Source organism: Trichococcus flocculiformis (genome assembly GCF_900113645.1).
GTDB classification, from domain to species: domain Bacteria; phylum Bacillota; class Bacilli; order Lactobacillales; family Aerococcaceae; genus Trichococcus; species Trichococcus flocculiformis.
This window is the reverse complement of record NZ_FOQC01000003.1, coordinates 115,344-171,178: the sequence shown is the minus strand read 5'-3', so window position 1 is coordinate 171,178 and position 55,835 is coordinate 115,344. Positions and strand designations below refer to the sequence as shown.

Sequence of the window (55,835 nt, the reverse complement as noted above, 5' to 3'; positions counted from 1 at the left end):
TGGATGAGGAAACATTTACTCAGGAATCCCCGCTCCTCCTGATTGCTTTGACGAATTCAATCGCCAGTTTCGAGCATTTCATGCCACAAGCAGAAGTCGATGACGGGAAAATGCGAATGGTCGTTTTCAAGGAGTTCAGTCTGTCGGATTCTCTGAAAATCCTGCCTCAGCTTATCATGGGTGAACTCAAAAATTCGGATACTGTCATCTATAGAACATTCAAACACGCTACTGTCGCCATTGCGGATGGCGATAAACTGATCACGAATGTAGACGGTGATGAAGGCCCTGCATTTCCGCTTGAAATCGCGATACTACCTTCCTTTATAAAGGTTTATGGACCGGCACGCTCTTAAAAACACATCCCTACGACCCAAAATACAGGTCGCAGGGATGTGTTTTGTCTTTTGTCTTTAGACATACTTTTCGGTCAGGCGCAGGAATTCCTTTACATCAGCTGCCATGATCTCCAATCCTTGATTCCAGAAGTCCGGCTGAGTGATATCGGCACCAAGATGCTTCAGCACAAGGTCTTCAGTTGTCATCGAACCAGTATCCCGCAGTAACGAAATATAGGTTTCTTCAAAATTTTCAGTCTGCTGCAACGATTGCGCATAGATTCCCAGGCTGAACAGGAAGCCAAACGTGTAAGGGAAATTGTAGAAGGGCACATCATCGATGAAAAAGTGCAATTTACTCGCCCAGAATAGGGGATGGTAGTCACTCAAGGCATCTTGATAAGCCTCTTTTTGGGCGGCTTCCATCATTACTGACAGTCGTTCTGCAGTGACAAAGCCGTTCATCCTTTCGGTGTAGAAGGTCTTCTCGAAAAGATAACGAGCATGTATATTCAGAAACATGGCCGTCGCATTTTCGAGCTTCGTGTTGAGCAAGGAAATTTTTTCTTCATCGCTGCTCGCTTCCCTGACTGTGGCAGCGCTGATGATGGTTTCCGCAAAAGTCGATGCCGTTTCGGCGACGTTCATGGCGTAGCGCGTGTTCAGATCCGGCAGATCGCGCATCACGTGTGAATGGAAGGCATGTCCCAATTCATGGGCCAGTGTACTCATATCGCTGGCTGAACCCGTAAAGGTCATGAAAATCCGTGACTCTTTCGATTCCGGGTAATCTTCGCAATAGCCTCCAGGTCTTTTGCCTGATCGGTTCTCGGCTTCTACCCAGCGGTTTTTGACGGCGTCCAAGGAAAAGTCTGCCAGTTTCGGACCGAAGGAGGCAAAGTGTTCGATGATGTAATCGACTGCTTCGTCGAAGCTGAAGGTTTTTGACTGGAAACTGCCGAGCGACACAGGGGCATCGACATCATACCAAGCCAGCCTGCCTTTGCCCATCAGAGCGGCTTTGCGGTCCAAAAATGAAAGGAAGGGCTGTTTGTTCGTACTGATGGCTTGCCACATCGTTTCCAGTGTCTCGCGTTTGATGCGGTTGTAACGCAATGGCTCCACCAAGAAGTCCTCATCCTGATGCGCCTCGAAATCCGCCAAACGAAAACCTTGTAGGTGGTTCAGCGTATCGGCGAAGGCTGGAGCAAGGTATCCCCAAGCTTTTTCCCACTCGACGAATATTTTTCTGCGGACGCTCGGATCGGGATCGGCATACATCCGGTTCATCGCTTGACCAGCTGATAGTTCGTTCAAAGTTCCGTCAGCTTCTTCAAAAGGAATCTTGATGAAGGATACGAGCGTGTCATAGTGCGCGCTCCAGCCATTGAATCCATCGACACGCAAATTTGCCAATAAGGCTTCTTCCTTATCGGAGAGGAGGCGACTGCCCTGTTGGCGCCATTCTGACAGTGCAAATGCAAGAGCTGAAAAGGAAGGCATTTTCACCAACAACGTCCAATCGTTTTCTTCGATGGCAGTTATTTTTTTCTTCAGAGTCGTTTGAATAATCGTTAATTTGCTGTACAATTGAATTATTCGCGCATGGATTGCGCTTGCATTCAAATCCGATACATCGGCGGATTGGATACCTGTTATGAAACTGTTGCATTGCATCAGGGCTTTTGTGTACTGTTCCTCGTAATGAAGCAAATCCTTCAAATCAGAGTATTCCGGTTTATCACGTTCAGGGTTCCAATTGTTTGCTGCGGATTCAAAATCCTTCAATCCGTCTTGGATGGATTTTATCTTGTCTTGTAGGTCCGGTGAAGAACTCCCGCCTTCGAAAAACGAGTCCAAATCCCAGGTAAGGCTATATTTCATGCTGATCATCCTCTCAGTCTTGATTGACTAATTTATTGCCATAAGTACATTATATCCGTTTTACATCAGAAATAATAAAAGAATTCACATCAGGAAAGGAAAAATACTACATGCAAAAAGAGCAAAGAAGCAATTCATATATAGTGGGAGCAGTTTTGATCATGGGTTATCTCTATTACCGTGCCACTTTCCGACAAGATTTTTATGCTTTGCCGAACATCATCGCGAATTTCCTGCAATCGCAACCGCTCTCCGGGTTATTCGCAACATTCACCTTCCGATACGGTGAGCAGATGGTCAGCACGGAGGCTTTGGGCTATTTCGGTTTTCTGGGATTCTTCGGCAGCAAGATATGGTTGTTCCTTTCCTATTTCATCTTGACTTATCTTTGGTATGGCGGTCTTTCCGGGAAGATGCGGGATGTAGTTACACCTGTTGTTGTGGCGCTGTTGCTTTCCGTCAGTTACGCGGCTGCGGATGAATTTCATCAATCGCTGGTGTCTCCGGCATTTGCGATGAAGGAAGATGTGGTCTTGGCCGGCGCAGGAGCAGTTTTGGCGGTAATCACCGGTTGGTTCTTCTTTACAGTCAGAAAAGGCAGAAAGTGAATTGCCATAAGCGGTTACTTTTGATAAAATGATTGAGTAAATTAATAGATGAGAAGAGGGATCTGAATGTCAGGACATTCAAAATGGAGTAAAATCAAAGGTGCAAAAGGCGCTGCAGATCAAAAACGAGGTAAAATTTTTCAGAGATTATCGAAAGAAATTTATATGGCTGCAAAAAACAGCGGTCCGGATCCCTCATCTAATCCGAGCCTGCGCTTAATGATCGATAAAGCGAAAGCAGCGAACATGCCGAATGATAACATCACGCGTGCCATCAAAAAAGCAACATCTGCTGGAGAAGGCGAAAATTATGAAGAAGTCACTTACGAAGGATACGGTCCGAACGGTGTAGCCGTTTTGGTCCATGCTTTGACAGACAACCGCAACCGTACCGCCACTAATATCCGGGTTGCTTTCAATAAAAATGGAGGATCTTTAGGTGAATCAGGTTCGGTTAGTTACATGTTCGACCGTAAAGGCTATATCGCAATCGAACGTGAAGACTTGGATGTGGATGAAGATACAATGTTGATGAGCGTATTGGAAGCCGGTGGAGAAGAGCTGCAGACGAGTGATGAAGTTTTCGAAATCTACACGGATCCTGCCGATTTTGATGCTGTTTCCGAAGCTTTGAAGGCAGAAGGCTATGTCCTGGCTGAAGCTGAGGTCACAATGGTTCCGCAAACTTTGTCGTCTATTGCAGCGGACAAAGAAACGCAATTCAGAACGATGTTGGAAAAACTGGAAGACGATGATGATGTCTCCGAAGTATTCCACAACGCTGATCTGGACGACGAAGAATAACATAGTACAGATAAAATAAAAAACGGTTGCTTACCACTGTCTGCGGACAAGGTAGGCAACCGTTTTTTCGGATTCGACTCGGAGCCTAGTAATAGGCAGTGCCGCCTGGTTGGAATCGCTTTCTTGTTAGGCTTGTAGTATAATTTAGATAGCCAAAGTCGGATTTTCCTTGGGATTTTCGATCGCGGCTCTTAAAGCGAAGCGATCATTATCCAATCGGGATAAACTATGAATGGGGGACAACCGTATGGCAAAAGTAATATTTGTGATTGCACCTGAAGACTTTCGTGATGAAGAATTATTCATGACCCAGGAAGAGGTTGCGAAATGCGGGCATGAGATGTGGATCGCAAGCCACAAGACCGGAACTTGTATGGGGGTGCATGGCGGGATTGCGCAGTCGGATCTTTTGGTTGAGGATGTCGATACGACCAGTTTTGATGGAGTGGTGTTCGTTGGAGGTCAGGGGAGCCGTGTTTTCTTCGACGATCCGCATGCCTGGATGTTGGCACAGGCGATGAACGGGCAGGGCAAAATGGTTGCTGCAATCTGTATCGCGCCGGTGGTCTTGGCGAATGCTGGTTTGTTGAAGAAGAAAAATGCGACTGTTTTCGAATCCGAAATCGCAACTATTGAAGCAAAAGGAGCCATTTATTCTGAGTCCGCGTTGACAGTCGACGGCAATATCATCACTGCGAGCGGTCCGGATCAGGCAAGGCAGTTCGGACTGGAAATATGCAAATTTTTGACGGCATAAAGAGCTAAGACAGCTGTTTTTGAGGAATTGGAGGCGGCAAGGTATATGGAAGAGTTGAAAGCTAGAATTGAACTATTGAAGGAACAGAATCCGATAAAAATACAAGATCTGGAAAGGAAATTCGGATTGTTGAAGTTCGAGCTGCAGGAGGCGAAGAAAATACTGGAGCGTAAGGAAATCGCCTTAGCGGATGTGAAAGGTGAATGGATCAAAAACAATTCGGAAAAAAATCTCGCCGTAATGCGCGAAGAAGAGCAGAACCTGAAGATTGCCAGAATGAACTACAATGCTGCGGTGGAGTAAATGGATATCATGAAGACCGTCGTTTTTCTGCTTTCCTGAAGGTCCAACTATTTGTATGATCATCACAGCATCCTAACGAAAAAGAACGACAAGGACATTTTTACTGGTCCTTTGCCGTTCTTTTTCGTTGTGTCGTTGCTTTATTGTTGTTGCGACTGTTCATCGATGAAATCGTTGATTTTCTGCTGGTATTGCTCATCCGAAATCAAATAAGAGAAACCTTCTCCGATGACGCTTTGAGCTTCGCTGATAGTGAAGAAAGCTTTAGGATCGATGGCTGTCACAATACGGTTTAACGGCATCAATTGCTGTCTGTTGACGACTATCAAAATCACCTTCTTCTGGCTTTTGGAGTAATAGCCTTCACCTTCCAAGAAGGTCATTCCGCGACCGATTTTTTTATCGATCGCATCAGCGATTTCCTGATGCCGCTCCGAGATGATCAGGACTTGTTTTTTCGGATTGAACCCTTCCAAGATGAAATCCAGCACTTTCGTTTGCACATAGAGATGCACGACAGTCAAAACGACATTCTCCAGCCCGATGACGAAGATTGAAGGTCCGACGACGAACAGGTCCAATACGACCAGTGCGATACTGGTGCTCCAACCGAGATATTTATTGAAAATCAAGGCGATGATGTCGGTCCCGGCCGTTGAACCGCCTGCCTGCATCACGAGTCCCAAGCCTGTGCCGACCAAAAACCCGGAGCAAAGCGGAGCCAGAATGATTGTTTCCATCGGATAGCGCCAAGCAGCAGTCAGATGGAGAAACACCGACATCAACAGTGTGGCCAAAAGCGTCAGCCTCATGGTCGATTTTTCCAAAAATCGGAATCCGATGACCAGTATGATGCCATTCAACACGAAACTCGTGATGGCTACAGGGACATCCAAGGTATAGAAGGCCAACAAACTAATGCCGGTGACACCGCCTTCGCCAAGATGGTTCGCCACGGAAAACATATTGATGCCCATCGCGAACAGAAATGTTCCGATTGCAATCAGAAGAATCGAACCAACAACGTTCTTTTTCAAAAAAGTTCACCTCCCTTATATCAAGTTATCCCGCTTGTTTTTCGCGTGTAGGACCGCTGTTTATGCCAATATAACATATTTTTAACTAAGTTTCTCGTTGGAGAAAGAGCGGAAGCCAGGATTTTGCAGAAGCTATAAGTGACGGCAAAATAGAAATGAGGTGATGAATATGGAAGAAAAAGCAGAGAGCTTGTTGGCCGATGCGATGCGACTGGGTGTTTCCGACATCCATCTGCTCCCTTACGAAGACCATTATGAACTCTTTTTCCGCGTGAGTACCGGATTATCGAAAGTAGCGGTGTATTCAATAGAAAAGGGTGAGCGGCTGATTTCTTATTTCAAATTTCTTTCGAACATGAATGTGGGTGAAAGGCGGAAACCGCAATCCGGTGCTGTCAGGTACAGGCTGAACGGCAAAAAAATTGAACTGAGGCTGTCCACCATCGCAAATTTCCGCTACCAGGAGTCGCTTGTCATCCGCCTGCTTTATGCCAATCCGGGTTTTGAACCGGGTTTGCACGCATTTTTCCCGGCCCAGGAGGCGGAGTTGCTCGAACTGTTGGACCACAAGAGCGGTCTTGTACTGTTCTCTGGCCCTACCGGATCCGGCAAAACAACGACGATCTATCACTTGCTGCGCAGGAAATATGCCGATGAACCGCTGCAGATCATTACGATGGAGGATCCGGTCGAAATTGAGGAGCCGCTGTTTCTGCAGGCCGAAGTGAATGAAGCGGCAGGTATCACATACGACCTGCTCATCCGCCAGTGCCTGCGTCATCATCCGGATATTCTCGTCATAGGCGAAATCCGGGATCAGGAAACAGCTAAAATGGTCGTAAGAAGCGCATTGACGGGGCATTTGGTGATTGCGACAATCCATGCCAAAGAGTCATTCGGGGTATTGGAAAGGCTGCGGGAATTGGCGATTTCTTCCGAACAAATAAAGCAGACGTTGCTCGCTGTCGTTTCCCAACGTTTGATCGCAAAATATTGTCCACTGTGCTCCGGTAAGTGCACCATTCACTGCGCCCATTATCATGTAAACGAAAAGTCGGCTGCTATCTATGAAATTTTGGCAGGTAAGGAACTGCAGAACCATCTGCAGAACAAGGAGGACGGAAAGCGGTTTGTCACACTGAATGATAAATTGCGAAAAGCCTATGCGTGTGGATACATTACGGAAAAAAATTACTTGGAGAATCTCGTCTGAAAAACGTTGGCTGGCAAAAGAGCAGGCTTATTTTTTGAGGCGCTTAGGTGAATTACTGAAGGAAGGTTTTTCGTTGTCGGAAGGGCTTGCCTTTCTGAAGGTGATGCAGCCGAAGCGCTCGGGCGATATCCAGCGCATGTTGGTCAAACTGGAAACAGGTATCAATCTTGCGGATGCATTGGCTGGATGCGGATTTTCGGAACAAGTCGTATCGCAGCTGCGCTTATCCTTCCTTCACGGAAAATTGACGGAAACCTTGCTGTTTTGTTCCGATTTCCTGACTGAAAAGGATAAACAATTGCATAAGCTCAGAAAAGTCTTGATCTACCCCTTGTTTTTGCTGGTGTTCGCGAACGTAATGCTGATTGCGATCAGACAGGTCCTACTGCCCAGTTTGGAGACGATGCTGGTGCCCTCGCAAGAGGGTTCCGGCTTGCTGGTCCGCATCATCCTGCTTTACCTGGAGAACCTGCCGCTCATCATACTGGGTACGCTAGGCTTAGCCGCCAGCTTAGTCCTGTTGGCAAAAAGTTATTTGAAAAAGAAATCAGCTTTCCAAAAATCTTTGCTGTTCTGCCGGATTCCGCTATTCAGCAAATGGGTCCAACTCTACTATTCCTTTTTCTTCTGCCGGGAATACGCTTATTTCTTCCGCAACGGCATGCAGCTGAACCAGATCGTTTCGCTGATGCGAGGTGATGAAGGGACTGCCTGGATGAAGGACATATCCGGATTGGTGGAGGAAGGGTTGATGCAGGGCGATAGCCTGACGACAATCATCAAACGTTATCCCGTTTTCAAAGAGGAGATGGGCTGGATCATCTATCACGGCGAGCTAACCAGCCAATTGCCGATCAAATTGAGCATGTACAGCGAAGAATGTTTCCGGCTGTTGATAGCGGACATCGAACAGAAAATCGGCTGGTTGCAGCCTGTCTTGTTCCTCATGGTCGCCGTCATCGTGATGGCGATCTATCTTATATTGTTGATGCCGATGCTTAGTTCATTAGGAGGAATGTATTAATGAATACGATCAAAAAAACACTAAAAAACAAAAATGGTTTCACTTTAATGGAAATGGTTCTTGTTCTGTTCATCATATCGGTGCTGATGCTGATGATCATCCCGAATGTGGCGAACACGAAGAAAAGCGTGGAGACAAAAGGCACGGACGCTCTGGCGGTCGTCGTGCAGACACAGGCTGACATGTATGAACTGGATACAGGGACGGAAGCTGCCAATTTCGCTGAACTCAAGGCTGGTGGTTACTTAAGCGACAATCAAGTGACTCAAGCAACCGCCAAACTGACAATTGCAGGCGGAAATGTTTCCAAAATTGAATGATTTAAATGACGGCTTGAATAATGTATAAAAGCGGATTCACATTATTGGAGAGCCTATTGGTACTGATGATCGCCTCCATGATTTTGCTGCTGACCCCGCAATTGGAAACCGCAACGGATGAACTCGCGTTCAATCTGTTTTTGGACGATTTCTTGACGGAACTTCACACAGCTCAAAGTTATGCGGTCATCACAGGGAATGGCGTCAATATGGATGTCCTGCGACCAATCGGCGCAACGCATTATGCTGTTTTTAAAGACGGTGCCGGATCGGACCGTTATATCAATCGGAAGTTGCTTTTGCCTGAAGGATCAAAAGTGATTCAAGGCTACACTGGATTCATCAAAGGAGGCAGTGGATATCTGCAACCGAATACCATCATCATGGAAACGGCCCGATATCGCTATACCATCACAATCCAATTGGGGAGCGGTCGTTATGAAGTCAATAAAGCTAAACGATAGCAGCGGATATATGCTTTTCGAAAGTCTGATCGCTTTGGCAATGGTCAGCATCTCAATCTATGTGCTGATGCCGCATTCCGTTCAATTTTTCACGACTTTAAAAGCGGCGGGAGCGGAAGTTGCCTACTGGCGGGTCGCGCAGGACCAGATGCAGGTCATCGCCAAAGGAGGAAACCCAATCGAAAGTCAGGCTTCCGGAGGTATACTGTTCACCACTACTTGGAATCCGGAAACCTCAGAACTTATAGTGAGCGGTGATGATGGGCCAGAAAGGGTGACGGTGCATGCCGACGAAATCGATGCAAAAGAACCCTGAACAATCGCAAGCCGGATTCACTTTATTGGAAGCGGCGTTTGCGCTGACTGTCAATACGTTGGTGCTCCTGCTGATAGTTGGAGGCATGGGAGTAATCCGCACTGCGAACGTACAGCTGGAGCAGAGACAAGAAGCAGAATGGCATCTTTTCCTGATCCAACTCGAGCATGAGTTGGAAGACGAGTTGATGGTGCAAAAGACAAGTACGACCGTCCGCACCAAATCAAAAAATCCTGCTGATACTGCTGTTTATACTTATGAGTTCCGTATCAATAAAGTGCTTCGTTACAAAAACGGAGAAGGCTATCATCCGATGCTGCTGCAAGTCAAAGCGTTGAAATACGAGGTGACCAATGAAGGGATTTCTATCCAGGCTACGCTTTCGGACGACCAGACGCGCAGAGCGCATCTCATCCTGCCGAAAGCCCCCATTAAATAGTGATCGATCACTAGGCAGGGGCGGCTCGATTTTGCCGATCACCATTTTTTACTTGTTCCTTTCACAAATGATGCTTTTCGGAATCATAAGAGTTTATGAGAATCAGCTCTATCTGTACAGATTGACGGAAAACCACTACAAAGCGCAAACTTTACTGGCGTATACAGATTACTGGCTGAAGGAACATAACAAAATATCGAGTCCGGAAAATCGGATCGTACCGGCTTCCCTGTATTTTGAAGAAGGAATCGTGCACTGCGTGGCGGATGCGAGCGGCAAAGTCACTGCCACCGTGACCCTGCAAAATGCCTACAGCGAAACGCTGGTATTGGAAATCCTGTCCCCGGAGTGATATGCAAAATAAAAGGTCATAAAGGTCATATGGAGAACCAGACCTGAGGTAAACAGCATAAAGAACCGCACAAGTAACCCGTAGGTACGTCGGGTTATTTGTGCGGTTCTTGGCTGTTTCATCGGATTTGGGGTCTAATACTGGCCTCAAAGCTCTTATTGACGAATTCCCCCTATCTATACGAGCACTTTTTTGATATACTTGATAGGTATGTTCATAAACAAACAGGATTTTTTTGGAAGGAAGTATGTGAAATGAGTAGAGTCTCAAAATTGCAAGATGCCATCAAAGCGAAGAAGATGGATGCAATGCTGGTGACAAGTCAATATAACTTACGTTATGTTTCCAATTTTACGGGTACGACCGGTTTGGCGGTCATCACTCAAGAGGAAGCTTTTTTTGTGACCGACTTCCGTTACACCCAACAAGCTGCTTCACAGGCACAGGGTTTTCAGATTATTCAGAATAAAGGACCAATATTCGATGAAGTGAAAAAGATCGCGGAAGAAAAAGGTCTAGCATCAATGGGATTCGAAGATGCCATCCTGTCTTTCCGAAGTGTCGAGGATTTAGAGGATCTTGTGACTTGTGACCTGATTCCTGCCTCGGGCATCATTGAAGAGTTGCGTGAAGTCAAAGACGAAGATGAAATTCGAACTATCAGCCGTGCTTGTGAAATTGCGGACGCCGGTTTCCTGTTCATCCTTGATCATATCCGTCCAGGAGTTTCGGAAATAGAAATTGCTAACCGCTTGGATTTCCACATGCGTGAATTAGGTGCGAGTGGCGTTTCATTCGAAACGATTGTCGCCAGTGGCATTCGTTCCGCTATGCCGCACGGTGTCGCCAGTCCGAAATTAATCGAAAAAGGCGACTTCGTGACGCTGGATTTTGGTTGCTATTACAATGGCTATGTTTCGGATATGACCCGCACGGTTTCAGTGGGGCAACCGCATGCAGAATTGAAGAAGATTTACGAGATTGTGCTGGCTGCCCAATTGCGCGTGAATGCAGCGGCAAAAGCTGGCATGAGCGGCATGGAAGTAGACAGTGTCGCACGCGAGTACATTACGGAACACGGGTACGGAGATGCGTTCGGCCACTCAAATGGCCACGGAATCGGTTTGGAGATTCATGAGGGGCCGAATACATCGCAAAAAGCCGGGAAAGTGCTTGTTCCGGGAAATGTCATCACAAATGAACCGGGCATCTATCTCGCTGGTCTTGGCGGTGTCCGGATTGAAGATGATCTTGTGATCCGTGCTAACGGCAACGAGATTTTGACGCATTCTCCAAAAGAGTTGATTATTTTATAAAAAAATAGAATCCGCATTAAAATAATGGTAAACTTAGTTCAAATGAGCTGCCACAGGAGGAATTATAAATGATTTCAGTAAATGATTTTAAGACAGGCTTGACGATCGAAATTGATGGAGGGTTATGGAAAGTTGTCGATTTCCAACACGTAAAACCAGGTAAAGGTGCGGCTTTTGTCCGTTCAAAATTGAAGAATCTTCGCACTGGAGCTGTACAGGAAAAAACTTTCCGTGCGGGTGAAAAAGTCGGAAAAGCGCACATCGCGAACCGTAAAATGCAGTTTCTTTACGAGAGTGCCGGTGCTTACGTTTTCATGGACACAGAAAACTATGAACAAATCGAATTGAACGCAGGCCAAATCGAGTACGAATTGAACTATCTGAAAGAAAACATGGAAGTCAATATCCTGATGTATGAATCAGAAACAATCGGTGTCGATCTTCCGAATACAGTAATCCTGCGCGTGGAAGAAACTGAGCCAGGAATCAAGGGCGATACAGCTTCAGGCGGTTCAAAACCGGCTAAAATGGAGACTGGATTGATGGTCAATGTACCATTCTTCGTGAATGCGGATGATATGCTTATCGTCAACACAACGGACGGCTCATACGTATCCCGCGCATAGTGTTTCCCAAGAAAGGAGAATGACAGATGATGGAAGAAACAAACATTCCTTTAGCAAACGGTCCGGCTCCGCTGGGAGAGATTGAAATTGCTCCTGAAGTGATTGAAGTAATTGCTGGTATTGCAGCGAATGAAGTAGAAGGTGTTTATGCGATGCAAGGGTCTTTCAAGACTGGCGTCAATGAACTGTTGGGTCGCACTACCCATAACAAAGGCGTACATTTGACTGTCGATGAGAATGGTTTGTCGGTTGATGTCTATTGTTACATCAAATACGGCGCTTCCGTGCCGAAAGTCGCTTTGGATATGCAAGAAAAAGTGAAAGAACAAGTCCTTTACATGAGCAATCTTGAAGTGTCGCAAGTGAACGTCCATGTGGTCGGTCTCGTTGCACCAAAATCCGAAGATAGTACTTATCTTGATTTGGATACAGAATTGGGGGAGAATGCGTGAGCAATTCCCGTTTAACAAGAAGAGAAATCCGTGAAAAGGCGCTTCAAGCTCTTTTTCAATTGAAGACAAACGAAGAATTGACCCCTGAAGAAGCCATCAAGCAAGCTTTGTTGAGCGATTCAGAAGAATGGAACAGCGAAGAGGATGTCGAAATTCAAGATTATCCTTACTTGATCACATTGGTGCATGGCGTATTGGATAATCAAGCGGCGATCGATGAAGCGATTCAACCTTATCTGAAGAACTGGACCGTGGGCAGACTGGCCAAAGCAGACGCTTTGATCATGCAGATTGCTGCTTATGAGATGCTGTTGGGAGATACGGAACAGGTACCTCAAAGGGTAGCGTTGAATGAAGCAATCGAAATTTCAAAGCTATATTGCGATGAACAATCGAGCAAATTCATCAATGGCGTATTGTCCAACCTCATTCCTAAAACGGAAAATCCTTAATGCTTCGGCTTAAGGGTTTTCTTTTTTTAGTTGATGAAATCGGATATACCAGGCCCGCTTTTCTAACTGTAATCAAAGATATTATGGTAAAATAAACGATAACACCGAGGAAAAGGAGATTGATTAATGGAAACGATTATCATGGATGGAAAAGGCTTAGCCAAAAAAATGCAGGACCAGATGAAAAAACAAGTAGCAGCATTGACAGCGGAAGGAAAAACTCCGGGGCTTTGCGTCATTTTGGTCGGCGAGGATAAGGCAAGTCAAGTCTATGTCCGCAATAAAGAGAAACAATCCGAAGCAATGGGCATGAATTCGCGTGTCGTTCGCCTTGCGGCAGACATTTCCGAAGCGGATCTGCTGACTGAAGTTGAAAAGCAGAACCAAGACGACAGTATGCACGGTATTTTGGTGCAGTTACCATTGCCGAAACACATAGATGAACAAAAAGTTCTGCGTGCCATCCGTTACGAGAAGGATGTGGATGGGTTCCATCCGATGAACGTCGGAAATTTCTTCCTGGGCAACGAATCTGCATTGCCATGCACACCATACGGCATCATGAAAATTTTGGATGAATACAATATCGCGCTTGAAGGAAAAAAAGCATTGGTTATCGGCCGCAGCAATATCGTCGGAAAACCAATGTCCATCATGTTGCTGAACGAAAATGCAACAGTCACGATTGCCCATTCCCGCACAAAAAATCTGAAAGAATTAGCTAAAGAAGCTGATATTCTGGTTGCGGCAATCGGCAGAGGCCATTTCGTCACTGCTGATTTCATCAAAGAGGGTGCAGTCGTCATCGATGTCGGGATGAACCGCAGCGCGGAGGGCAAGTTGATCGGCGATGTGGACACGGCCGGTGCAATGGGCATCGCAAGCCATATCACACCAGTGCCCGGCGGTGTAGGGCCGATGACCATCACGATGCTATTGCAACAAACAATCGATAAAGCAAAATAGTCAAGGAGGCACAAAGTTGGAACCTGTCTATCTCAGCGTCACCGCTTTAACCAAATACATCAAAAGAAAATTTGATGCCGATCCTTATCTCGAACGTGTCTACCTTACTGGTGAAATATCCAATTATCGTCCGCGTCCGGGCCATCAATACTTTAGCCTGAAGGATGACCATGCTGTCATCTCTGCGGTGATGTACAAAGGCAGATTCGACAAGTTAGCCTTCAAGCCCAAGGAAGGGATGAAGGTCCTGCTCATTGGACGGGTGAATGTCTACGAATCGGGCGGAACCTACAACATAATGGTCGAGCATATGGAACCGGATGGCATCGGCGCTTTGTACCAAGCCTTTTCGGAACTGAAGGAAAAATTAACGCGCGAAGGGTTGTTTTTGCTACCGAAGAAAAAGCTTCCTGTCTTTCCTAAGCGGATAGCCATTGTGACCAGTCCAAGCGGTGCGGTCATCCGTGACATCATGACGACCGTCAAAAGGAGATATCCGATTGTACAACTTGTGCTTTATCCGACGATAGTCCAAGGGAAGGATTCCGCTGCCAATATCGTAAGCAATCTTAAATTGATTGAGGATAAAGGCGATTTTGATACTGTCATTGTTGCGAGGGGCGGCGGTTCCATCGAGGATCTGTGGTCCTTTAACGAGGAAGCGGTCGTTCGGCAAATAGCGGCTATGAGTGTCCCGGTCATTTCTTCTGTAGGTCATGAAACGGATACGACATTGGCTGACTTTGTTGCCGATGTCCGTGCCGCTACCCCAACAGCAGCGGCAGAATTGTCTGTGCCGGTGTTGAACGATGTCATCCGTTATATCCATCAGATCGACAACAGGCTCTATCAGAAAATGCGGCATCTGCATACGATGCAACAACAACGATTGAATCGCGCCATGCAATCGTATATCTTCAGACAACCGGAGCGGATGTATGAAGGTTATACCATTAAAGCCGACCAGGTGCAGCAACGACTGGCAAATCAGATGCAACAGCAGATCCATTTGCGCTCCAATGAGTTACAACGGCTGCAATTGCGTCTTGAAAACCGCAATCCGGCAAGAGACGTTCAGCTGGCCGGCAATCGCAGACAGCAGGTCACCGATGAACTGCAAAGGGCCATGGACCGCTACTTGAAACAAAAGGAAATGCGCATGACATCGGCTATGCAATCGTTGGACTTGTTGAGCCCGTTGAAGATCATGTCGCGGGGGTACACTTATACGACAAGGGACGGGAACGTAGTCGCATCCGTCAAGGAATTGCAAAGCGGCGATAAATTGAAAGTGAATTTTTCGGACGGTTACGCCGAAGCGGAAGTAAAACAAGTGGTGGAGGAAAAATGATGAAGGCCGAAAAAAAAGTAAGTTTTGAAGAAGCGATGAACCAATTAGAAGCTATTGTAACAAGACTGGAAGCAGGGGATGTCCCCTTGGAAGAGGCATTGGAGCAATTCAAGGTCGGGATGGATCTCAGCAAATATTGCCAAGACACTTTGAACAATGCTGAAAAAACGTTGACAAAAATCGTTAATCCGGACGGTTCGGAAGCGAATTTTGAAGCGCCGGCAACCCAAACCGAAGGAGAATGACAGGCATGAATCTTAGTGAATTTCAATCGGAATGGATGCCTCGATTCGATGCTTTCCTCTACTCGGAATTGGATGCACGTGTGCCTTCGCAAGAAAATCTGCACAAAGCGATGGCGTATTCTTTAATGGGGGGCGGAAAAAGAATTCGCCCTCTTTTAGTGTTGGCGACGCTTTGGTTGGCCGACGGTGAGATTGCGGATGGCTTCGCAGCCGCAGCCGCTTTGGAATATATCCATACGTATTCCTTGATCCATGATGATCTGCCGGCCATGGATGATGATGATTACAGACGGGGGCGCTTGACTTCCCATAAAGTATTCGGAGAATCCACCGCAATCCTTGCAGGTGATGCGTTGTTGACGGCGGCATTTGAAATCCTTGCACAATCCTCTGACATTCCGGCGGAAAAAAGAATCAAACTGATCGACTTGTTGGCGAAAGCCTCGGGTCCGAACGGCATGATCGCCGGCCAGATGGATGATGTTGAGGGTGAAAAGAAGGCACTGACAATAGAAGAGTTGAAGCAAGTCCACGATAAAAAGACCGGCGCATTGATAAGGTACGCTGTCACGGCGGGATGCCTCATCGCGGATGCGGATGAACTGTTCATAACCGAGATGGAAAGATACTCCAGACACTTAGGTTTGGCATACCAAATCCACAACGATCTGAAGGATGTCGTGTTGGATGAGGCCGAGACAGGCAAAACCATCCATCATGATGCCGCATTGAACAAAAATACATACCCATCCTTATTGGGTATCGCCGGAGCCATTCAAGAACTGAACGACGTCATTCGCCAAGCGGAAGACTGTTTGAATCGAGTGGTACTATCCAATGGCGATACGGAGAACAAAATAGATGTATTCCGCCAAATATTGGATTATGTCAGAATATAACGGGAGATTACCATGGAAAAAGAAAGATTGGATTTACTTGTAGTACAACAGGGCTTGACAGATTCCCGTGAAAAAGCCAAAAGATTGATCATGGCCGGGCAAATCTATGACGAAAACAACCAGCGTTACGACAAACCGGGCGAAAAAATTTCCGTCGAGAAAACGCTCCACATAAAAGGAGAAACATTGAAATACGTGAGCCGTGGCGGATTGAAACTTGAAAAAGCCATCGCTTTATTCCAAGTGAACCCTAAGGACAAAATCTTTTTGGATATCGGCAGTTCAACGGGCGGTTTTACGGATGTCGCGCTCCAAAATGGAGCGAAATTATGCTACGCACTGGATGTCGGCTACAACCAATTGGATTGGAAGTTGCGCCAGGATGAGCGCGTCGAGGTGATGGAACGGGTGAATTTCCGTTACAGCAAGCTTGAGGATTTTGAAAAAGGACGGCCCGAGATGGCTTCCATCGATGTATCCTTCATTTCGTTGAAACTGATTTTGCCTGTCCTGAAGGAAATCATCGCTGTCGGCGGAGACGTCGTTGCGCTGATCAAACCGCAATTCGAAGCTGGAAGAGGGAAAATCGGCAAAAAAGGCATCGTCAGTGATCCGGCAGTCCATAATGAAGTGTTGCGGGACATCTTGGAGTTCGCTTCGCTGACCGGGTTTGATGTGAAAAATCTGAGCTTTTCGCCCATCACAGGTGGGACCGGAAACATCGAATTTTTGGTCCATTTAGAGGCTAATGATCATGCGCCGGGAATCATTTCTCCGGAAATAGACAGCCAGCAAGTCGTCAAAGAGGCTTACCTGCAGCTTAAGAGCAAATCAATCTCGATTTCCGATAAATAGGTGACTAAGGAACCATTGCGAAGGGGAATACGGAATGTTACAAGAGTTGTCCATTAAAAATTTTGCAATAATTGAAAATCTTCAAGTGAGTTTCGACGAGGGTATGACCGTGCTGACTGGGGAAACCGGCGCAGGGAAATCCATCATCATCGATGCCGTAGGTCTGTTGGCAGGCGGAAGAGGATCCAACGATTTGATTCGATACGGCGAAAACAAGACGGTCATCCAAGGGCTTTTCAGTATTCCCGAAAACGCCAAGACAGTTTCGGTGTTGGAGTCATACGGAATCGAAGCAGACGGGAACCAAGTTTTGCTGCATCGGGAACTTTCCCGAAACGGCAAAAACATTTCCCGCGTCAACGGTACAATCGTGACAGTTGCGACTCTGCGTGAAGTAGGCGAAACGCTGATCGATATCCACGGGCAGAACGAGCATCAAGAATTGATGGATCCGCAAAAACATATCGACCTGCTGGATCAGTTTGCCGGGAATGAACTGAGAGAAGTCAAAACGACCTATCTCAATACTTATGCCAAATATGTTGATACACGCAAGCAACTGATCAAACTGAAGACGGACGAGAAAGAAACGGTCCAAAGAATCGACTTGTTGACTTTCCAAATCCAGGAAATCGAACAAGCGCAGTTGAAAGATGCTGCAGAGGATGAAAAATTGGAAGAGGAGCGGAACCTGCTCGTCAACTACCAAAAAGTCATGCAGGCTTTAACGAGTGCGTACGATTCAATGCAGAACAGTGAAGAGAACGGCATCGACAAAATCGGTCTCGGCATGGCGGCTCTGGAAAAAGTGCAGGACATCAATCCGGTCTACCAGGCAATCGCATCCTCGGTCTCGGCAGCGTATTACCAACTGCAGGAATGCGCAGGTGACATCCTGTCGGAAATCGAGCAATTGTCCTACGATGAAGGGCGCTTGAACGAAATCGAGAACCGATTGGAATTGATCCGCCAGTTGAAGCGGAAATACGGAAACACAATCAGTGAAGTGCTGGGGCATTACGAAAAAATTTCCCAAGAGCTGGATCTGATCGAAAACCGGGAAAGCTACCTTGAGAAACTCAATGTGGACTACAACAAAGCAAAAGAAGAAATCTTGGCTGTCGGCAGACAATTGACCACTATCCGGAAGAAAGCTGCAACCGTTCTGGAAGAACAGATCCAACTGCAGCTGAAGGAATTGTACATGGACAAGGTCCTTTTCAAGACGGTGTTCCATGAACAACCAGGAAAGGTTCAAATCACTGATAACGGCTTGGATCAGGTGGAATTCTATATTGCGACGAATGTCGGCGAACCTTTAAAAGCATTGGCGAAGGTTGCCAGCGGTGGCGAACTTTCAAGGATGATGTTGGCGATGAAAGCCATTTTCACCAAAACCCAAGGCATCACCAGTATCATCTTTGATGAAGTGGATACGGGTGTCTCGGGCAGGGTAGCGCAGGCGATAGCCAATAAGATCCACTTGGTGGCCGGTTACTCACAAGTGCTTTGCATCACGCATCTTCCGCAAGTGGCGGCGATGGCGGATCAGCACCTTTATATAGAAAAGGAAATCATTGCCGATCGGACAAAGACGCATGTCAAGTCGCTGTTCGGTGCTGAACGCATCAACGAAGTGGCGCGGATGTTGGCAGGTACCGATATCACGGAACTTTCGCTGGCTCATGCGAAAGAATTGCTTGAGTTGGCCGATACCGAAAAAAACAAAGCGTAACAGAAGACCTGCGCAGTAGAACAGACTGGAAGGATTGAGGAGATTGGCATTCACTAAAATCATCGCGCATAGAGGCAGTCGCGGAAACCGGCCAGAAAATACGCTGGAGGCTTTTCAGGAAGCTCTGAAAGTTTCCAGCGACGGTATCGAACTGGACGTCCATTTAAGCAAGGATGGTCAGGTAGTGGTCATCCATGACGAGACCGTGGACCGCACGACATCCGGAAAAGGCTATGTAAAAGACATGACGCTGAAGCAATTGAAGGAACTGGATGCCGGCAGCTGGTTCGATCCGAAATACAGCAACGCCCGTATCCCGACGCTTCAGGAGGTATTGGACCTATTGGCCGAGAATCATTTTTCAGGCGTCCTTAATGTTGAATTGAAGACGGATGTGTTTCAATATTCCGCAATCGAAGAAAAGGTGCTTGCTTTGGCAGAGCCTTATCTTGCCCAATTTTCGGTCATCTACTCCAGTTTCCATTACGAAACCTTGAAAAAAATCAAGAAGTTGCGCCAAGACTCGAAAATTGCCCTGCTTTTCAGCAAGAAAGGCAAGCAACGACTGGATCTAGGTGAAGGAATTGCTGTGGAAGGTTGGCATCCGAAATTCTCGATTCTGCGCAGTCTGCCCCCTTTCGAAAAATCAAAGATTCCACTTCGTGTTTGGACGGTGAACCGAAAGGTCGAAATGCAGGTTTGTCTGCGCAAAAACATCGATTCGATGATTACGGATTATCCGGAACGCGCACTGCAGATGAGAAAGGTGATTCAAGGTGTCTGAAACAAAGAACAATTTAGAGAAAATCATGGTCATTGTCGGACCGACAGCAGTGGGGAAAACCGCACTGAGCATCCGACTGGCAAAAAAATATAACGGTGAAATCATCAATGGCGATTCCATGCAAGTGTACGCAGGGTTGGACATCGGTACGGCTAAAGTGACCGAGGAAGAGGCTGAAGGCATCCCGCATCATCTTTTGGATATCATTCCAGTGGAGCAGGATTACACGGCGTCCGATTTCAAAAGGGACGCCAGACAAGCAATCGAGGCGATCCTGGCGAGAGGCAAGCTACCGATCGTTGTCGGAGGTTCGGGACTTTATATAGAAGGACTATTGTTTGATATGCAGTTTGGCGGGGTGGCTGCCGAAAATCCTGACTACCGGAAACAACTGGAGGCTGAGTTGGAGCGGACTGATGCCATGTGCATATGGAAGCAATTGCAGGCGAAGGATCCCAAAGCAGCTGAACAGATCCATCCGAACAACAGCAGAAGGGTTATCCGCGCTTTGGAAGTGATCCACTTCAGCGGAAAGCGTTTCTCGGATCAGGCAGATCGGGAGACAGCTCCACATTATGACGCCTTGCTGATTGGGCTTGACACCGATCGCGGTATCCTTTACGATCGCATCAACAGACGGGTGGATCTGATGACTGATATGGGTCTGGTTGAAGAAGCTAAAGCTCTTTTTGACAGGAAACTGCCCGTCAAGACGCAAGCGACAAGAGGCATCGGCTACAAAGAATGGTTCGGTTTTTTCAATGGTGAAATCACATATGAAGAAGCCACAGAAATGCTGAAGCAAAATTCCAGACGCTATGCCAAAAGGCAGTTGACCTGGTTTCGAAACAGAATGAGTGGCATCCATTGGTTTGATTTGGTTCGGAACAGCTATGATATGCAGAAAATCGAAGATTTAGTCGAGGCGTTCTTAGCCTGATGGATGATAAAGAACGTATAAAGAAAGTTGGAAATTCTATGGAAAATACGAAAGAAAAAGTAATTCTGGTTAACGTTCAGACGAATCAAACAGATGAAGCCTTTGAATATGAGCTGAGAGAACTGGCTGAATTGACCGAAACCGCATTAGGGGAAGTTGTCGGCGTATTGACCCAAAAGAGGGAACGTAAGGATTCGCGCACTGTCATCGGCAAAGGGAAAGTGGAAGAGCTAGTGAATTTGTGTGCAGAATTAGAAGCAGATACCGTCATTTTCCAACAGGAGCTTTCTTCCAAGCAAGTGCGCAACATCCAAGAAACTGTCGACTGCAAAGTCATCGATCGTGTTCAACTGATATTGGATATCTTTGCAATGCGCGCACGCAGTAAAGAAGGGAAACTTCAGGTTGCCTTGGCGCAGTTGAGTTATCTATTGCCGCGTTTGATGGGTCAAGGCGTTAATTTATCCCGTCTAGGCGGTGGAATCGGAACAAGAGGACCGGGTGAGACAAAACTCGAGACCGACCGTAGACACATACACAGTCAGATGCAGGAAATCAAAAAGACATTGGAAGAAACAGAACTTCACCGTCAAAGGGCAAGAGAAAAGCGCCATGCCAGCGAAGTTTTCCAAATCGGCTTGATTGGTTACACGAATGCAGGCAAATCGACGATCATTAACCGCTTGACTGATGCAGCAACGTTGGAAGAAGATAAATTGTTTGCAACGCTGGATCCTTTGACAAGGAAGCTGACATTGCCTAATCAATTCCAGGCAACTATAACCGACACTGTAGGTTTTATCCAGGACCTTCCGACACAGTTGATCCATGCTTTCCATTCAACGTTGGAGGAGAGCCGCAATATGGATGTATTTTTGCATGTAGTGGATGCTTCGACCTCCTTCATCGATCAGCATGAGAAGACCGTCTTGGCATTGTTGAAGGATTTGGACATGGATAAGACTCCTATGTTGACGATCTACAACAAACGGGATCTTGCAAGCCCGGATTTCCAGCCGAGACTCTTCCCGAACATCGTCATTTCTGCCCTTGAAGATGACGACATCAACCGATTGAAGGACTTCATCTGGGATGAAATCGCCAAAATGTTGGTTCCGTATACAAAGGACATTGATGCAAGCGGCCCTGAAGCCCGGACGATGAATAAGATGCAACAAGAGACTTTTGTGGAATCCATTGAGTACATAGAGGAAACAAACGCATATCGCTTAAGAGGATATGCTAAAACGAATTCAAAGTGGTTAGGAGACAAAGTAACTGATGCAAGTGAGGAGTAAAGAAGAACTACTGGCGGATCTGGTCGTTAAAGTGGAAAACAAAATCCAGCCCGTGTTTAAAGAAATACAGGAGAAGGCTTTATTTAATCAAGGCAAGGTGCTTGAAGCTTTCCGGAAGCACCGCGTCAGCGATTACCATTTTAATCCTAGTACAGGCTATGGCTATGATGACGACGGCCGCGATACGCTCGAGAAAGTCTATGCAGAGATTTTTCAGGCTGAAGCCGCTTTGGTCAGGCCGCAAATCATTTCCGGAACACACGCTATTTCGACTGCGCTCTTCGGAGTCTTGCGTCCCGGCGATGAATTGATCTACGTAACCGGAACGCCATACGATACGTTGTTGGACATCGTTGGTTTGACCGGAAACGGAATCGGCTCCCTAAAAGAGTTCAACATCGCTTATCAGCATATCGATCTGCTTGCGGACGGCAAAGTGGATATTCCGAGTGTTCTTAGAAAAATCAGTACAAAAACAAAAATAATCGCGATACAACGCTCACGTGGCTATGCAGCCAGACCTTCCTTTACAATAAACGAAATTAAGGAGATGATTGCGGCAATCCGACCGCACGTTGGTCCGGAAGTTGTCTTTTTTGTCGACAACTGTTATGGCGAGTTCGTCGAAACACTTGAGCCGATTGAAGTCGGAGCGGATCTGATTGCCGGTTCCCTCATCAAAAACCCGGGCGGAGGCATCGTGAAGATGGGTGGTTACCTCGCGGGCAGAGAGGACCTGATTGAACGGTGTGCATACCGACTGACAACTCCCGGTATCGGTCGTGAAGCAGGCGCCTCACTCTACAGCCTTTTGGAGATGTATCAAGGCTTATTTTTGGCGCCCCATGTTGTCGGCGAAGCGGTGAAAGGTGCTGTCTATACAGCAGGATTGTTGGAGGAGTGCAACGTACCGTCTACCCCTGCTTGGGACAGCCCCCGCACTGATTTGATCCAGATGGTCGCATTACCTAGTAAGGAAGCGATGATTGCTTTTGCCCAGACGATCCAGAAATATTCGCCGGTTAACGCAGCAGTCAAACCGATTCCGGCCTATATGCCCGGTTATGAAGATGATGTCATCATGGCTGCCGGAACCTTCATTCAGGGCGCAAGCCTGGAATTGACGGCAGACGGGCCGATCAGACCGCCTTATCTCTTGTATGTGCAAGGCGGACTGACCTACGAGCATGTCAAATTGGCAGTCACTGCAGCCGTGAAGGATACGTTCTTCGCAGAATGATTTGTGATTTCAGGCTGAGTCAAATCTGTACTCAGCCTGAAAATCACTTTTTTTACATAAGGAGCTCACCTGCAGGAAAACCTCGAAACCTTCCTACGAAATAGTATTGACTTTAAGCTGGTCATCGCCTATAATATTAAATGTTGTGAGTCGTTTTGAGGACTCAAAATTTTGTCTCAATAGCTCAGCCGGATAGAGCATTCGCCTTCTAAGCGAACGGTCGGGAGTTCGAATCTCTCTTGAGACGTCCTATCTGTTTTCAGGATAAAATGTCCTTGTCAGAGAAGGGGTTACATCCGTTGTGAAGCGGGTGTGACGCTTTTTTTCTCGGCACAGAGCGATGTTCAGGACTGAAGATGGATAGCAAAACATAATTATCTATTTGTTGCAGCAGTGAAATTTTTTTGTGGAAATAGTCAAAATTATGGTGACAATTTTAACGGATTGCTGTATAATCATCTCTTGTGGCACTGGTTTGAAACTTCTTCAAATTTGTTTGGCCGAATAATCATTTTGTCTCAATAGCTCAGCCGGATAGAGCATTCGCCTTCTAAGCGAACGGTCGGGAGTTCGAATCTCTCTTGAGACGTCTGAAAATAATTGAAAAGACCGCTGCAAGGACTATTATCCTTGCAGCGGTCTTTTTCTGTGGAATGGCTTGTATCGTATCCGGGAATCAATCCAGATATTCAAAGATATTTTTTGCCGTCTCGTCGAAAAGAACCTCATGCGAATCGCTGTTATCAATTTTTTTCAGCGGAAAGTTGGTGCGATAGATGCTTTGGCCAGGGAACTGCTCCAAATAGATGACAAAATTTTTGGGATAAAAACTTACCATTTTCGTGAATACATGATCTTGATCGATGATGACAGTCTTCACTTCAGACATGCTTTTTACCCAGTAGGTATCGACATTGAAATATTCTCCTGGGTGAACCGTGTATTCATATTTCAGTATCGTAATCAGGTCATTCAGCATCAAAAATCCCTCCTAAACAGAATGTTAAAATTTTCACATCCTTATTATACCTCATAGTGAACAGATAATTAATACCTATTTAAAATGAAATTGCGGGCAGCAGCCAACAAAATGAAAGATATGTTTCGATGTTAAAGGCAATAATTGAAAAAATAGGCTAAATGATGGAAAGTGTGGTATACTACTACTTGTAAGTGTGTTGTAGTTCCTGGTTCTTAAAAGTGAGGCGATAATGGAAATGGTACGAAATATTACTGATGAAACAAAAACCATGATTGAGAGCGAATTACGTAAGGGCACGAGCAACTCACGTATTGCGAATCTGCTTGGCGTATCGTATGAGCAGGCTTTGGAAGTCGTCGAAGCCATCAAGGAATCTATACGACCTGAAATCGGTGACGAAATAAAATTTACCTTCCGTAAGCAGGAAATGGTAGGAGTAATCCGGAAATTATTGACAAATAGCGCCGTCGTAGAGATCTACTGGGATTTGTCCTCCGGCACGATGAAAGACATCTGCGAGGATAAAACAATCGTGAATTTCAAAGACATTGAAGAATTTGTTAAAGTTGATTAATACATATATGCAAAAGAAGCGGCACTCATCGTCGCTTCTTTTTGTTGCGGCAGGCCATACCAAGCAGGCTGGTTATCCTGCAGTTCAACGTAACCGTTTTAAATAGAGTAGGGACTCAATGAATCTTGCGGCACCTGAAGATATAACAGAAAAATTATTATCGAAATGCTTGACAGGTTGTATAAAATTTTATATAGTTTGAAAGTCGAAAGGTTTGAACATCAAACTATTTTGACCTTCAAGCGAATGTGGTTTGATTGGGCATCGAAAGGAGGAGAGCTATCTTTGGATCATTCCATAGATAAAATTAACTCATATCTCGTAGCAGTCTTCAGTGAAGTGTTGGATATCGAAGAGCGTGCATTGCGTGTCAGTACATTTTCTGATTTATCCATCAAGGAGATGCATACAGTCGAGGCAATCGGCATGTATCAAGCTCATACAACTTCTGAAGTAGCAAAAAAATTGAACATTACTGTGGGAACTTTGACGGTGGCCATAAACGCTCTGGTAAAAAAGGGGTATGTCGAACGCATTCGGATGGAGAAAGACCGCAGAGTCGTAAAACTAGGATTAACCAAAAAAGGACGCTTACTGTATCGTCTTCATGATAAGTTCCATAGAGAGATGGTAAAAAATACTATTCGCGATATGGAAGATCAGGAAGTGAAAGTTTTGCTGAAAGGCCTAAACAATCTTCACGGTTTCTTATTTGGGTTAGTTCAAAATATCAAGGAACAGGGTTGATGAAATTGGGTTCAAAGATTAGCGCAACAGGTCACTACCTTCCTGAACAGGTCATCTCAAACGATGATCTGTCTAAAATCATGGACACAAGTGATGAGTGGATCAGCAAAAGGACAGGCATCCGCAGCCGACACATTTCGAAGGATGAAAATACTTCCGATTTATCAAGCAAAGCGGCCGTCAAAATTTTGCAAAACGGGAACATCACTGCAGACCAACTGGACTTCATTATCGTAGCAACAATGACGCCGGATGCTCTCAGCCCATCGACTGCTTGTTTAGTGCAAGAAAAGATAGGCGCAGTAAATGCTTTCTGTTTCGATATCAATGCAGCTTGTTCCGGCTTTGTCTACGCATTGTCCACCGGTCTCCATATGATGCAGAGCGGTCTCTATCAATATGGCATGATCATCGGTGCTGAGACAATGTCAAAAGTCGTCAACTGGGAAGACCGTTCTACGGCTGTTCTGTTTGGGGATGGCGCTGGCGGTTTGTTGTTGGAACGAACGGAAGATGATTGCTTCGTTGCAGAAGCGATCCATTCTGATGGTGGACGCCATATGGCATTAGTGGCGAACACGATGAAAGTAGAAAATCCGTATGGAGACTCCTCGCAAAAGGAACAAGCTTTCCTTACGATGGATGGCAGAGCCATCTTTGATTTTGCAATCCGCAGTGTGCCAAGCGTCATACGCGAAGTGATGGAGAAGGGAAATCTTTCTGATGGCGATCTGAAGAAGATTTTGGCTCATCAAGCAAATGTGCGCTTATTGGAGGCAATCAGCAAAAAAGTGAAATTGCCATTTTCACTGTTTGCCACAAATATTGCGGAAACGGGCAACACTTCAGCAGCAAGCATTCCGATATTGTTGGATCAGCTTGTTCAAACCAAGGAAATTCAACTCGGCACCAAAGATAAGGTGCTGATGACAGGATTTGGTGGCGGCCTCACTTGGGGGGCCATCGTAGTATCATTAAACTAAAAAAAACATATTTGGAGGAATTTATTATGACATTCGAAAAAATTCAAGCTATTATCGTGGACCAATTGGACAAAGAAGTAGAAGAAGTACAATTAGCAACTAACTTCAGAGAAGACTTAGATGCGGACAGCTTAGACTTATTCCAAATCATCAACGACATCGAAGACGAATTCGACATCAAAATCGAATCAGACGAAGGCATCAACACTGTTGAAGATTTAGTTAAATACGTTGACGCTCAATTAGCAGAATAAGCAGTAGCGGGAAAGTAGGCCTTGTATGAAATCAGAATTATGTGAATTATTAGGTATTCAATATCCCATCATTCAAGGGGCAATGGCGTGGGTAGCGGATGCTGATTTGGCAAGTGCCGTTTCCAATGCTGGTGGTTTGGGTCTTATCGGGACTGGACATGATAGTGTGGATGTAGCGAATGAGAAAATTTCGAAAATGAAAGCATTGACGGATAAGCCTTTCGGTGTAAACATCATGCTTTTGAATCCGCATGTCGATGCTATCGTAGAAGCAGTTATCGCTGCTGGCGTTAAGGTTGTCACAACCGGCGCCGGAAGCCCAGCCCGTTATATGAACCAATTCAAAGAAGCAGGCATTACCGTTATTCCGGTAGTGGCTTCCGTAGCTTTAGCGAGAAGAATGGAGAAAGATGGCGCACATGCTGTCGTAGTCGAAGGCATGGAATCCGGTGGTCACATCGGGAAAACAACGACACTTGCCCTGGTTCCTCAGGTTGTCGATGCCGTTTCGATTCCAGTCATCGCTGCCGGTGGTATCGGCGACGGACGTGGGATGGCAGCTGCTTTCATGTTGGGCGCATCTGCTGTTCAGGTAGGTACTCGTTTTGTAGTAGCCACAGAATCCAATGCACATCAAAACTTCAAGAATGCTATCCTCAAGGCAAAAGACATCGATACAGTCATTACCGGTCAGATTACCGGACATCCTGTTCGTGTGTTGCGCAATAAGTTGACCAGAGAATATCTGCAAGTCGAAAAAGAAGAGACAAGCAAGGAAAATCCGGACTTGGCAAAACTTGAAGAAATGGGCAAAGGCGCTCTGAGAAGAGCGACTGTTGATGGCGATAAAGACTACGGTTCGATGATGGCCGGACAAATCGCCGGTTTGATTTCGAAGGAACAAACGTGTCACGAGATCATACAAGAGTATATGACGGAATGCAAAGAAGTTATTTTGGCCCAAGCTAAATTGTGGGCTGAGTAACAAATTTATAGAGGTGAAATAATGGCAACAGCTTTTGTCTATAGTGGTCAGGGTGCACAATATTTCGGTATGGGTCAAGAACTTTATAACGAGTATGCCGTTGTGCGCGCTGTTTTTGAGGAAGCCTCAGCAACACTTGGTTACGATGTTGCAGAATTATGTTTCCAAGAGAATGACAAGCTTCATTTAACTGAATATACACAACCAGCAATCTTAACGGTTAGCTACGCCCTTGATCAATTACTAGCTGAAAAGGGAATTCAGCCAGATTTTGTTGCAGGATTGAGCCTCGGAGAATATACAGCACTGGTGAAAGCCAATGCTTTTTCTTTTAATGAGGCTATTTCGCTCGTAGCGAAACGCGGAAAATACATGAGCGAAGCTGTGCCGGCAGGCCGTGGGAAAATGGCTGCCGTCATGAACGCGGAACGTTCTGTCATCGAAGAATCTTGCCGGGAAGCGAGCGAGACAGCCTATGTCGCGCCTGCCAACTACAACATGCCGACGCAGATTGTTATCGGCGGAGAAATCGAAGGCGTGGATAAAGCCATCGAAATCCTTGAATCCAAAGGCGTGAAACGCATCATCCCTTTGAAAGTCAGCGGTCCTTTCCATACGGCTCTGTTGCATCCTGCAGCGGAAAAGTTGGAAGTAGCCTTGTCTGAAGTGGCTGTCGATGAACCGAAGATACCGGTCGTTGGCAATACCGAAGCGACCATCGTAGCAAGAGACGCCATCAAGGGTCTTTTAGTGCGTCAGATCGAATCGCCGGTACTTTGGGAAGACAGCGTCCGCAAGTTGGTTGAACTGGGAGTGGACACCTTTGTGGAAGTCGGCCCAGGCACGACTTTAAGCAAATTCATCAAAAAAATCAACAAAGAGGTCGCTGTATATAATGTGGAGGATTTGAAATCCCTCACCAAGACCCTTGAAGCATTACAAAAATAAGAAGATCAGACAAGAAATGAGGGATAGTCTTGGGTTTAAAAGGAAAGACGGTCATCGTCACTGGTAGTTCAAGAGGAATCGGCGAAGCCATCGCTGAAGCTTATGCGAAACGTGGAGCCAATATCGTTCTGAATGCACGTAAACCGATTGCTGAAGAAAAAGTTGCGCATCTGGAATCTTACGGTGTAACTGTAAAAACGCTCCTAGGAGATGTCAGCGATTTTGAGACTGCCAAAGAAATCGTCAGCCAGACCAAAGAACTGTTCGGTTCTGTTGATGTTTTGGTCAACAACGCTGGGATTACCCGCGACAAATTGATCATGCGCATGGATGAGGAGGACTTTGATGCCACTTATCAAGTGAACTTGAAAGGTACCTTCAATATGATCCGCCACGCCTTGCCTCTAATGCTGAAACAAAGAGCCGGCAGTATCATCAATATTTCCAGCGTAGTCGGTGAAACCGGAAATACAGGGCAGGCCAACTATGCCGCCAGCAAAGCCGGTATCATCGGATTGACGAAATCTGTCGCCCGTGAAGCTGCGACAAGAGGCATTACGTGTAATGCCATTGCACCAGGATTCATCGAAACGGAAATGACGGATGTTCTTTCGGAAAAGATTCAAGAACAAATGTTGACGCAAATCCCATTGAAACGATTTGGAAAAGCCGAAGAAGTGGCAAACACTGCTGTCTTCTTGAGTGAGAATACTTACATTACCGGCCAGACCATCAGTGTCAATGGCGGCATGCATATGTAAGACAGGAGGATAATTATGAATCGCGTTGTTATTACAGGTATGGGTGCTATCACACCTTTAGGAAATACAGTCTCTGAATATTGGGACGGCATCAAAAACGGTAAAAACGGTATTACTGCCATCACTAAATTTGATGCAAGCGAAACGGGCATTTCTGTCGCAGGCGAAGTCAAGGACTTCGATGCGACCTTATACATGGACCGTAAAGAATACAAGCGTATGGATTTGTTTTCGCAATATGCGGTAGCTGCCTCTGCTCAAGCCGTGGAACAAAGCGGCATCGACATGGAAAAAATCGATGCGGACCGCTTTGGCGTTACCATCGGCTCTGGTGTCGGCGGTTTCATTACAATGGAATCCGGCATCATCAAAATGCATGAAAAAGGACCGAAACGTGTCCCACCTATGTTCGTTCCGATGGCAATCGGCAACATGGCGGCAGGAAATACTGCCATCAAATTCGGTGCTAAAGGACCGAGCATGGACATCGTTACTGCTTGTGCTTCTGCGACAAATTCAATTGGAGAAGCATTCCGCAGCATCAAGCATGGTTATGCCGATTTGATGCTTGCAGGTGGATCGGAAGCTACGGTGTGTGAAATCGGTATCGCTGGTTTCGCGGCTCTGACTGCTTTATCCACTAGCACCGATCCGGACCGTGCGTCCATTCCTTTCGATAAAGAACGAAATGGTTTTGTCATGGGTGAAGGTGCGGGTATTTTGATGCTTGAAAATCTTGATCACGCACTGGCACGAGGCGCAAATATCTTGGCTGAAGTTGTCGGTTATGGCGTCACCTGTGATGCCTATCATATGACGGCTCCATCAGCTGATGGAAGCGGTGCTGGCAAAGCGATGATCCTAGCGATGAAAGAAGCAGGCATCACTCCAGCGCAAGTCGATTACATCAACGCTCATGGAACAAGTACGCCTGCAAATGATTCAGGCGAAACGGCTGCAATCAAGTACGCATTCGGCGAAGAAGCTCACAATGTCGCTATCTCAAGCACAAAGAGTATGACGGGACATTTGCTGGGCGCAGCCGGCGGTATCGAAGCGGTTGCCTGTGTCAAAGCTATCCAAGATGATTTCATGCCGCCTACAATCGGCTTCCAAACGGCTGATGAAAATTGCGATCTAGACTACATCCCGAATGTAGGACGTGAAAAAGAAGTCACTTACACATTGAGTAACTCTCTGGGCTTCGGCGGCCACAATGCCGTACTATGTTTCAAAAAATGGGAGGCTTAATACATGAATATTGAAGATGTAAAAAGCCTGATCTCCTTGATTGATGATTCAACTTTGACTGAGTTGCACTATCAGACAGGTGACTTTCAGCTCCTGTTGTCGAAGAACAAGTTGGTTCAAACGAACCAGCAGTCAAGCGACAACATTCAGGCAGAAGTTCCTAGTCCAGCAGTGATCGCCCCAGTCCAAAACCTCAAGGAGGCTGTTTCTGAAGCGGCTACTGCAAAAGAAGGAAAAATCATCACTTCCCCGATCGTCGGTGTTGTTTACCTGGCACCGACCCCTGAAGCAAAACCTTACGCCATTAAAGGCCAGAGCATCGCAAAAGGCGACGTTGTCTGTTTGGTGGAAGCGATGAAACTTATGAATGAAATCAAAAGCGAATTCGATGGGGAAATCGTTGAAGTGTTGGTTGAAAATGAACAAATCGTTGAATACAACCAACCATTGTTCCGTATCGTCTAATAAAAGGAGACTAATAAAATGAGTTTATTGAGCGCACAAGAAGTAATGGATATCATCCCGAATCGCTATCCGATTTTCTTCATCGATAAAGTTGAAGAATTGACACCAGGCGAACACATCGTCTGCTACAAAAACGTAACAATCAACGAGCCTTTCTTCCAAGGCCACTTCCCTGGAGAGCCAGTAATGCCAGGTGTACTGATTGTTGAAGCATTGGCTCAAGCAGGATCTATTCCGTTGTTGACATTGCCTGATTTCAAGGGTCAGACAGCTTACTTGGGCGGATTGAATAAAGTCAAATTCCGTCAAAAAGTTGTTCCAGGAGACGTTCTTCGCCTCCAAGTGGATATCGTCAAATTGAAGAAATTTGCAGGTATCGGTTATGGGCAAGCTTTTGTCGGTGACAAAAAAGTTTGTGAAGTTGAAATGACATTCATCATTGGTAGATAATATGTTTACGAAGGTATTGATCGCAAACAGAGGAGAAATTGCTGTCCGGATCATTCGTGCTTGTCATGAGTTAGGAATCCAAACGGTTGCGGTCTATTCTGAAGCTGACCGCGAAGCATTGCATACACAACTAGCCACTCAGGCTATCTGTATCGGCCCTGCAAAAGCAAGCGATTCCTATCTGAATATGACAAGCATCTTGAGTGCAGCAGTCGTTACAGGGGCACAAGCTATCCACCCAGGCTTCGGATTCCTCTCGGAAAACAGCGCATTCGCCACAATGTGTGAAGAAATGAATATCCGATTCATCGGACCTTCTTCCACCATCATCGACCTGATGGGCAATAAAGCAAATGCCCGCAAGACGATGATTGCAGCAGGCGTACCAGTCACTCCGGGAAGCGAAGGCTACATCTCTTCATACGAAGAGGCAGTGGTACAAGCTGAGAAAATCGGTTATCCCGTCATCCTGAAAGCTGCCGCTGGTGGTGGGGGCAAGGGGATGCGGAAAGTCTACCAAGAAAACGGACTGGAGGCAGCCTTCAGTCAAGCGAAAGCGGAAGCTAAGGCGGCTTTCGGGGACGACAGCATGTACCTTGAAAAGATCATCACGCCGGCTCGCCATATCGAAGTGCAGATTTTAGGTGATTCTTTCGGAAATGTCGTCCATTTGGGCGAGCGTGATTGTTCCTTGCAACGCAATCATCAGAAAGTGTTGGAAGAAAGTCCATCCACATTTATTTCTGAGGAGACCCGCAAAGCCATGGGGGACGTCGCCATCCGGGCGGCTAAACATGTCGGCTATACCAATGCAGGGACAATCGAGTTTCTTGTCGATACGGAACAACGGTTTTATTTCATGGAAATGAACACACGTATCCAAGTGGAGCATCCGGTAACCGAAATGGCGACTGGCATCGATATCGTAAAGGAACAATTGCGCATCGCGAGCGGTGAGCCTTTGTCCTTTACGCAAGATGAAGTTGTTATCACCGGTCATACGATCGAGTGTCGTATCAATGCTGAAAATCCGGCTTTGGGCTTCCGTCCTTCGTCCGGAAAAATCGACTACCTGTTCCTGCCCAGCGGCGGGAATGGACTGCGCGTGGAAAGCGCCATGTACGGCGGATATATGATTCCGCCGTTCTATGACTCGATGATCGCGAAAATCATCACAAAAGGTGACAACAGAAGTGAAGCAATCGCCAAAATGAGGCGTGCGCTGCAGGAACTGGTCATCGAGGGAGTCGACACGAACCAATTCTTCCAAGAAGATATTCTGCAGGATCCAAACTTCATTTCCGGAGATTACGATACAGAATACCTCCAAAATGTGTTCCTGAAGACGTGGGCGCCTGAAGAAGAGGAAAGTGTATAAATCAATTAGTCAAGAAGTCACACTAGAGGTGAGGAAATGAAATTATTTCGTAAGCGTCCTTACATTCCGATAGCTCAAGTTCCCGCTTCAAAAGCAGACGATCAGAAACCGATCGTTCCTGAAGGCCTATGGGAAAAATGCCCGAATTGTCAAAAGACGATCTACAGCAAGGATTTAGGGAAAGATAAAGTATGCCCGCATTGTGCCTACAATTTCAGGATCCCGGCATACGAACGCATTTCCAGTATCGTTGATGAAGGTACTTTTGATGAATGGAATGCGCTCATGCCTGAAGAAAATCCACTGGCGTTTCCCGGGTATGAGAACAAATTGAAGATCGCCAAAGAAAAAACGGGACTTGACGAAGCGGTTGTAACAGGCGCGGCATTCATCAATAAGCATAAAGTTGCTTTGTGTGTGATGGATTCGAACTTTATCATGGCAAGCATGGGGAAAGTGGTCGGTGAGAAATTGACACGTGCATTTGAACGTGCAACGGTTGAAAAGCTCCCGCTCATCGTCTTCACGGCTTCAGGCGGTGCCAGAATGCAAGAGGGCATCATGTCCTTGATGCAGATGGCTAAAGTCAGCGTTGCAGTCTCCAATCACAGTAAAGCAGGACTTTTGTACATCACAGTCCTGACCGATCCGACAACTGGGGGCGTAACGGCCAGCTTTGCAATGCAGGGGGATATTATCCTAGCTGAAACAGGGGCGACTGTCGGTTTCGCCGGCAAGCGCGTCATCGAACAGACAATCAAAGCAAAATTACCAGAAGGCTTCCAGACAGCTGAAAAAGTGCTGGAAAACGGCTTTATCGACAAAATAGTAGCCAGAAAAGATTTAAGGAGAGCATTGCAGCATTTATTGCTGTTGCATGCTCCTGCAGAAAAGGCGGGTGAAGTGCAGTGAAGGATGTCAAAGAAATTATCACCTCTGCAAGAAGCATCTCCCGTCTGACGGCGACAGAAATGATCCATGCCATTTGTGAAGGCTTTGTTGAATTCCACGGCGACAGAAAGTTCGGTGACGACCCTGCTATCGTCGGTGGGATCGCATTGTTGGATGACATGCCGGTAACCGTCATCGGAACCCAAAAAGGCCATGACGTGACTGAAAATGTCTACCGGAATTTCGGATCCCCGCATCCGGAGGGCTACCGCAAAGCGATCCGTTTGATGAAACAGGCGGAGAAATTCAATCGTCCGATCGTTACTTTCATCAATACCTCAGGCGCCTTTTGCGATGTCGATTCTGAAGATCGAGGCATCGGTGAAGCCATCGCTGAGTCGCTTTTGGTGATGAGCCAATTGACGGTTCCTTTCATCGCCATCTTTATCGGTGAGGGAGGCAGCGGCGGAGCCTTGGCGCTGGCAATGGGCAACGAGGTATGGATGTTGGAGAATACCATGTATTCTGTCCTGTCACCGGAAGGCTTTGCTTCCATTTTGTGGAAAGATTCTTCACGATCCGATGAAGCAGCCAAAGTAATGAAGTTGACGCCTGATGATCTCTTTTCATTGGACGTCATCGACAAAATCATTATGGAAACCCGTAGGAAAGTGGCCCGTAAATCGGATGATGTCATGCTGGAACTGAAGCAGGAATTAAGTGCCAAGCTGAAAGAGCTGAAGCAACTGACGCCAGCTGAATTGGTCGAGCAACGCCAGAAACGATTCCGGAACTATTGATCAATGAACGATTATGGACCGCCCACACAGCAGCAGCTGTGCGGGGCGGTTTTTTTCGCGTTCGCTTTTGTGTTATAATGACCTAACAGGAAAATCAGCGTAGATTGGGGTGATGGAAATGGGAGATAAAATTATTTTTCCATTAAATTACGAAGGATACTTGAAAAAGGGACTATTGGCATTTGAAGAGGGGAATCTGCAGCTTGCGGAAGAATGGATCGGCAAGGCTGTTGCCATCAAAAAGACGGACGATATGCTCCCGCTGTACCTCATGTTGTTGCAAGAGACTGATCAAACAGAGAAGTGCCTGGAGATGATAACCGAAATGCGTCCGGATATTGCTTCCGCCATTTCGGTCGACGACATTGATTTCCTTTACTTGAAAGGCTTATTGCATTCCGGATCATTCGACATGGCTCGTGAACAAATCGAAGCACGCAAAAATACTTTCGGGCTTTCGATGGAACATCAATTTGCTTTGGAGCAATTGGAGGCTGAAGTCGAGAAAGCTGAACTGAAGAATTTGGAAAAAAAACTAAAAAGAAGTTCAGAAATCCTCCAAGCTGAAAAAAACATCGATACGCAACCGTTCCACAAGCAGCAGACATACGCGCAACAATTGAAGGAATTGGAGGATGACCAATTCGGCAAGATAGCGCAACGCTTACTCATGAATAATAATCTCCATCGGATGCTCAAAACAGAGATCATTCATCAATTTCTTGCGCGTGGGCTCCATCCGAAGGTAGCTGTCAGGTTGGACGGAAGCGAAGAAAAATTGGACCTGGCTGGATTGGTCCCCTTGATCGAGTCAAAGACGTACAAAGAAGGAATGGCGTATATCCGTGAAGAAATCGCCAATAAAAATCCGACTGTGGCAGATGCCATGGAAAATGCCTTTTTCATGCAGTTGTCCCTTCTTTATCCGTTCGAAGCCAGGACCATACTGTCCGTTTCGGAGTGGTTGGAGGTGGTCTACCGCATTTACAATGGGATCGGATCGACGGGCGAGCCGAGCGAAAATAAAATCCGCGATGAAATTGATCAATTGGAAAATAAGCTGGCCGAATTTTTTGGTTTTTTTGAATAAGTGCCAATGAAGCTATCAGAATAATTGACTCTATAGGGATTCCTCTCTATAATGAGGGTAACCCGTCTTTGTGAAAGCAGTTCCAAAGAATTGAGTGTTTAAGGAGGATGTACAATGGAATTTGGCAAAGTAAAGTGGTTCAATAATGATAAAGGGTATGGTTTTATTGAATTCGACCAACAGGATGACGACATCTTCGTACATTTTACCGGTATAGCTGGAGAAGGCTTCAAAAGACTTGAAGAAGGGCAACGCGTTCAGTTTGATATCGCTGAAGGCGTAAGAGGACCACAAGCCACTAATGTGATCGTCGTGGCAGAATCATAAACAAGTACAGTAAACCGCAAAGGTGAGGAGAATCCGTTCAGGATTTTCTTTCACCTTTGTTTTTTGGGATGTGGAACATTTGATAAAATTATTTGTGGATGGGGCGGCCACCGGAAAAGAAGGGTATGCTGCCATTGGGATTTTGATCGTTGAGGACGGTGTACAAGAGCAAATAGGCCTGCCTTTAGAGGGCAGGATGGATAATCATCGGGCTGAATTCGAAGCGCTTCTGCATGGCTTGCGCCACCTGAAAGCGCAAAACAAACAAGACCAACTCATTTTTTGTTATACGGACAGCAAACTTGTTGCCGAGTCGATCAGGAAAAAGTATACAAAAAAAACGGAACACAAATTGTATCTGGAAGAGACCTTGCAGGAATTGGCTGCGTTCACGAATTTTTACTTGGAATGGATTCCGGAAAAGGAAAATAAAGGAGCCAATAATCTCGCAAAAAAAGCACTCTATCAGCTCACGAAAAAGAACAAATGAGTAAGCTTGAGATTTTTCGGGAATATGAAAAAATAAAGCAGTCCGGACGAACCCGCATCAGCGAGGAGTCCGGACTGCTTTTATTTATTTGAAAAAATTATTTTTCTTTGGTTTCGCTGGCATCAAGTTCTTTTTTGACTCTCGGCGGGCGCGTTCCCCAATATTGGAACAGATCGGTACGCAATCTGCCGTTGTAGAGTTTGCGTTTTTTCGTAGCTCTTTCGCCGTAAAATTCTTCGAAAAGCAATTCGCTCGTCAGAATGTACTTGCTCCATGTCTTCAATGGGCGGAAAACTTGGCCCATCTCTTTGTAGAGTATCTCGATCTCTTCCTGATCGGAAAGACGCTCACCGTAGGGCGGGTTGCAGACAATTGTGCCGTATTCCTTGGTAGTCGTGAAGTCGGCCAAAGCCAACTGTTTGAAAGTGACATAATCCGCAACGCCTGCTTTCTCGGCATTGCTCTTCGCGATGGCGATGACATGTGGATCGATGTCCGAACCGCCGATATCCAACTTCACATCGAAATTCGCGGCAGCTTTGGCTTCATTGCGGATACGATCCCACATACCTTCTTCAAAAATGTTCCACTCTTCGGAAGGGAATGAGCGCTTCAAACCAGGCGCGATATTCAAGCCGATAAGAGCTGCTTCAATCGGAATCGTGCCGGAACCGCAAGTCGGATCATAGAAGGGGCGATCAGGGAACCAATTGGTCAACATCACCAAAGCGGCCGCCATATTTTCCTTCAATGGTGCGCCACCTTTTTCGGAACGGTAACCGCGTTTGAAAAGACTGGAACCGCTTGTGTCAATCGTCAGGATCACTTCATCCTTGTTGATGGCCACTTCAATCGGATAAAGTGCGCCGGATTCAGGCAAACGGGTACGACGGTGATAGTATTCGCTCAGACGGTTGACGATGGCCTTCTTTACGATCGCTTGGCAATCGGGGACACTGTACAAGGTCGATTTTTGTGATTTGCCGGAAACAGGGAATTCTGCATCCATCGGTAGGATTTGTTCCCACGGCAAAGCTTTCGTTTGCTCGAAAAGATCATCGAAGGTTTTTGCTTCGAATTTGCCGAAAACGATTTTGATGCGGTCAGCGGTGCGCAGCCACAGGTTGGTGGTGATGATGTCCGCTTCCGTACCGGTGAAGTAGGCCTTGCCGTTCTCTACTTGGACATTGTAGCCCATTTTTTTCAGCTCATTGCCGGTGATTGCTTCGATGCCGCTTGCGGCCGTAGCCATTAGTTGATAAGTTTTCATTTAGTGCTCCTTATTGTTTTGCCTTAGAAATTGCCGGATAATGCACGAAAAATGGGACAAAAATTAGCTTGTCCCATCCTCGATCGTATTCTTTTTGAAGAAAAAAGCCTGATTTGTAAATTTCTGTAAGCCATGTTCTGTCACGCCATCGGAGCCAGGCCTCTGATGGCGGAGGTAATTATCTATCTGCATTTCTGCCTCTTTCCCTCGTTCATTTCCTTGGAAAGAGTGCCCCTACCAAAGTTTGGGTTGCTCGCTCGAGGGGTTTACCGCGTTCCACCAGAAAGGTTTCCCCGTCTGCTTCGTCACTGTGGCACTTTCAAGAATACTCAGGCATAGGCAGAGCCCTTAGCCTTTTTTTCTGCCGTCAATCTCTCGATTGCCTTAGCTTATTGTTTCGCTAAGCACGAACACTACAAGCATCTCAGCTTGTGCGAGCATGGACTTTCCTCAGCCTCCATGAAGGAGACCGCAATTACCCGAAATTTACAAATGTCTATTGATGCTAGTTTGCTTCTTCGTTGGTTTCATCTAATTTTGAACCGAATACATGTTTCTCCAAGTTGGAAAGGCGTTTCAGAATATCAAAATTCGTTACACCGCTGCCGACTGATGATACATTCGATTGGGTCGGCTTAGCTAAAACTGCTTGCTTCGTCAACTCATCCACACGGCTCATCAAACGTTCATTTTCGCTTTGAAGATAAGAAAGGTCTTTTTGATAAGATTCATAATCTCTTATGATCATATCCAGATATTCATCAACTTCTGCAACATTATAGCCTCTCATAGCGCTTTTGAATTCTTTTTGCAGAATATCTTTAGTTGTTAGATTTTTATCTGCCATATTTGCACACCTCGTTAGTTGTCCTTGTTACCTAAACAGTATAGCATAAAAAAGTAATATTAATAAGCAAATATTCTAATCAACATCATATCAGGCTTTTCGCATAAACTCAACTTAATTTTTTCTTGCTTCAGCCGCGGATCATAAAGCCTCTGCGTAAATGGAAAGCTTAATATGGCAAGGCTCCTTGAAAATTGATGATGATGTATTGCTTGTCGCCCGATTTAGTGGTTGTGATGGATAAATTTTCATTAAGAACCGGCTGCTTGCCGAATATCTCCAATAGAAAACTCTTGAAGACCTTATCCGTTTTAGCTTGCAGGACCTCTTTGAAGAGTTCGCTTTTTATGGCCGGATCGATACCATCCTCAAAAATGATTTTTTCATCTGCTGTGAGATAGTCCTCAGCCAATAGTATTTCAGCCCTACGACCGAACGGAATCTGGATTTTTAAGCAGTCTTTGTATTCTTCTTTTTGGTAATCACGTGCGATGCGCGCGACCAAGTAATCGATGGATTGTCTGATCTCTGAGTGTTCTGTCATGAAATATCCCTCCAACTTTTTGCCTAGACTAAATATATCATAAACCGGATCTTTTAGAAATCGTTCCCTCAATAATCCGGGGCTGATTTTCACTAAAATAATTTGCTGATGCATAGCCCGGAATATATCTTTTTCTCATTATTTGCTACAATGGATGGAGAGCATCATCCGGAGGCGGCACAGAACCAGTAAAGATCAGCCGAAATGAGGGCACGAGGAGGAAGAGAATGAACAAAAGTATGATCGACAAACTCCACGAGGAACTGGAAGAACAACACTTGCCTTGTGAATGGCGATTGGAGTGGCATAAACCGTTCCATACAGTCGAAATTGTGTTATTATTAGAAGTCAGTTATCCTCCAGACAATAGTATTTCTGACATATTTGGCCACTCGAATCACGAAGATCGGTTCATTTTTGAAGATTCTGTTTTGTTTTATGATCGCGCGTCTTCAAAAATCAAAACGGAGGAGTATTTAACGGGTATCCCATTCGATCGGAAAAAAGGGATTCAGGGAGGATTGGCGGAAGCGGTCGTTAAGAATATTCGCTTGACGGTCGGAGAAGCAAACACTAAACTCAGGGATTTTCTGAAAGACGAGGGTGAGTCCAGCTTCGAATTGCATTGGAATGAGCTGAATTTTATGCAGACAATCGAAACACTGAAGGAATTAGGAAGATTTGATGAAACGTATTATCGTTATCCTTGATGGTAGGAAAGGTGAATGTAAATGGAATGGAATGAAGTGAAGGTTGTGACTGCTACCGAAGCAGTTGAGGCTGTATCGAATATATTGATGGAAGCTGGTGCGAAAGGTGTCGCCATAGATGACGAATTGGACTTCGTCAATCTTCAGGACGACGGTTTCGGGCAAATAAAGGAGGAACGTGCGTTGCCTGAAGAAGGGCATGCCGTTTATATCATGGCTTATTATCCGAACAACGCGGGTTTTCAGGACACTGTGTTGTTCATCAAAGAACAGCTGGCGGAACTGGAAAAGATCGATCTAAAAATCGGGAGGAATGAGCTGCAGATCAACGAAGTGAAGGAAGAGGATTGGGAAAACTCTTGGAAAGAATATTTCCATCCGATTCGCTTGACCCGCTTTTTGACGATTGTACCTTATTGGGAAGAATACACACCTGAAGATGAAAAAGAAATGCTGATTCAATTGGATCCAGGCATGGCCTTCGGTACCGGCACGCATCCAACCACGCGTCTGTCCATCGAAGCACTCGAAGCAGTGATGCGGGGCGGCGAAAAAGTGATCGATGTTGGTACCGGATCGGGCGTTTTGAGCATCGCAGCCAAGGCAATGGGCGCAGACACTGTCTATGCCTACGATATCGACGAAATCGCAACACGCGTCTCCAAAGAGAACATTGCTTATAATGCTTATGCTTCGGACGTCATCGTCAAAGAGAACAACCTGTTGGTAGGGATCGCTGATCAAGAAGCGGACATCATCGTTGCGAATATCTTGGCGGAAATTCTTCTGCTGTTGCTTCCTGATGCCTACAAGAATCTTAAGGATGATGGCTATTTCATCCTTTCGGGCATCATAGAATCGAAGAAAGCGGAACTGATCGCTGCTTTGATCAGCAATGGCTTTGAGATCGAACAAGAAAAGCAAATGAAGGATTGGGTTTGCCTGATCTGCACTAAAAACCTGGAGGATTGAAGCATGCAACGATATATCATTCCGCCGCTGACAAGAGATTATCAAACGCAGCCGATCATTTTGTCGGATGATTTCCATCACCATATGGTGCATGTGATGCGCATGAAGCAGGGGGAGCAAGTATATTTGGCCGACAATTCAGGCATTTCGTTCGTTGCGGAGCTCATTGACATATCCGCAAATACGGTCAGTTTGAAATGGGTGGCTGATGAAGACCGTTCAACGGAACTTCCGGTCAAGATTACGATTGCCTGCGGTTTGCCGAAGGGCGACAAGCTGGAATATATCGTACAGAAGGGTACAGAGTTGGGCGCGGCAGCCTTCCTGCCTTTCGCAGCAAAAAATGCGGTTGTGAAGTGGACAGCGGACAAAAGCGCAAAAAAACAGCAGCGCCTGCAGAAAATTGCGAGAGAGGCCGCGGAGCAATCGCACCGCCAAAAAGAGCCTTTTGTGCATCCTGTGCACAACCTCAAAGAGTTGTTGGCGGAAGCGGAAAAATACAGTAAAGTATTGATTGCCTATGAAGAGGATGCAAAGGTCGGTGAGGGCAGCATCTTGGTGAACACACTGGGAAATCTTGAACCAGGCGATTCTTTGTTGTTTGTATTTGGTCCTGAAGGCGGATTAGCGCCGGAAGAACTGGCGGCGTTCAGACAAGCCGGTCATAAGAGCTGTGCTTTGGGACCGAGGATTTTGCGGGCCGAAACAGCCCCTTTATATGCGTTGGCGGCAGTATCCTATGAAATGGAATTAAGAAAAGGAGCGGATAAAAATGGTTGAAAAATTAAATAAGTATATCGATCACACATTATTAAGACAAGATGCGACAGAGGAGGAAATCAAAGCCCTTTGCGAAGAGGCGAGGGAATATGACTTCAAGTCCGTCTGCGTGCAACCCTACTGGGTCAAAAAGGTGGAAGCTTTCCTGACTGGCTCGGATGTGCTTGTCTGTACGGTCGTTGGGTTTCCGCATGGTGCCAATACGGCTGAAGTGAAGACTTTCGAAGCGAAACAGGCGGTCCAGAACGGTGCTGATGAAGTCGATATGGTCATCAACATTGGCGCTTTGAAGGATGGCGATTATCAGACTGTCGAACATGAAATCGCAGCTTTGGTCGAAGCCGTAAAAGGCAAAGCGATCCTGAAGGTCATCATTGAGACCTGTCTGTTGACCGATGATGAAAAAGTTATCGCTTGCCAGTTGGCCCAAAAGGCTGGTGCCGACTTTGTCAAGACATCCACCGGCTTTTCAACAGGTGGTGCAACTTTGGAAGATATCGCACTGATGCGTAAAACTGTCGGTCCCGTGATGGATGTGAAAGCAAGCGGTGGAGTGCGCACGTACGAAGACGCCTTGGCGTTCATTGCAGCCGGCGCGACTCGTTTGGGCACTTCCAGTGGCAAGAAAATCGTCGAAGGTTGGCTTGTGGTCAGATAAATGCATGGGGTGCTCCGTTTGCATCCGAATAATTAAATGATCAAGGAACCTTGAATGACTGCTTTTTTTATGAAGCTGTCCTTCAAGGTTTTTTATAGTGCATAAAGCTCGTGAACCGAGGATAATTGTTGATGGCGCATCGTTCCGATTTAAAGTATAATAAAAGGAAATATTCATTTTATTTATGGAACAGCGTATGTTCGGTATTGGTTCCGTCTGAGAATGGAACTGCAGTAAGGAAATACATAATCTTAAAGAGTCAGGAGTGACAACATGCCGAAAATCAAAACCTATTCACCTGAAGAGGTTGTGCAGCTATGCGCGGAATATATGAATGAAACCCACGTGGCATTTGTCCAAAAAGCGTGTGATTTTGCCCGGGAGGCTCATAGCGGACAGATGCGGAAGTCCGGTGAGGAATACTTCGTTCATCCGACTCAAGTCGCAGCGATATTGGCAGATTTGAAATTAGATCCAGAAACGATCGCAACGGGATTTTTGCATGATGTTGTGGAAGATACAGAATTTACTTTGGATGATATCGAACGGGAATTCTCCAAAACCGTCGCCATTCTGGTGGATGGCGTTACCAAGTTAGGGAAAATCGAATACAAGTCGCATGAAGAACAACAGGCTGAAAACCACCGCAAAATGTTGATGGCCATGGCGAAGGATTTACGGATCATCATGGTGAAACTAGCGGACAGATTGCACAATATGCGGACATTGAAATATCACAAGCCGGAAAAACAACGGACCATCTCAAATGAGACTTTGGAGATATATGCACCCTTGGCCCACCGCCTGGGGATGAACCGGATCAAATGGGAATTGGAGGATACGTCGCTCAGGTATTTGAATCCACAGCAATATTACCGGATTGTTCACTTGATGAACAGCAAACGCGATGAACGGGAGCTCTACATCAAGGAAACGATCAACAAAATCAAAGACTCAATCGATGAATTAGAGATTGAGGCCGACATCTACGGCAGGCCGAAGCATATCAACTCCATTTATCGGAAAATGAAGGACCAAAAGAAACAATTCACGGAAATCTATGATCTTTTGGCTATCCGCGTCATCGTCCATTCCATCAAAGACTGTTATGCCGTTTTGGGTGCTATTCATACAAAATGGAAACCGATGCCGGGTCGGTTCAAAGACTATATCGCCATGCCTAAGGCGAATATGTATCAGTCGCTGCATACGACAGTTATCGGGACACAAGGAACGCCAGTCGAAATCCAAATCCGGACAATCGAAATGCACCAAGTCGCGGAGTACGGGGTTGCGGCTCACTGGGCATACAAAGAGGGTATCACCAAAAAAATCGATCCCGATAAGATGCCCCATCAGATCGATTGGTTCCGTGATCTGATCGACTTGCAGGATGATTCCAAGAACGCTAGTGAGTTCGTCGAAAGCGTCAAGGAGGATATCTTCAAGGACAAGGTTTATGTCTTCACTCCGAAAGGCGATGTCGTCGAATTGCCATCGGGTGCCGGCCCTTTGGATTTCGCCTATAATATCCATACTGAAATCGGACATAAAACCATTGGGGCAAAAGTCAATGGCAAGATTGTCCCTTTGAACTACAAACTGCAGAATGGCGATATCATCGAAGTGATGACATCACCGAACTCATTCGGTCCGAGCAGGGACTGGGTCAACTTGGTTTCTACCAGTAAGGCAAAAAACAAAATCAAACGCTACTTCAAGCTGCAGGACCGTGATGAACACGTCATCAAAGGCCGCGATATGCTGGAAAAACAACTGACGGAAATGGAATTTTCACCAAAAGAATTCCTGACGAAACAAGCAATCAAAGATTTATTGAATCGCTTCAATGTCAATTCAGAGGATGATCTGTATGCAGCCATCGGGTTCGGTGAATTGTCCGCGTTTATTGTATCCAACCGTTTGACCGAGAAAGCACGCCGGGAGCGGGACAAACACAAAGCGGAACAACAGTTGGACACAATCGAGCAAAAAACGAAAAAAGACAACCCTAAAATGAAGATCCGCCACGAGGGCGGTGTAGTCATTCAAGGTGTAGATAATCTGCTCATCCGCATCAGCCACTGCTGCAATCCGGTCCCAGGAGATGAAATTGTCGGATACATCACAAAAGGGCGCGGCATCTCAGTCCACAGGAAAGATTGCCCGAATGTGCAGGTATCGGGAGAACATGGCAATCGGCTGATTGAAGTCGAATGGGAGGATACCGGCACGTCCACTATCGATTACGAAACCGAGTTGACAGTAGAAGGCTATAATCGCTCCGGCCTCTTGAATGAAATTCTGCATGTGGTGAACACAATGACCAAAAATCTCAGCAGCGTCAACGGGAAAGTCGACAGCAATAAGATTGCGGTCATTACGGTGAAAATTGGAATTCAGAATTTGAGTCAACTGGACAAAATCGTTGATAAAATAAAAAATATTCCGGATGTGTACACAGTCAGAAGGGTCATATCCTGATTAATCAAAGTGAATAGAGGGAATATATGCGTGTAGTTGTGCAGAAAGTGACGGAAGCAGCCGTCTTGGTCGGTGGGGAAATCATAGGAGAAATTGGTAAAGGCTTCATGCTTTTGGTCGGTATCGGTAAGGAGGATGCGCAAGAAGATGTGTGCTACATTGCTCGTAAAGTTGCGAATCTCAGGGTTTTCGAGGACGAAGAGGGGAAAATGAACCGTTCTTTGAAGGATGTGGGTGGGGACATTCTTTCCATATCCCAGTTCACTTTATTCGCTGATACCAAAAAAGGCAATCGTCCAAGCTTCATCAATGCGGCCGCCCCCGAAACCGGCGAGGCGCTCTATCAAGAGTTCAATGAACGGTTAAGAGCTGAAGGATTCTCAGTGGCGTCCGGTAAGTTCGGGGCGCACATGGCGGTTTCTTTGGTCAACGATGGACCTGTAACCATAATCATCGATTCCAAAAATAAATAACAGAGTCTGCAGCTTGAACCATTGGCGGTTCAAGCTGCAGACTCTGTTTTTTTGATGGCTAGCTTCACGGGTTAGCCCTTCGGAAAGAAGAATAAGGAACCTCTTGTCTCTGCGAGCCAAGGATACTATTCGACTAACCTGCTGATGCAGGAAGTCTCTTAGCATATTGCGCTCTACGATGCTCAGTTGCATGGGAGTCTTAGGGATTCATCCCTTAGACTCCCAGTACAAGGTGACCGTAGGGAACGTTGCGGAGCACGATTTCCTAAATTGTCATGACTCTTGCGATTTCAATCGCTTAGAGGCATGATATACTTGACCGATTAGGTCACAGTGTTTCCTTACTCAGGGCTGAACGAACCCGTTCCGCTTTCTTATTGGAAATATTCGGTCAATGCTTGGTAGATGCTTTCTGCCACCAGCGAGCGATAGTAGTCGGAATTGAAGGTCTTGACGTCGGATTCGTTGTTCATATAGCCAAGTTCCAACAGCAAGGCCGGCTGATCATTTTCGCGTGTAACCAGGAAATCTCCGAACTTGGATCCGTTGTCCTGCAACGGCAAGGTGTCAGCCAGGTGATTATCGACCAGATTGGCTAACGGGATATCCTCATCTGCGTAATAATAAGTCGTAAAGCCAGTCACTGAAGTACCGCTTGCGGTGGAGTCGTAATGCAGACTGATGAATAAATCAGCATTGTTGACATTACTCATTTCTGCGCGATCTTCCAAAGTGACATAGATGTCCGAGGTGCGCGTCAATATGACGTTGGCTCCGGCACTGCGTAATTTTTCCGCCACAGCTTGAGCGGTTTTGAGTGTGACTTCCTTCTCATAAATATAAGTACCTTCCGCACCCGGATCTTCTCCTCCGTGGCCCGGATCAATCACGATTGTCGCTTCTGCAAGCGTGGTGGTCGATGACGCAGTGACTGGCGCACCGAGTGATTCGGATGTTTCCACCAACCAGGAGGCGACGTAACCTTCCTTGTTTCCCTCATATAGGATCTTATAGAAATCACCGGATTCGCTGATCAGTTCGTACTCTTCGCCTTTTTCGGCAATGAACAGGATATCGCTGCCTGTCGAAGCACTGCTGCGGACATTTACGCCATCCATCGTGATGATCGCTTTCGGATTAGTGTCGTCTGCAACAACGGCAGTGGTATCGACTGTTTCTGGCGCCAACTGAATACTGCCTGGTGAAATTTCGATCAGCTCAGACAAAATCCAAGCAACTTTATTGTTGTATTGGATTTGGCTCCAACCGTTTTCTTCGTATAATAGGGCGAATTTTTCACCTGCAATAGCCGTTCCGACGACTTCAGATGTTTCATTGTTCTCCTGCCGGATATTGGCGGAGGGTACAAGGACCGTTGCCAGCAATTCGGAGGTTGCCGCGATTTCGGTATTGTTGATCAGCCAGCTTGCTACCCAACCGATTCTTCCATCCGATAACCGGACTTTATACCATTCGTTCTTATCCGCTAAAACGTTGACAGAGGATCCGCCTTGTATTTGCGTCATAATATCGTAAGATAAGCCCGGACCGGACCGGACGTTTACGATGCTGGCGGAGATGCTGACCGAAGTATAGTTGGCTAATGCTACCGTACCGAAGGAGCCCAATCCAACAAATAGCAAAACAAGCATCAAGAAGAACAGATGTCTATTTTTTCCGATAGTTTTCACTGATTGTCTCCTTTCTGGTTTGGGATGCATAAAATTTACAAAAATTGTTCAATTCTTCTATCATTATAGCAAAGATACGTTATCCAATGCAAAGCCTTTTCAGAAATTATAAAGTTGTGCTGTATCTGGACAGGGGGGAAGTACATCAAGATGAAAATATGATGAAAACAGTATTGACAATTCGAAGCTTATCTTGTATCGTTAAGGAAATTATAAATGTCCAGTGAAGATCGAAGTAGAATAGATTGGTTTGATTCAGAGAGGATTGCCGCGGCTGAGAGCACTCCCAAACGTTTATTTGAAAGACAGGTTGGAGGATTAATAGTGAAAAGCTATTACGCCACGAACGTTACTCGTTAAAGGAAAGCTATGCTTTCGAATAAAGGTGGCACCACGTCTGACTAATCGTCCTTTTCCATGATGGAAAGAGGGCTATTTTTTTGCTTTTTTTCAGACAAAAAACAGTATGAAGCGAAAGGAATGGTTATAAAAATGATACAAAAACCAAAAGGGACTGCTGACATATTTTTGCAGGAAGCAGAAATTTGGCAATATGTGGAAGAGACAGCCCGAATCTTATTGCATGACTATCAATTTTCGGAAATCCGCACGCCGATGTTTGAAAGTTATGAGTTGTTTTCCAGAGGCGTTGGCGATACGAGCGATATCGTATCGAAAGAAATGTATGATTTCTTCGACAAAGGCGAACGCCATATCGCATTGAAGCCAGAAGGAACAGCCCCGGTGGTTAGGGCTTATGTTGAGAACAAACTGTTCGGTCCTGAACATCCAAAACCGCTGAAAGTCTATTACATCAGCCCGATGTTCCGCTACGAAAGACCACAAGGTGGAAGAATGCGACAATTCCACCAATTGGGTGTGGAAGTTTTCGGAAGCGTGAATCCGGCGACCGATGTCGAAACAATGGCATTGGCATGGGATATACTGAAGGAATTGGAATTGAGCGATCTGAAATTGGTCATCAATTCTTTGGGGAAAACTGAAGACCGGATCAGATACCGCGAAGCGCTGATCGCCTACCTAGAACCGTTCCATGATGAACTGAGCAAAGATTCCCAGACTCGTTTACATAAGAATCCGTTGCGCGTGTTGGACAGCAAAGACAAGCGCGACAAGGAAATCGTTGCCCAGGCACCAAGCATCTTGGAGTTCTTGTCGGATGATTCAAGGAAACATTTTGAGGCGGTTCAGGAAATGCTTCAGGCATTGGAAATTCCGTTCACTATCAACAGCAATATGGTCCGCGGACTCGACTATTACCAAGACACTATCTTTGAAATTATGACTTCGTCCGCAGTCTTCGGAGCCGAAACGACCATCTGCGGCGGTGGCCGCTATGATGGCTTGGTTCAGGAAATCGGCGGGCCGGAGGTTCCTGGATTTGGCTTCGGAATGGGCTTGGAAAGGCTGATCCTTTTGATCAAGGACCAGCAAGTCGATGTGCCAAAATTATCCGAGTTGGATGTTTATGTGGTCGGTCTGGGAGAAGCTACGAACATCGAAACCTTGAAATTGGTCCAAAATGCGCGCCAAGCAGGGTATTCGGCGGATCGAGACTTCCATGACCGCAAAGCCAAAGCCCAATTCAAAACCGCTACGAAAAATGGAGCCAAAGTGGTCCTGACAATCGGCGAGAATGAATTGAATAATAAACAGGTGCAATTCAAAGTGATGTCAACCGGCAAAGAACAGACTTTATCATTGGCTGAAATTTATGCTGATTTCGATAAAGTGTACAAAACACAGACAGCCGATATGACGGCTTTTAATGAATTTTTTGGAAAAGAAGACTAGAAAATACAGAAGAGGGTAGTGAAAATGGAAAGAAGAACAGAGTATTGCGGATTATTGACAGAAGCATCGGTTGGGCAGACTGTCGTCGCCAATGGTTGGGTAAACAAAAGAAGGGACTTGGGTGGATTGATCTTTATCCATCTGCGTGACCGTGAAGGCATCGTCCAAGTCGTTTTCAACACGGAATTCAGCGAAGAAGCCTTCCGTATTGCAGAAACGATCCGTGGAGAATATGTCCTGCAAGTCAAAGGTAAAGTAGTCCTACGTGAAGAAAATCAAATTAATCCGAATATCGGTACAGGAACGATCGAAATTGAAGCGGAATCCGTGGAAATTTTGGCGAAAGCGAAAACACCGCCGTTCTATATCGAAGGCGATCTGAACGTATCGGATGAACTGCGCATGAAATACCGCTACATTGATTTAAGAAGAGACAAAATGATGAACAACATGAAAATTCGCCATCAAACGACGCGTACTGTCCGTAATTATTTGGATGACTTGAATTTTATGGATATCGAAACACCATATTTGACGAAATCGACTCCGGAAGGTGCGCGTGACTATATCGTTCCATCCCGTGTCCACCAAGGCGAATTTTACGCACTGCCACAATCGCCGCAACTGTTCAAACAGATGCTGATGGGCGCTGGATTTGACCGCTATTACCAGATCGTTCGTTGCTTCCGCGATGAAGATTTGCGCGGTGACAGACAGCCAGAATTTACGCAAGTGGATATCGAAACAAGTTTCCTTTCTGCTGAGGAGATTCAGGAAATTACCGAAAACATGCTTCAAAAAGTCATGAAGGACGTTCTGGGCAAAGATATTCCGGCTCCATTCCCTCGCATCTCCTATGATGAGGCGATGAACCGTTTCGGCAGTGATAAGCCGGATACTCGTTTCGCGTTGGAACTGATCGACATGAACGAATTTGCGAAAACTTCTTCATTCAACGTATTCAAAGCAACAAGTGAAAGCGGCGGACAAGTCCGTGGCTTGAACGTTAAAGGTAAAGCCGATGCTTATTCACGCAAAGACATGGATAACCTGATCGAGTACGCCAAACAATACGGCGCAAAAGGCATGGCTTGGATGAAAGTCGAAGAAGATGGATTGAAAGGCGCCGTGGCGAAATTCTTTACCGAAGACAGCGATGAATTGATCAGACTGATGGATGCTGAGCCTGGAGACTTGCTTGTGTTTGTTGCTGATAAAAAAGAAATCGTCTATCAAGCGCTTGGAGAGTTGCGTCTGAAGTTTGGCCGCGATCTTGATCTGATCGATAAATCCAAATTCGCTTTCGTTTGGGTTGTGGATTGGCCATTGCTTGAGTACGATGCGGACGCAAAACGTTACACTGCAATGCACCACCCATTCACTCGTCCGAATGATGAAGATCTTAGCAAATTAGCCGAACATCCGGAAGAAGTTTATGCGCAAGCCTATGATATCGTCCTGAACGGTTATGAGATCGGCGGAGGCTCGTTGCGTATCCACACAAGAGAAGTACAGGAGCAGATGTTTGCGGCACTTGGTTTCAGTAAAGAAGAGGCTGAAGAGGAGTTCGGTTTCTTGATGGATGCATTCGATTACGGGTTCCCACCTCATGGGGGCATCGCTTTAGGGTTGGATCGTTTGGTCATGTTGTTGGCTGGTGAATCGAACATCCGCGAAGTGATCGCGTTCCCTAAAAACGGGAAAGCTTTCGACCCGATGACGAACGCCCCAAGCGAAGTAAGCGCAGCTCAGTTGAAAGAATTGAGCCTGAAAATCGCCTCTTTGGACTAACCTTGGATTAGCAATTGAACTAAAAAGAGCATCTGATGGTAATGAAAACAGGCCTTATGATACAATAATCGTATCATAAGGCTGTTTTTTTTCGTCTGTTGCTTTGGATTAGGCGGAATTGCTTTTTAGGATAATACACAATAAAAGGGTGAAGATATGTTAAAGATAGGTTCACATGTTTCTATGGGGGGCAAAAAAATGCTGTTGGGTTCAGCAGAGGAGGCAGCGTCATACGGTTCTTCGGTATTTATGATTTACACAGGCGCTCCGCAGAATACCCGGAGAAAAAGTGTCGATGAGATGAATATTCCGGAAGGAATGGATTATATGGCGAAGCATGGTCTGGTCGAGTTGGTCGTCCATGCACCCTACATCATCAATTTGGCGAATACAACGAAACCGGATCATTTTGAATTTGCGATCGGATTTTTGCGCGAAGAAATCGTGCGGGCGCAAGCGCTTGGTGCAAAACAAATCACGTTGCATCCAGGTTCGCATGTCGGCGCAGGTTCTGAGATAGGCATCAAACAGATCATCAAGGGCTTGAATGAAGTGCTGGAGCCTAGTCAGACAGCGCAGATTGCATTGGAAACGATGGCCGGAAAAGGCACAGAGATCGGCCGGACGTTTGAAGAGCTGGCTGCCATCATGGATGGGGTAGTCCATAACGACAAACTTTCGGTGACGTTGGATACGTGCCATACGAATGATGCGGGCTATAACGTCAAAGAGGACTTCGATGGTGTGTTGGAAGAATTCGACCGCATCATCGGCCTGGAACGTTTGAAAATGATTCATGTCAACGACTCAAAAAACGAGAGAGGGGCCCACAAAGACAGACATGCGAATATCGGGTTCGGCACCATCGGCTTCGAGACTCTGAATAAAATCGTTCACCATCCGCAACTGCAGGATTTGCCGAAAATATTGGAGACGCCGTTCGTGGGCGAGGACAAAAAGAACAAAAAGGCGCCTTACAGATTCGAATTGGATATGCTGAAGTCGCAGACATTCAATCCGGGCTTATTGGAAGACATATTGAACCAGTAAGAAATACATCTTTGGATGGATGCGGTTTTGTCTGGAATCAGGGATAATTATATACAAGCACAAAATAAATGAATGAAGGAGATGGGAAGATGAAAGGTTGGTTGAAAGGCTTAATTGGTGTTTTTATTGCAGTGTTGTTGTTGGGAGTGCCATTGATCAGCTCTTATAATGGTTTGGTGACTGAGGAAAGCAATGTCGATGTGCAATGGGCGAATGTGGAAACCAAGCTCCAAAGACGTTATGATCTGATCCCCAACTTGGTGGAATCAGTAAAAGGAGCCATGGAACAGGAACAGGAAGTGTTCGGCGCAATCGCTGATGCCCGTGCCAGAATCGGCAGTGCCCAAACGACCGAAGAACAGGTTGCCGCCAGCAACGAAATGGAATCTGCACTTTCGCGTCTGTTGGTGATTGTCGAGAACTATCCGGAATTGAAATCGAATGAGCAGGTGACGGCTTTGATGGATGAGTTGGCGGGCACAGAAAACAGAATTTCTGTCGAAAGGGATCGATACAACGAATCTGTGCAACAATACAACAACAAAGTCAAACGCTTCCCTGGGTCGCTCATGGCCGGACTTTTCGGATTTGATGAAAAATCTTATTTTGAAGCAGTCAGCGGCGCTGAAACCGCACCTAGTGTAGATCTGAATACAGATGACGAATAATTGAGGGGTTGAGGATGCTTTGTTTCAAATGAGAAAAAAGGTGCGATGGCAACTACTTTTGGTTTTGGGAGCATTCTTCTTTTCGATGATGTTCGCACCATCCAAAAACGCGCAGGAGTTACCAGATCCGACTAGCGAATTTTATGTCTATGATCCAAGCGGTACGCTCTCCGAAGAAACAAAAACATTCATCATGAGTGTGAATGAGCAGTACGAATTGACCGAGGAGAAACCTCAGGTTGTCGTGGCAGTGGTTGATTCACTGGAAGGCGAGACAATCGAGGAGTATTCTGTCGATCTGTTTGAAAAATGGAAAATCGGTCAAGCGGATGCTGACAATGGTGTACTGATTTTGTTGGCTCTGGAAGAAAGGGAAATCCGCTTCGAAATCGGGTATGGTCTGGAAGGTGCCCTGACGGACAGTAGAACGGGCAGAATTCTGGATAATCATCTGGAGTATCTTTCGGCCAATGATTTCGATGGTGGCCTGAAAGAAATCTTTACGGAGGCGGCAGTTGTCATCAATCAGGAGTATCAATATGATGATGAAGTGATTTTCTCCGGTTATCCTGTCAATACGACGCAATATGTGGAGGACGATTCGTCGTTCTTCGCATCCCTTATCCAATTCCTGTTTATTCTTTTGCTGTTGTCCTTCTTTTTTGGTGGCAGAGGCGGTCGCGGTGGACGTGGTGGTGGAATGAACCCGTTGTGGTGGTTGCTTCTTAGTGGAGGCGGCGGGAGCAGTTACCGCGGTAACAATCATCGTGGCGGATATGGCGGAGGCGGATTTGGAGGCGGTGGATTTGGTGGTGGTGGCGGCTTCGGAGGCGGCGGTTCTTCCGGAGGCGGTGGATCCAGCAGAGGGTTCTGACCAAACTGCCCGGCTGCAAAATAGAAAAAAGAAGAGGGCCCGAATGAATCAACGGGTTCTCTTCTTTTGGTTTTACGGAATGATGGTTGTATCGGAGATTTCGATGCTGCTCATGATGATCGCGGCTGTTTCTTCTATAGAACGTTTGGATACATTGATGACAATGCAACCCAATTTGTTGTACAAATCATACGCATATTCCAATTCAGCCCGGATACGATCCATGTCCGAATAGATGGTTTCAGGCGATAATCCGTAGGCGATCATCCGTTCTTTTCGGAAATTATTCAACACCTCGGCATCATTGGTCAATCCGACGATTTTCTTCGGATCCACTTGCCAAATCTCTTCGGGCACTGAGGCTTCCGGCATAATCGGTAAGTTTGCTACTTTGATGTTTTTGTTTGCCAAAAACATGGAAAGTGGGGTTTTTGAAGTGCGCGAAACGCCCAGCAGGACGAGATCCGCATCCAAAAAGCCTTTTGGATCTTTTCCGTCATCATATTTGACAGCGAATTCGATAGCGCTGATCCGGTTGAAATATTCGTCGTCCAGACGGTGCAAAGCGCCCGCCCTCTTGAGTGGCAGTTGTCCCGTTGCTTTGGAAATATCCTTGACCAAGTCTTTCAGTATGTTATAGCAAGGCAAATTCTCTGCTTCGCAGAAATCGTCTGTGAACTCACTCAAATTTTCGACGACCAAAGTATGGATGACAAATGCTTTAAGCTCTTTGGCCTCTTTCAATACTGGCTCCAGATCCTTCATTTTTCTGATGAACGGATAGTGATACATATGAACTGTCAGTGATGGGAATTGCGCCAAGACTGCCTGAAGGACTTTCCTGGCCGTATCTCCCACTGAATCGGATATAATGACAAAATGTAGGTCCTGTTGCTCTTGTTGTTCCATATAATTTCATCCTTCCTGAATCTTAATCATTGCATTCTCACTAATAATATACTATAGTCAATTTGAAAATGATAGAGTCGGGAGGGAAAATGATGCCAGTAGATACCGTAACAATTGCACTGCAGCGATTAAAAAAGCACGGTTATAAATACACTCAAAAAAGAGAAGATATCATTACTGTCTTTGTGGAGGAGAACCGCTACCTTCCGGCAAAAGCAGTTTTACAGGCTTTGGAGGATGAATATCCGACACTCAGCTATGATACGATATACCGCAATCTGTACACTTTTGTTGAAGTTGGAATCTTGGAAGAAACAGAATTGAACAACGAAAAACTTTTCCGGATCACTTGTCTGCACGAGGGACACCATCATCATCACTTTATTTGTCAACAATGCGGAATGACGATTGCTTTGCAGATGTGTCCGATGGATTTCTTCGAGCAACAGTTGGAAGGATGCCAGATTTCTTCCCATCGCTTCGAAATATTTGGTGTTTGCAAGAACTGTCTGACTGCCGGATAGCGCGAAAGTCAGTACAGAAAACTCAGGTTTATTCTGATGGTAGAAATCCTATTGTTGTTTTACAATAAAACGTTGCAATTGCTTTCTTCTATGATATAATATCAAAAGAACAATTTCATTTTGATTACTTGCTTTCAAAAGGAAACGTTACTTTTAATGCTCGGAGGGAGGGAATATTTAATGTCAAAAACAGTTGTTCGTAAAAACGAATCTCTTGATGATGCTCTTCGTCGCTTTAAACGTACTGTTTCAAAAACTGGAACTCTACAAGACGCACGTAAACATGAATTTTATGAAAAGCCAAGTGTGAGACGCAAGAAAAAATCTGAAGCTGCCAGAAAACGTAAATTCTAACAGTCAGATGCTCACATTCTAAAATTCTTAGAGACTTATCGATAAAGAATGGGATGATCTCCGTATCATTCCATTTTTTTGTCGTTCTGCAGAATCACCTTGAACGTAAGAGGGATAAATACTTTCATAAGCCTTGCCGCTTTATGTTATAATGTAGGCAATGAGCAGTGAAAAAAATCCCCAAAAAGAGGAGTGTAGCTTGTTTGACCGATAAAGTGAATAAAACAGAGAAAATTGAAGTGACGGACGCATCCGTCTTGCCTCAATTATTTGGATCGCAGGATAAGCATCTGAGGATGCTGGAAGATGCTCTGCATGTGACCATTACAAGCCGCGGCATGAAAATTGAAATCAGTGGTGAAGAGCCAGCTGTCGACAGAGCTCGCTCCCTGATTAAGCAACTATTGGAACTGTCAGCGCGCGGCATCCCTATTTCACAAACAGATATCGTCACAGCTATAAAAATGTCGGAACGCGGAAGCCTTGACTTCTTCATTAACCTTTACGAAGAGGAAATAGGCAGATCATACGCAGGCAAGCCTATCCGGGCAAAAAATTTCGGCCAAAGTCAATATGTGCAAGCCGTCAAGAATAAAGATGTTGTTTTCGGAATAGGTCCTGCCGGGACCGGGAAAACGTTCTTGGCCGTAGTGATGGCTGTTGAGGCTCTGAAGAACGGTAAAGTAAAAAAAATCATCCTGACACGTCCAGCTGTTGAAGCTGGTGAAAATCTGGGATTTTTACCCGGAGATCTGAAGGAAAAAGTTGACCCGTATCTGCGTCCGGTCTATGATGCGCTTTATGCAATCTACGGCGTTGAGCACACCACACGTTTGATGGACAGGGGAGTCATCGAAATTGCGCCGCTAGCTTATATGCGTGGACGGACGCTGGAAGATGCCTTCATCATCCTTGATGAGGCTCAGAATACGACCGTCGCACAGATGAAGATGTTCCTGACGCGGCTCGGGTTCGGTTCAAAAATGATCGTCAACGGTGACAAGACCCAAATCGATTTGCCGAAAGG

Annotated in this window: 64 protein-coding genes, 2 tRNA genes and 1 other RNA gene (2 of these 67 cut by a window edge); 58 read left to right on the top strand and 9 right to left on the bottom strand. The window is 45.9% G+C overall.

Going from position 1 to position 55,835, the window contains the following annotated elements:
- A protein-coding gene (locus BMZ71_RS02780; protein WP_086988087.1) for a diacylglycerol/lipid kinase family protein crosses the window boundary here: on the top strand, positions 1–356 show its end. It extends 541 nt beyond the left edge of the window; the window shows 356 of its 897 coding nt (coding positions 542–897); its start codon lies beyond the left edge, outside the window; the stop codon is at positions 354–356.
- Between the two features lie 57 nt (positions 357–413).
- Here the strand turns inward: BMZ71_RS02780 and BMZ71_RS02775 are convergent, their stop codons facing one another.
- A complete protein-coding gene (locus BMZ71_RS02775; protein WP_086988086.1) occupies positions 414–2,222 on the bottom strand; it encodes a M3 family oligoendopeptidase in 1,809 nt (602 codons plus the stop codon).
- A 110-nt stretch (positions 2,223–2,332) separates the two neighbouring features.
- Between BMZ71_RS02775 and BMZ71_RS02770 the strand changes: the two genes are divergently transcribed.
- The 4 genes from BMZ71_RS02770 to BMZ71_RS02755 all read left to right on the top strand — a co-directional run bounded on the left by BMZ71_RS02770 (position 2,333) and on the right by BMZ71_RS02755 (position 4,694).
- Complete coding sequence (locus tag BMZ71_RS02770) at positions 2,333–2,830, top strand: VanZ family protein (RefSeq protein WP_086988085.1); 498 nt, start codon at positions 2,333–2,335, stop codon at positions 2,828–2,830.
- 66 nt (positions 2,831–2,896) lie between these two features.
- On the top strand, positions 2,897–3,634 hold the full coding sequence (locus BMZ71_RS02765; protein ID WP_068559763.1) for a YebC/PmpR family DNA-binding transcriptional regulator: 738 nt from the start codon (positions 2,897–2,899) through the stop codon (positions 3,632–3,634).
- Positions 3,635–3,881: 247 nt separating this feature from the next.
- Positions 3,882–4,391, top strand: coding sequence for a DJ-1/PfpI family protein (locus tag BMZ71_RS02760; RefSeq protein ID WP_177187466.1), 510 nt, complete (start codon positions 3,882–3,884; stop codon positions 4,389–4,391).
- 45 nt (positions 4,392–4,436) lie between these two features.
- Positions 4,437–4,694 carry a hypothetical protein gene (locus BMZ71_RS02755; RefSeq protein WP_086988083.1) on the top strand — a complete coding sequence of 86 codons (258 nt, stop codon included), beginning with the start codon at positions 4,437–4,439 and terminating at the stop codon, positions 4,692–4,694.
- A gap of 140 nt (positions 4,695–4,834) precedes the next feature.
- Here the strand turns inward: BMZ71_RS02755 and BMZ71_RS02750 are convergent, their stop codons facing one another.
- Complete coding sequence (locus BMZ71_RS02750) at positions 4,835–5,731, bottom strand: YitT family protein (RefSeq protein ID WP_068559755.1); 897 nt, start codon at positions 5,729–5,731, stop codon at positions 4,835–4,837.
- 169 nt (positions 5,732–5,900) lie between these two features.
- On the opposite strand from BMZ71_RS02750, the gene comGA reads away from it, so the two are divergent.
- The 23 genes from comGA to BMZ71_RS02635 all read left to right on the top strand — a co-directional run bounded on the left by comGA (position 5,901) and on the right by BMZ71_RS02635 (position 23,607).
- Positions 5,901–6,944, top strand: coding sequence for a competence type IV pilus ATPase ComGA (gene comGA / locus BMZ71_RS02745; RefSeq protein WP_306298095.1), 1,044 nt, complete (start codon positions 5,901–5,903; stop codon positions 6,942–6,944).
- Positions 6,874–7,968 carry a competence type IV pilus assembly protein ComGB gene (comGB, locus tag BMZ71_RS02740; protein ID WP_086988082.1) on the top strand — a complete coding sequence of 365 codons (1,095 nt, stop codon included), beginning with the start codon at positions 6,874–6,876 and terminating at the stop codon, positions 7,966–7,968. The genes comGA and comGB overlap by 71 nt, the downstream gene beginning before the upstream one ends.
- Positions 7,968–8,288, top strand: a complete 321-nt coding sequence (comGC, locus tag BMZ71_RS02735; RefSeq protein WP_086941310.1) for a competence type IV pilus major pilin ComGC — start codon at positions 7,968–7,970, stop codon at positions 8,286–8,288. The genes comGB and comGC overlap by 1 nt, the downstream gene beginning before the upstream one ends.
- Before the next feature lie 20 nt (positions 8,289–8,308).
- Entirely contained in the window at positions 8,309–8,752 is a 444-nt protein-coding gene (gene comGD / locus BMZ71_RS02730) for a competence type IV pilus minor pilin ComGD (protein WP_086988081.1), read from the top strand.
- The gene (locus BMZ71_RS02725; RefSeq protein WP_086988080.1) at positions 8,727–9,068 is read left to right on the top strand and encodes a type II secretion system protein; all 342 of its coding nucleotides are present in this window, start codon (positions 8,727–8,729) and stop codon (positions 9,066–9,068) included. The genes comGD and BMZ71_RS02725 overlap by 26 nt, the downstream gene beginning before the upstream one ends.
- The gene (gene comGF, locus BMZ71_RS02720; protein ID WP_086988079.1) at positions 9,037–9,507 is read left to right on the top strand and encodes a competence type IV pilus minor pilin ComGF; all 471 of its coding nucleotides are present in this window, start codon (positions 9,037–9,039) and stop codon (positions 9,505–9,507) included. Before BMZ71_RS02725 ends, comGF begins: the two co-directional genes overlap by 32 nt.
- Positions 9,508–9,538: 31 nt before the next feature.
- Positions 9,539–9,859 carry a hypothetical protein gene (locus tag BMZ71_RS02715; protein ID WP_068559741.1) on the top strand — a complete coding sequence of 107 codons (321 nt, stop codon included), beginning with the start codon at positions 9,539–9,541 and terminating at the stop codon, positions 9,857–9,859.
- Positions 9,860–10,113: 254 nt separating this feature from the next.
- Positions 10,114–11,175: a M24 family metallopeptidase gene (locus tag BMZ71_RS02710; protein WP_086988078.1), complete on the top strand. Its 1,062-nt coding sequence runs from the start codon at positions 10,114–10,116 to the stop codon at positions 11,173–11,175.
- A 68-nt stretch (positions 11,176–11,243) separates the two neighbouring features.
- On the top strand, positions 11,244–11,801 hold the full coding sequence (efp, locus tag BMZ71_RS02705) for an elongation factor P (RefSeq protein WP_086988077.1): 558 nt from the start codon (positions 11,244–11,246) through the stop codon (positions 11,799–11,801).
- Between the two features lie 26 nt (positions 11,802–11,827).
- Positions 11,828–12,253, top strand: coding sequence for an Asp23/Gls24 family envelope stress response protein (locus BMZ71_RS02700; protein ID WP_068559736.1), 426 nt, complete (start codon positions 11,828–11,830; stop codon positions 12,251–12,253).
- Complete coding sequence (nusB, locus tag BMZ71_RS02695; protein WP_068559734.1) at positions 12,250–12,705, top strand: transcription antitermination factor NusB; 456 nt, start codon at positions 12,250–12,252, stop codon at positions 12,703–12,705. The genes BMZ71_RS02700 and nusB overlap by 4 nt, the downstream gene beginning before the upstream one ends.
- A gap of 126 nt (positions 12,706–12,831) precedes the next feature.
- A complete protein-coding gene (gene folD / locus BMZ71_RS02690) occupies positions 12,832–13,671 on the top strand; it encodes a bifunctional methylenetetrahydrofolate dehydrogenase/methenyltetrahydrofolate cyclohydrolase FolD (protein WP_086988076.1) in 840 nt (279 codons plus the stop codon).
- A 16-nt stretch (positions 13,672–13,687) separates the two neighbouring features.
- Positions 13,688–15,022 carry an exodeoxyribonuclease VII large subunit gene (xseA, locus tag BMZ71_RS02685; protein WP_086988075.1) on the top strand — a complete coding sequence of 445 codons (1,335 nt, stop codon included), beginning with the start codon at positions 13,688–13,690 and terminating at the stop codon, positions 15,020–15,022.
- Positions 15,022–15,267, top strand: coding sequence for an exodeoxyribonuclease VII small subunit (locus BMZ71_RS02680; RefSeq protein WP_068559727.1), 246 nt, complete (start codon positions 15,022–15,024; stop codon positions 15,265–15,267). The genes xseA and BMZ71_RS02680 overlap by 1 nt, the downstream gene beginning before the upstream one ends.
- A gap of 5 nt (positions 15,268–15,272) precedes the next feature.
- Entirely contained in the window at positions 15,273–16,166 is an 894-nt protein-coding gene (locus tag BMZ71_RS02675) for a polyprenyl synthetase family protein (RefSeq protein ID WP_086988074.1), read from the top strand.
- Positions 16,167–16,178: 12 nt separating this feature from the next.
- Positions 16,179–17,021, top strand: a complete 843-nt coding sequence (locus BMZ71_RS02670) for a TlyA family RNA methyltransferase (protein WP_086988073.1) — start codon at positions 16,179–16,181, stop codon at positions 17,019–17,021.
- Between the two features lie 34 nt (positions 17,022–17,055).
- Positions 17,056–18,756, top strand: coding sequence for a DNA repair protein RecN (gene recN / locus BMZ71_RS02665; RefSeq protein ID WP_086988072.1), 1,701 nt, complete (start codon positions 17,056–17,058; stop codon positions 18,754–18,756).
- Positions 18,757–18,799: 43 nt separating this feature from the next.
- The gene (locus BMZ71_RS02660) at positions 18,800–19,540 is read left to right on the top strand and encodes a glycerophosphodiester phosphodiesterase (protein ID WP_086988071.1); all 741 of its coding nucleotides are present in this window, start codon (positions 18,800–18,802) and stop codon (positions 19,538–19,540) included.
- Positions 19,541–19,565: 25 nt separating this feature from the next.
- On the top strand, positions 19,566–20,480 hold the full coding sequence (miaA, locus tag BMZ71_RS02655; RefSeq protein ID WP_086988106.1) for a tRNA (adenosine(37)-N6)-dimethylallyltransferase MiaA: 915 nt from the start codon (positions 19,566–19,568) through the stop codon (positions 20,478–20,480).
- Positions 20,481–20,518: 38 nt separating this feature from the next.
- Positions 20,519–21,778 (top strand): GTPase HflX, encoded by a 1,260-nt coding sequence (hflX, locus tag BMZ71_RS02650; RefSeq protein ID WP_086988105.1) that lies wholly within the window; start codon positions 20,519–20,521, stop codon positions 21,776–21,778.
- A complete protein-coding gene (locus BMZ71_RS02645; RefSeq protein WP_086988070.1) occupies positions 21,762–23,018 on the top strand; it encodes a methionine gamma-lyase family protein in 1,257 nt (418 codons plus the stop codon). The genes hflX and BMZ71_RS02645 overlap by 17 nt, the downstream gene beginning before the upstream one ends.
- A 173-nt stretch (positions 23,019–23,191) precedes the next feature.
- A tRNA-Arg gene (locus tag BMZ71_RS02640) sits at positions 23,192–23,265 on the top strand.
- A 268-nt stretch (positions 23,266–23,533) separates the two neighbouring features.
- Positions 23,534–23,607 (top strand) — tRNA-Arg (locus tag BMZ71_RS02635).
- 87 nt (positions 23,608–23,694) lie between these two features.
- Here the strand turns inward: BMZ71_RS02635 and BMZ71_RS02630 are convergent.
- Entirely contained in the window at positions 23,695–23,997 is a 303-nt protein-coding gene (locus BMZ71_RS02630) for a hypothetical protein (protein ID WP_086988069.1), read from the bottom strand.
- A 238-nt stretch (positions 23,998–24,235) separates the two neighbouring features.
- Between BMZ71_RS02630 and BMZ71_RS02625 the strand changes: the two genes are divergently transcribed.
- The 16 genes from BMZ71_RS02625 (at position 24,236) to BMZ71_RS02550 (ending at position 36,394) form a co-directional block, all read left to right on the top strand.
- Positions 24,236–24,574, top strand: a complete 339-nt coding sequence (locus BMZ71_RS02625; protein WP_068559835.1) for a hypothetical protein — start codon at positions 24,236–24,238, stop codon at positions 24,572–24,574.
- Positions 24,575–24,859: 285 nt separating this feature from the next.
- Positions 24,860–25,321 carry a fatty acid biosynthesis transcriptional regulator FabT gene (fabT, locus tag BMZ71_RS02620; RefSeq protein WP_177187464.1) on the top strand — a complete coding sequence of 154 codons (462 nt, stop codon included), beginning with the start codon at positions 24,860–24,862 and terminating at the stop codon, positions 25,319–25,321.
- Positions 25,321–26,304 carry a beta-ketoacyl-ACP synthase III gene (locus BMZ71_RS02615; protein ID WP_086988068.1) on the top strand — a complete coding sequence of 328 codons (984 nt, stop codon included), beginning with the start codon at positions 25,321–25,323 and terminating at the stop codon, positions 26,302–26,304. The genes fabT and BMZ71_RS02615 overlap by 1 nt, the downstream gene beginning before the upstream one ends.
- A gap of 26 nt (positions 26,305–26,330) precedes the next feature.
- A complete protein-coding gene (locus BMZ71_RS02610) occupies positions 26,331–26,558 on the top strand; it encodes an acyl carrier protein (protein ID WP_068622893.1) in 228 nt (75 codons plus the stop codon).
- A 25-nt stretch (positions 26,559–26,583) separates the two neighbouring features.
- Positions 26,584–27,543, top strand: a complete 960-nt coding sequence (gene fabK, locus BMZ71_RS02605; protein ID WP_086988067.1) for an enoyl-[acyl-carrier-protein] reductase FabK — start codon at positions 26,584–26,586, stop codon at positions 27,541–27,543.
- Positions 27,544–27,564: 21 nt separating this feature from the next.
- Complete coding sequence (gene fabD / locus BMZ71_RS02600) at positions 27,565–28,491, top strand: ACP S-malonyltransferase (RefSeq protein ID WP_086988066.1); 927 nt, start codon at positions 27,565–27,567, stop codon at positions 28,489–28,491.
- A 29-nt stretch (positions 28,492–28,520) separates the two neighbouring features.
- Positions 28,521–29,252, top strand: coding sequence for a 3-oxoacyl-[acyl-carrier-protein] reductase (gene fabG, locus BMZ71_RS02595; RefSeq protein ID WP_086988065.1), 732 nt, complete (start codon positions 28,521–28,523; stop codon positions 29,250–29,252).
- A gap of 15 nt (positions 29,253–29,267) precedes the next feature.
- Positions 29,268–30,503: a beta-ketoacyl-ACP synthase II gene (gene fabF / locus BMZ71_RS02590; protein ID WP_086988064.1), complete on the top strand. Its 1,236-nt coding sequence runs from the start codon at positions 29,268–29,270 to the stop codon at positions 30,501–30,503.
- Between the two features lie 3 nt (positions 30,504–30,506).
- The gene (accB, locus tag BMZ71_RS02585; protein WP_086988063.1) at positions 30,507–30,968 is read left to right on the top strand and encodes an acetyl-CoA carboxylase biotin carboxyl carrier protein; all 462 of its coding nucleotides are present in this window, start codon (positions 30,507–30,509) and stop codon (positions 30,966–30,968) included.
- 18 nt (positions 30,969–30,986) lie between these two features.
- Positions 30,987–31,418, top strand: coding sequence for a 3-hydroxyacyl-ACP dehydratase FabZ (gene fabZ / locus BMZ71_RS02580; protein WP_068559698.1), 432 nt, complete (start codon positions 30,987–30,989; stop codon positions 31,416–31,418).
- 1 nt (position 31,419) lies between these two features.
- The gene (locus BMZ71_RS02575; RefSeq protein ID WP_086988062.1) at positions 31,420–32,796 is read left to right on the top strand and encodes an acetyl-CoA carboxylase biotin carboxylase subunit; all 1,377 of its coding nucleotides are present in this window, start codon (positions 31,420–31,422) and stop codon (positions 32,794–32,796) included.
- 36 nt (positions 32,797–32,832) lie between these two features.
- Entirely contained in the window at positions 32,833–33,708 is an 876-nt protein-coding gene (accD, locus tag BMZ71_RS02570; RefSeq protein ID WP_086988061.1) for an acetyl-CoA carboxylase, carboxyltransferase subunit beta, read from the top strand.
- The gene (accA, locus tag BMZ71_RS02565) at positions 33,705–34,487 is read left to right on the top strand and encodes an acetyl-CoA carboxylase carboxyl transferase subunit alpha (protein WP_068559692.1); all 783 of its coding nucleotides are present in this window, start codon (positions 33,705–33,707) and stop codon (positions 34,485–34,487) included. Before accD ends, accA begins: the two co-directional genes overlap by 4 nt.
- 118 nt (positions 34,488–34,605) lie before the next feature.
- Positions 34,606–35,577, top strand: coding sequence for a hypothetical protein (locus BMZ71_RS02560; protein WP_086988060.1), 972 nt, complete (start codon positions 34,606–34,608; stop codon positions 35,575–35,577).
- Positions 35,578–35,691: 114 nt separating this feature from the next.
- Positions 35,692–35,904: a cold-shock protein gene (locus BMZ71_RS02555; RefSeq protein ID WP_086988059.1), complete on the top strand. Its 213-nt coding sequence runs from the start codon at positions 35,692–35,694 to the stop codon at positions 35,902–35,904.
- 79 nt (positions 35,905–35,983) lie between these two features.
- Entirely contained in the window at positions 35,984–36,394 is a 411-nt protein-coding gene (locus BMZ71_RS02550; protein ID WP_177187463.1) for a ribonuclease HI family protein, read from the top strand.
- A gap of 97 nt (positions 36,395–36,491) precedes the next feature.
- Here the strand turns inward: BMZ71_RS02550 and BMZ71_RS02545 are convergent, their stop codons facing one another.
- The 4 genes from BMZ71_RS02545 to BMZ71_RS02530 all read right to left on the bottom strand — a co-directional run bounded on the left by BMZ71_RS02545 (position 36,492) and on the right by BMZ71_RS02530 (position 39,055).
- Positions 36,492–37,664 (bottom strand): THUMP domain-containing class I SAM-dependent RNA methyltransferase, encoded by a 1,173-nt coding sequence (locus BMZ71_RS02545; RefSeq protein WP_068559684.1) that lies wholly within the window; start codon positions 37,662–37,664, stop codon positions 36,492–36,494.
- 121 nt (positions 37,665–37,785) lie between these two features.
- Positions 37,786–38,151, bottom strand: an RNA gene (gene rnpB / locus BMZ71_RS02540) — RNase P RNA component class B.
- A gap of 18 nt (positions 38,152–38,169) precedes the next feature.
- Positions 38,170–38,511 carry a cell division regulator GpsB gene (gpsB, locus tag BMZ71_RS02535; RefSeq protein WP_068559682.1) on the bottom strand — a complete coding sequence of 114 codons (342 nt, stop codon included), beginning with the start codon at positions 38,509–38,511 and terminating at the stop codon, positions 38,170–38,172.
- 169 nt (positions 38,512–38,680) lie between these two features.
- Entirely contained in the window at positions 38,681–39,055 is a 375-nt protein-coding gene (locus BMZ71_RS02530; RefSeq protein ID WP_086988057.1) for a hypothetical protein, read from the bottom strand.
- A 227-nt stretch (positions 39,056–39,282) separates the two neighbouring features.
- Here BMZ71_RS02530 and BMZ71_RS02525 point away from each other — a divergent pair, with 227 nt between their 5' ends.
- The 6 genes from BMZ71_RS02525 to dtd all read left to right on the top strand — a co-directional run bounded on the left by BMZ71_RS02525 (position 39,283) and on the right by dtd (position 45,132).
- Entirely contained in the window at positions 39,283–39,765 is a 483-nt protein-coding gene (locus BMZ71_RS02525; protein ID WP_086988056.1) for a DUF3013 family protein, read from the top strand.
- 21 nt (positions 39,766–39,786) lie between these two features.
- Complete coding sequence (gene prmA / locus BMZ71_RS02520) at positions 39,787–40,737, top strand: 50S ribosomal protein L11 methyltransferase (RefSeq protein WP_068559675.1); 951 nt, start codon at positions 39,787–39,789, stop codon at positions 40,735–40,737.
- 3 nt (positions 40,738–40,740) lie between these two features.
- Positions 40,741–41,517: a 16S rRNA (uracil(1498)-N(3))-methyltransferase gene (locus BMZ71_RS02515; protein ID WP_086988055.1), complete on the top strand. Its 777-nt coding sequence runs from the start codon at positions 40,741–40,743 to the stop codon at positions 41,515–41,517.
- Positions 41,510–42,175, top strand: a complete 666-nt coding sequence (gene deoC / locus BMZ71_RS02510) for a deoxyribose-phosphate aldolase (protein ID WP_086988054.1) — start codon at positions 41,510–41,512, stop codon at positions 42,173–42,175. The genes BMZ71_RS02515 and deoC overlap by 8 nt, the downstream gene beginning before the upstream one ends.
- Before the next feature lie 273 nt (positions 42,176–42,448).
- Positions 42,449–44,659, top strand: a complete 2,211-nt coding sequence (locus BMZ71_RS02505) for a RelA/SpoT family protein (protein ID WP_086988053.1) — start codon at positions 42,449–42,451, stop codon at positions 44,657–44,659.
- A gap of 26 nt (positions 44,660–44,685) precedes the next feature.
- The gene (dtd, locus tag BMZ71_RS02500) at positions 44,686–45,132 is read left to right on the top strand and encodes a D-aminoacyl-tRNA deacylase (protein WP_086988052.1); all 447 of its coding nucleotides are present in this window, start codon (positions 44,686–44,688) and stop codon (positions 45,130–45,132) included.
- A 374-nt stretch (positions 45,133–45,506) separates the two neighbouring features.
- On the opposite strand, the gene BMZ71_RS02495 is transcribed toward dtd, so the two are convergent.
- Positions 45,507–46,823, bottom strand: a complete 1,317-nt coding sequence (locus BMZ71_RS02495) for an N-acetylmuramoyl-L-alanine amidase family protein (RefSeq protein WP_245734368.1) — start codon at positions 46,821–46,823, stop codon at positions 45,507–45,509.
- A gap of 492 nt (positions 46,824–47,315) precedes the next feature.
- On the opposite strand from BMZ71_RS02495, the gene hisS reads away from it, so the two are divergent.
- The 5 genes from hisS to BMZ71_RS02470 all read left to right on the top strand — a co-directional run bounded on the left by hisS (position 47,316) and on the right by BMZ71_RS02470 (position 53,021).
- Positions 47,316–48,638, top strand: a complete 1,323-nt coding sequence (gene hisS, locus BMZ71_RS02490) for a histidine--tRNA ligase (protein WP_068559833.1) — start codon at positions 47,316–47,318, stop codon at positions 48,636–48,638.
- A 24-nt stretch (positions 48,639–48,662) separates the two neighbouring features.
- A complete protein-coding gene (gene aspS / locus BMZ71_RS02485) occupies positions 48,663–50,429 on the top strand; it encodes an aspartate--tRNA ligase (protein WP_086988050.1) in 1,767 nt (588 codons plus the stop codon).
- Between the two features lie 156 nt (positions 50,430–50,585).
- The gene (locus BMZ71_RS02480) at positions 50,586–51,479 is read left to right on the top strand and encodes a deoxyribonuclease IV (protein WP_068559662.1); all 894 of its coding nucleotides are present in this window, start codon (positions 50,586–50,588) and stop codon (positions 51,477–51,479) included.
- Between the two features lie 89 nt (positions 51,480–51,568).
- A complete protein-coding gene (locus BMZ71_RS02475; protein ID WP_068559660.1) occupies positions 51,569–52,147 on the top strand; it encodes a LemA family protein in 579 nt (192 codons plus the stop codon).
- Between the two features lie 28 nt (positions 52,148–52,175).
- Positions 52,176–53,021: a TPM domain-containing protein gene (locus BMZ71_RS02470; RefSeq protein WP_068559658.1), complete on the top strand. Its 846-nt coding sequence runs from the start codon at positions 52,176–52,178 to the stop codon at positions 53,019–53,021.
- A gap of 72 nt (positions 53,022–53,093) precedes the next feature.
- Here BMZ71_RS02470 and BMZ71_RS02465 read toward each other — a convergent pair whose 3' ends face one another.
- Positions 53,094–53,930 (bottom strand): pyruvate, water dikinase regulatory protein, encoded by an 837-nt coding sequence (locus BMZ71_RS02465; protein WP_086988049.1) that lies wholly within the window; start codon positions 53,928–53,930, stop codon positions 53,094–53,096.
- A gap of 89 nt (positions 53,931–54,019) precedes the next feature.
- On the opposite strand from BMZ71_RS02465, the gene BMZ71_RS02460 reads away from it, so the two are divergent.
- The 3 genes from BMZ71_RS02460 to BMZ71_RS02450 form a co-directional block, all read left to right on the top strand.
- A complete protein-coding gene (locus tag BMZ71_RS02460; protein ID WP_281242304.1) occupies positions 54,020–54,454 on the top strand; it encodes a Fur family transcriptional regulator in 435 nt (144 codons plus the stop codon).
- Positions 54,455–54,634: 180 nt separating this feature from the next.
- Positions 54,635–54,808 (top strand): 30S ribosomal protein S21, encoded by a 174-nt coding sequence (gene rpsU / locus BMZ71_RS02455; RefSeq protein WP_068559653.1) that lies wholly within the window; start codon positions 54,635–54,637, stop codon positions 54,806–54,808.
- Between the two features lie 203 nt (positions 54,809–55,011).
- A protein-coding gene (locus BMZ71_RS02450; protein ID WP_245734367.1) for a PhoH family protein crosses the window boundary here: on the top strand, positions 55,012–55,835 show its 5' portion. Its footprint extends 163 nt past the window's final position; only the first 824 of its 987 coding nucleotides appear in the window; its start codon is at positions 55,012–55,014; its stop codon lies beyond the right edge, outside the window.

Excerpts from the sequence above, each read along its gene's own strand:
- BMZ71_RS02775 (WP_086988086.1), bottom strand. The coding sequence starts at position 2,222 with ATGAAATATAGCCTTACCTGGGATTTGGACTCGTTTTTCGAAGGCGGG.
- BMZ71_RS02770 (WP_086988085.1), top strand. The coding sequence starts at position 2,333 with ATGCAAAAAGAGCAAAGAAGCAATTCATATATAGTGGGAGCAGTTTTG.
- BMZ71_RS02765 (WP_068559763.1), top strand. The coding sequence starts at position 2,897 with ATGTCAGGACATTCAAAATGGAGTAAAATCAAAGGTGCAAAAGGCGCT.
- BMZ71_RS02760 (WP_177187466.1), top strand. The coding sequence starts at position 3,882 with ATGGCAAAAGTAATATTTGTGATTGCACCTGAAGACTTTCGTGATGAA.
- BMZ71_RS02755 (WP_086988083.1), top strand. The coding sequence starts at position 4,437 with ATGGAAGAGTTGAAAGCTAGAATTGAACTATTGAAGGAACAGAATCCG.
- comGA (WP_306298095.1), top strand. The coding sequence starts at position 5,901 with ATGGAAGAAAAAGCAGAGAGCTTGTTGGCCGATGCGATGCGACTGGGT.
- comGB (WP_086988082.1), top strand. The coding sequence starts at position 6,874 with ATGATAAATTGCGAAAAGCCTATGCGTGTGGATACATTACGGAAAAAA.
- comGC (WP_086941310.1), top strand. The coding sequence starts at position 7,968 with ATGAATACGATCAAAAAAACACTAAAAAACAAAAATGGTTTCACTTTA.
- comGD (WP_086988081.1), top strand. The coding sequence starts at position 8,309 with ATGTATAAAAGCGGATTCACATTATTGGAGAGCCTATTGGTACTGATG.
- BMZ71_RS02725 (WP_086988080.1), top strand. The coding sequence starts at position 8,727 with ATGAAGTCAATAAAGCTAAACGATAGCAGCGGATATATGCTTTTCGAA.
- comGF (WP_086988079.1), top strand. The coding sequence starts at position 9,037 with ATGCCGACGAAATCGATGCAAAAGAACCCTGAACAATCGCAAGCCGGA.
- BMZ71_RS02710 (WP_086988078.1), top strand. The coding sequence starts at position 10,114 with ATGAGTAGAGTCTCAAAATTGCAAGATGCCATCAAAGCGAAGAAGATG.
- efp (WP_086988077.1), top strand. The coding sequence starts at position 11,244 with ATGATTTCAGTAAATGATTTTAAGACAGGCTTGACGATCGAAATTGAT.
- BMZ71_RS02700 (WP_068559736.1), top strand. The coding sequence starts at position 11,828 with ATGATGGAAGAAACAAACATTCCTTTAGCAAACGGTCCGGCTCCGCTG.
- folD (WP_086988076.1), top strand. The coding sequence starts at position 12,832 with ATGGAAACGATTATCATGGATGGAAAAGGCTTAGCCAAAAAAATGCAG.
- BMZ71_RS02680 (WP_068559727.1), top strand. The coding sequence starts at position 15,022 with ATGAAGGCCGAAAAAAAAGTAAGTTTTGAAGAAGCGATGAACCAATTA.
- BMZ71_RS02675 (WP_086988074.1), top strand. The coding sequence starts at position 15,273 with ATGAATCTTAGTGAATTTCAATCGGAATGGATGCCTCGATTCGATGCT.
- BMZ71_RS02670 (WP_086988073.1), top strand. The coding sequence starts at position 16,179 with ATGGAAAAAGAAAGATTGGATTTACTTGTAGTACAACAGGGCTTGACA.
- recN (WP_086988072.1), top strand. The coding sequence starts at position 17,056 with ATGTTACAAGAGTTGTCCATTAAAAATTTTGCAATAATTGAAAATCTT.
- miaA (WP_086988106.1), top strand. The coding sequence starts at position 19,566 with ATGGTCATTGTCGGACCGACAGCAGTGGGGAAAACCGCACTGAGCATC.
- hflX (WP_086988105.1), top strand. The coding sequence starts at position 20,519 with ATGGAAAATACGAAAGAAAAAGTAATTCTGGTTAACGTTCAGACGAAT.
- BMZ71_RS02645 (WP_086988070.1), top strand. The coding sequence starts at position 21,762 with ATGCAAGTGAGGAGTAAAGAAGAACTACTGGCGGATCTGGTCGTTAAA.
- BMZ71_RS02630 (WP_086988069.1), bottom strand. The coding sequence starts at position 23,997 with ATGCTGAATGACCTGATTACGATACTGAAATATGAATACACGGTTCAC.
- BMZ71_RS02625 (WP_068559835.1), top strand. The coding sequence starts at position 24,236 with ATGGTACGAAATATTACTGATGAAACAAAAACCATGATTGAGAGCGAA.
- BMZ71_RS02615 (WP_086988068.1), top strand. The coding sequence starts at position 25,321 with ATGAAATTGGGTTCAAAGATTAGCGCAACAGGTCACTACCTTCCTGAA.
- BMZ71_RS02610 (WP_068622893.1), top strand. The coding sequence starts at position 26,331 with ATGACATTCGAAAAAATTCAAGCTATTATCGTGGACCAATTGGACAAA.
- fabK (WP_086988067.1), top strand. The coding sequence starts at position 26,584 with ATGAAATCAGAATTATGTGAATTATTAGGTATTCAATATCCCATCATT.
- fabD (WP_086988066.1), top strand. The coding sequence starts at position 27,565 with ATGGCAACAGCTTTTGTCTATAGTGGTCAGGGTGCACAATATTTCGGT.
- fabF (WP_086988064.1), top strand. The coding sequence starts at position 29,268 with ATGAATCGCGTTGTTATTACAGGTATGGGTGCTATCACACCTTTAGGA.
- accB (WP_086988063.1), top strand. The coding sequence starts at position 30,507 with ATGAATATTGAAGATGTAAAAAGCCTGATCTCCTTGATTGATGATTCA.
- fabZ (WP_068559698.1), top strand. The coding sequence starts at position 30,987 with ATGAGTTTATTGAGCGCACAAGAAGTAATGGATATCATCCCGAATCGC.
- BMZ71_RS02575 (WP_086988062.1), top strand. The coding sequence starts at position 31,420 with ATGTTTACGAAGGTATTGATCGCAAACAGAGGAGAAATTGCTGTCCGG.
- accD (WP_086988061.1), top strand. The coding sequence starts at position 32,833 with ATGAAATTATTTCGTAAGCGTCCTTACATTCCGATAGCTCAAGTTCCC.
- BMZ71_RS02560 (WP_086988060.1), top strand. The coding sequence starts at position 34,606 with ATGGGAGATAAAATTATTTTTCCATTAAATTACGAAGGATACTTGAAA.
- BMZ71_RS02555 (WP_086988059.1), top strand. The coding sequence starts at position 35,692 with ATGGAATTTGGCAAAGTAAAGTGGTTCAATAATGATAAAGGGTATGGT.
- BMZ71_RS02545 (WP_068559684.1), bottom strand. The coding sequence starts at position 37,664 with ATGAAAACTTATCAACTAATGGCTACGGCCGCAAGCGGCATCGAAGCA.
- gpsB (WP_068559682.1), bottom strand. The coding sequence starts at position 38,511 with ATGGCAGATAAAAATCTAACAACTAAAGATATTCTGCAAAAAGAATTC.
- BMZ71_RS02530 (WP_086988057.1), bottom strand. The coding sequence starts at position 39,055 with ATGACAGAACACTCAGAGATCAGACAATCCATCGATTACTTGGTCGCG.
- BMZ71_RS02525 (WP_086988056.1), top strand. The coding sequence starts at position 39,283 with ATGAACAAAAGTATGATCGACAAACTCCACGAGGAACTGGAAGAACAA.
- prmA (WP_068559675.1), top strand. The coding sequence starts at position 39,787 with ATGGAATGGAATGAAGTGAAGGTTGTGACTGCTACCGAAGCAGTTGAG.
- BMZ71_RS02515 (WP_086988055.1), top strand. The coding sequence starts at position 40,741 with ATGCAACGATATATCATTCCGCCGCTGACAAGAGATTATCAAACGCAG.
- deoC (WP_086988054.1), top strand. The coding sequence starts at position 41,510 with ATGGTTGAAAAATTAAATAAGTATATCGATCACACATTATTAAGACAA.
- BMZ71_RS02505 (WP_086988053.1), top strand. The coding sequence starts at position 42,449 with ATGCCGAAAATCAAAACCTATTCACCTGAAGAGGTTGTGCAGCTATGC.
- dtd (WP_086988052.1), top strand. The coding sequence starts at position 44,686 with ATGCGTGTAGTTGTGCAGAAAGTGACGGAAGCAGCCGTCTTGGTCGGT.
- hisS (WP_068559833.1), top strand. The coding sequence starts at position 47,316 with ATGATACAAAAACCAAAAGGGACTGCTGACATATTTTTGCAGGAAGCA.
- aspS (WP_086988050.1), top strand. The coding sequence starts at position 48,663 with ATGGAAAGAAGAACAGAGTATTGCGGATTATTGACAGAAGCATCGGTT.
- BMZ71_RS02480 (WP_068559662.1), top strand. The coding sequence starts at position 50,586 with ATGTTAAAGATAGGTTCACATGTTTCTATGGGGGGCAAAAAAATGCTG.
- BMZ71_RS02475 (WP_068559660.1), top strand. The coding sequence starts at position 51,569 with ATGAAAGGTTGGTTGAAAGGCTTAATTGGTGTTTTTATTGCAGTGTTG.
- BMZ71_RS02470 (WP_068559658.1), top strand. The coding sequence starts at position 52,176 with ATGAGAAAAAAGGTGCGATGGCAACTACTTTTGGTTTTGGGAGCATTC.
- BMZ71_RS02465 (WP_086988049.1), bottom strand. The coding sequence starts at position 53,930 with ATGGAACAACAAGAGCAACAGGACCTACATTTTGTCATTATATCCGAT.
- BMZ71_RS02460 (WP_281242304.1), top strand. The coding sequence starts at position 54,020 with ATGATGCCAGTAGATACCGTAACAATTGCACTGCAGCGATTAAAAAAG.
- rpsU (WP_068559653.1), top strand. The coding sequence starts at position 54,635 with ATGTCAAAAACAGTTGTTCGTAAAAACGAATCTCTTGATGATGCTCTT.